Below are 55739 nucleotides of genomic sequence, written 5' to 3'. Positions count from 1 at the left end.
GGGTTTCATCGCCATGCGCAACAGCGGCAGCCCCGAGAGCCCCTCGCTGATCTTCACCCCCGCCGAGTGGGGCGCCTTCGTGTCGGGGGCCCGGGAGGGCGAGTTCGACCTGACCTGAACCGCCCCGCGCACCGCGTCGGTGGGTGGCCGGGGCCGCCCACCGACGGCGGGGTCAGCGCAGGGTCACCTCGCGCGGGCCGTTGTACGGCGCCAGCGACAGGACGGTCCGCGGTGTCCGCAGCCCCTCGCGATCCGCGAACAGCGCGCGCGCCGCGGCGAAGAGCACCTCGTCGCCCGCCACCGGGGCGACCTCGTCGTACAGTTCGCGGACCGGGTCCGTGAGTTCCCGGCCGGCCTCCGTCTCGGTGCCCCAGATGTCCCACAGCAGCGTCTCGACCTTGTTCAGCGCCGCGAGATCGAGCCGGACGTTCCCGGCCACGAACCACTCCCCGTTGAGCGGCCCCTCCTCCGGCGGGTGCAGGCCGAACGTCCGGGAGTCCGCCTCGCCGGCCCGGATCGCCCGCCACGCCTTGCCCGCGACCAGGAAACGGTCGCGCGGTACGTCCATCGGGTCGAAGCCGATCCTCTGCTCGTCGGCGACCAACGGCTCGGTCAGCTGGGCGTCGGCGAACAGCCAGCCCCGCGCCGGGTCCCAGTACTCGGTGACCACGTGGTCACAGTGGAATCCGTTCTCGCCGAAATACGTGGCGAAGCCCGATCGCAGCCGGGCCGGCACACCGATGTGCCGCAGGAGCGAGCAGTGCAGCAGCGAGAAGTCGCGGCACACACCGACGAACCGGTCCCCGGGCTCACGGCGCTGCGACAGGGGCGCGTCGTTCCGCTCGACCACGAGCCGCAGGATGTCGTCGAGGTAGCGCGTCTCGGCGTCGTCGTGCAACCGCTCCTGCGCCACGGTGTGGCCGAAGGTCCCGCCCTCGCCCCGATGGATCATCAGATCCCGTGCCACCCGGGCGAGTCGGGCCGGATCGCGCGGGAGGTCGGCGTAGAGCGGTGCGAGGTCGCCCGGGTCGGTGAACGCGCTCTGCGCGGTGTAGAAGGCGGCGACATCCGGTGCGAGGTGTACGGGTGGCATGAGCGAACCCCCAGAAGGAATCGGCCGCGTGTTCGAATTACGGGCCGCTTCGCCTCACCGTGCCAAAATTCACCCGCAATTGTCCACAATTCGCTTTGGGGTGCGGATATCTGGAATTCCCGGTTCTCATGGCACCGACGCGAATTAATGGATGGCGGCTCCCCTATCATTAGCCGCATGGAGTACTCGATCAGCGGGGACGCACGGCTCGTCCTGGACCTTGCGCTGACCGTCCGCCACGACGGCAGCGGCGGTGTCACCGACGACCTGGCCGATGTCATGGGGCTCGCCACCTGGGTGAAGGCCCACGCGGACGACGTGCCGACCACCGTCGGCCCGGCCGTCGACGAGGCCGCGCTCGCCTCCGTACGCGACCTCCGCGCCGCCGTCCGCGCCCTCCTCGCCCGCGCTGTCGGCCCCGGCGAGCCCAGCCCCGCCGACGCCGCTCGGTTGCTGCCCGTCCCCGAGGCCCTGGCCCGTCTCAACGACGCCGCCGCCCTCGCCCCCACCGTCCCCGTCCTCACCTGGGGCCCCGGTGCCGACCCCGTCGTGCACCACCGGCCCGCCACCGGAGAGGACCCGCTCACCGCCGCCCTCGCCCGCGCCGCGCTCGCCTTCCTCGCGGGCCCCGAGCGACAGCGGCTGCGCGCCTGCCACGCACCACGCTGCGTGCGCTACTTCCTCAAGGAGCACCCCCGCCAGGAGTGGTGCAAACCCTCCTGCGGCAACCGCGCCCGCGTGGCCCGCCACCACGACCGCCACCGGAAGGCCTCGGCCTGACCGCCGGGACGGCCGACCCCGACGCTCCCTCGGCCCCACCGTCGCACGGCACGCCGTACCATTGCGGCATGTCCTTCCTCCGCCGCCGCAGCGCCACGCCCGCCGGGCCCGACTTCGACGTACTGGCCATGGACCCGGGCGACTGGCCGGGCAATCTCGGTGCCGGTCTGCTGCCCGCCCCCGACGGCAGCTGCCAGGGCGTCTTCCTGCGCTACGACCTCTACGGCGGCCGCGGCCCCGCGATGATCATCGGCAACCTCCCCGAGGGCTCCCCGGCGCGCGAGGTCGCCGACGGCGAGATCCCCTTCGAGGTGGCCCAGCTGCTGATCGCGCTGGAGAACGAGGAGGAGATCACCGTCGTCGGCTCCGAGGACCTCCCCGTGATGCAGGGTGACAACCTGCTGATCGTCCGCCGCCTCAAGCTCTCCGAGTCCCGGATCTCCTGCGTCCAGTTCGACCGCAGCGACAACGTCCTGGTGACCATCGCCGCCTGGGACCGCCCCATCACCGACGACCTCTACGCGCTGCTCAAGCCGCTCCCGGCGGAACTGTTCCAGCAGGCCTGAGACACGACGAGGACGAACACGGAGAAGGGCCGGGTGTACGTACACCCGGCCCTTCCCCGTGCCCTGCCGCTCACCCGGCCGGCAGCACCCGCACATCCGCCGCCCGCACGAACGCCACCCGGTGGCCGAACTGGATCTCGTAGTAGAGCTCCTTGCCCACCACGAACCGGTGCCCGCTCGTGTCGAAGGAGACGGCGTAGTAGTACTCGCCGGGCACCAGGCCCCCGGTGACGTACTTCTGCCCCGCGAGAAGCTTGTACGGCCACGGGGACACCGCCTGCGCGGGCACACCCGCCGGGTACGCCGCCGCCTCCGGATAGGCGCGGCCGTACACCGGGATGTCCGCCAGGCCGTCCCGGGGCGTCACGACCAGACCGGCCGCGCCGACCGCCGTCGGCTTGCTCTTCGGGTTCTGGAACCAGGCCTTCTGCCCCAGGTACCAGATCGCCGTCCAGTCGCCCTGCCGCTCCGCGACCGCGTACTGCTGCCCGGTGGAGACCCGCGAACCGAGGTCGTTCACATTGGTCGTCGAGACGCTGCCGTCCGGCCGCAGCCCGATGTCCTTGATCAGGGGCGAGGACGTGTCGGGCCGGCTGTAGAGGCGTACCGCGCTGGAGCCGTGCACCGCGCAGGTCGCGCCGCCGGACCCGCAGCCGGTGAACACGGGCCGGTTGTCGGCGTAGTCCGGCAGGACGGTGACCATGGTGCTGTCGCTGCCGGACGTCGCACCGAGCGGCTTGCCCAGCAGCTCGAAGTAGTGACGCCAGTCCCAGTACGGCCCCGGGTCGGTGTGCATCCCCGGGATCGTCGCCGTCGTCGGACCGGGCACCGTGTCATGGCCCAGGATGTGCTGCCGGTCCAGCGGCACGTCGTACTTGTCGGCCAGGTACCTCACCAGCCGCGCCGACGCCCGGTACATCGCCTCCGTGTACCAGGCGTCCGGCGAGGCGAGGAACCCCTCGTGCTCCAGGCCGATCGAACCCGCGTTGACGTACCAGTTCCCGGCGTGCCAGGCCACGTCCTTGTGCTTGATGTGCTGCGCGATGTGCCCGTCCGTGGAGCGCAGCGAATACTGCCACGACACATACGTCGGGTCCTGGACCAGTTCCAGGGTGGTGTCCCAGTAGCCCTCGGTGTCATGGACCACGATGTACCGGATGGGCTGCGAGGTCGGCCGGTCGGCCAGGTCGTGGTTGCCGTAGTCGTTGTCGCCGAACTCCTGGTACGGCGCCGGGATCCACTCGCAGGACACGGTGGTCGGGCACTGGGCACCGGTGGCGGCCTTGCGCAGTCCGGCCCGGGACAGCTGACCGGTGTCGGGGGCGAGGCCGGGGTCGGCGGCCAGGGTCACCCGCTGGCCGGCGTCCGTGACCCGCTCGGCACCGGCGCGGATGACCGCGAACACCTCGTTCGCGTAGGCCGCTGCCGTGCCTCGGTCGTCGGCCCCCGAGAAGCGCGCCACCGCCCCGTACCAGTCCGCCGGATCGGCGCTCGGTTCCGCGCCGAGCTGCCGCTGTGCGGCCGCGAGCAGCGCCGCGCCGCCCGCCACGTTCGCCGCGGCGTCGGTGCGCAGCGTCCGCGCGGACAGACCGGTCAGCTCGGCCGCCATCGTCAACGTCCGCAGCCGGGCCGGGAGTTCGGACGGCTCCGGCAGCTTCGCCTCGGGCGCCGGGAGGGGCCGGGACTCGTCGCCGCGCGCGTCCTCCGCGCCCTCGCTGTGGTGCGGGGCCTCGGCCAGGGCGGTGCGCGCATCGGTCAGATGCATGGGCCCGTAGCCGCCGGTCACACTGGGCGCGCCGCCGTGCGCGTCCCAACGGGACTGGAGGTAGGAGACGCCGAGCAGGACACTGCGCGGTACGCCGTACCTCTCGGATGCGGCGGTGAACGCGCCCTGCAGTCCGGCGGAGGCCGCAGAGCGGCTCTCCGGCGGGGCCGCCCCCAACAGGGGCAGCAGCAGAACGGCGGGAGCCACGGCGAGCGCGGCTCTGCGGACAGGTCTGTGACGCGGGGTGGGCCTGCGATCGGTGGGGGATCCTCGCAAGGCGGCCTCCTCTGACGGTGGGGCGTGGACGGGGCGGCGGACCATGCTCCTCCCGCGTGCGCAGCCGAGCGTGGGGGAGTGCGTCAGTGCTATCGGTCGGCCGACGATCCGTCAATCATGCCCCCAGGACGCTGCTTCCCCGGTGATTGCCGGGCGCATGGCCGGCCCCGGTCATGACGAAGGCCCGCGGTGCGCCCTTGCGCAGGCACACCGCGGACCTTCGTATCCCCTCAGCGAGTGCCGACCGCCGCCCGTACGGCCTTGCGGGCCAGCTGGCAGTCGTCGTGCAGCCGCCTGAGCAGCAGCCGCTGTTCCTCGCCGGACGGCGCAGCAGCCGGATGGGCCTGACCCGGTGCCGCCGGGGTCGCGTCGTGCATCGAACGCTGCACGGCCGTCTCGTAGGTACGGATCTCGCGGGTCAGCACGAGCATCAGGTTCACCAGGAACGCGTCCCGGGAGGCCGGGCCCGCCGACTGCGCCAGCTGACTGATCTGCCGCCGCGCCACCGGGGCGTCCCCGAGCACCGCCCACAGCGTCGCCAGGTCGTACCCCGGCAGATACCAGCCCGCGTGCTCCCAGTCCACCAGCACTGGACCGGCCGGTGAGAGCAGGATGTTCGACAGGAGGGCGTCGCCGTGACAGAACTGGCCCATGCCCTGACGGCCCGACGCGTGCGCGATGCCGTGCAGCAGCTTCTGCAGATCGCCCATGTCCCGGTCGGTGAGCAGACCCAGCTCATGGAAGCGGGAGATCCGCTCCGCGTAGTCCAGCGGGGCGTCGAACGTCCCCGTCGGCGGCCGCCACGCGTTCAGCCGGCAGATCGCGCCGAGCGCCGCCCGGATGTCGGCGCGCGGCGGCGCCTCCACCGGATGCCGCTGCAGGGCGGCCACCCGGCCCGGCATCCGCTCGATGACCAGGGTGCAGTTGTCCGGGTCCGCCGCGATCAGCCTCGGCGCCCGCACGGGTGGGCGGTGCCGGACGAACGAGCGGTATGCGGCTATTTCGTGCCGGGACCGCTCCTCCCAGATGGGCGAATGATCCAGTAAACACTTCGCGACGGCCGTGCTGCGCCCTGTCGTACCGACGAGCAGCACCGAGCGGCCGCTGCGGCGCAGCACCTGGACCGGCGCGAACTCCGGACAGATGCGGTGCACCGAGGCGATCGCCGTGCGCAGCTGCGCGCCCTGGGGGCCGGACAAGTCGAGTCTCCCGCTGAGCGGTTGGGTGCCGAGCCCCGGCACGCGCCGCGTCCGGCCGCCGCCGAGCATCGGGGCCGCCGTACGCGTGGGGTCGAGGTAGGGGCCGCCGCCGCCCGGCTGGCGGGGGTGCAGCGACCGGGGAGGAGCGGACACGGAGGACGATGCTGCGTACATGGGGGAAGACAGATCCCTTCGTGTGCCGGCGAGGTCACGCGCCACCCGCCCCGGCCGTACCGGGGACACCCTGGGGAGTGCCTGTCGGGGCGACCGGGTCGGGGTGGCGCTTTCCTACCTGACACCGGATGGGCCCTGGCACACCATCTAGCGCACCCTGGCGAAGCCTGGCGAATAGTCCCCGAGCAACTGACAGCGGGCTACATTCAACTCAGCCGAGAACCTGGGGGCTTGACGTGAGCGGACAACCCAATACCCGACTCGCAGACCTGTTCGGCCTGGCCGGCTGGTCCAAGGGAGAGCTCGCGAGGCTGGTCAACCGGCAGGCGGCGGCCATGGGCCACCCCCAGCTGGCGACCGACACCTCACGGGTACGGCGGTGGATCGACATGGGAGAGATCCCGCGCGATCCCGTGCCACGGGTGCTGGCGGCGCTGTTCACCGAGCGTCTCGGCCGTGTCGTGACCATCGAGGACCTCGGTCTGGTCCGGCACGGGCGTACGGGGAAACGGCAGGGCGGCGGGAGTGTGGAACATCCCGACGGTGTGCCGTGGGCGCCCGAACGGACTGCCGCGGTCCTCACCGAATTCACGGGAATGGACCTCATGCTCAACCGACGCGGCTTGGTGGGTGCGGGCGTCGCGCTCACCGCGGGATCCGCACTCAGCAGCGCCATGCACGACTGGCTGCACACCGACCCGGCCCTCGCGGCCGACGCCCCCGACCTCGACGACCCCCTGCACGCCGACCCCGCCGGGTTCGACCGTTACGAGGCCGCCCCCATCGGGTCGCAGGAGATCGAGGAACTGGAGCGCTCGGTCGAGGTGTTCCGGGCCTGGGACGCGGCCCGCGGCGGCGGGCTGCAACGCAAGGCTGTCGTGGGACAGCTCAACGAGGTGGGAGGCATGCTCTCCTACCGTCACCCCGAACACCTCCAGCGGCGCCTGTGGGGCGTCGCCGCCAACCTCGCCGTCCTCGCCGGTTGGATGTCGCACGACATCGGCCTCGAACCCACCGCCCAGAAGTACTTCATCATCGCCGCCCACGCCGCCAGGGAGGGCGGTGACCGGCCCCGCGCCGGCGAGGCCCTGTCCCGGGCGGCCCGACAACTGGTGCACCTCGGCAAGCCCGACGAGGCGCTCGACCTGATGAAGCTCGCCCAGTCCGGCTCCGGCGACCAGGTCCTGCCGCGCACCAAGGCCATGCTCCACACCGTCGAGGCCTGGGCGCAGGCATCCCTGGGCAAGGGCCAGGCCATGCGCCGCACCCTGGGCCAGGCCGAGGACCTGTTCGTCTCCGACCGTGGGGACGTGCCGCCGCCGAGCTGGATGCAGATGTTCAACGAGGCGGATCTGTACGGCATGCAGGCCCTGGCCTACCGCACCCTCGCGGAGCACGAACCGGCCGCGGCCCAGCACGCCCGGCACTACGCGGAGAAGGCGCTGGACCTCAGGACGAACGCGCAGGGGAGGTCGCAGATCTTCGACTACCTGTCGATGGCCTCGGCCTGCTTCATCGGCGACGACCCGGAACAGGCGAGCGGGTACGCCCGGCTGGCGCTGGCGTCGATGGGTTCCAACTCCTCCCACCGCACCTGGGACCGGCTGCGCGAGATGTACCGGCTCACCGGTCAGTACTCCAGCTATCCGAAGATCCAGGACCTGCGGGAGGAGATCAAGCTCTCCCTGCCCAGGCCCCAGTCGAAGGCCCCGCTGTCGAAGAACAGGGGCGACATCGCCCCGGCGTGAGCGTGCGGGGCCCGCTCCTCAGGAGCTGCCCCGCCTCAGGAGCTGACCCGGGCGACGAGCACACACGCGTCGTCCGTACGCTCCCTCTCGCCGAACTCCTCCACCACTGTCCGCACACATTCCTGGGCCGTACGTGCCTCGCCGAAGCGTGGGGCAAGGTCCAACAGCCGCTGGACGGCTGCCTCTCCGCCCCGCCGGGGCACCAGCCCGTCGGTGTGCAGGAGCAGCAGATCGCCCTGTTCGAGGGTCACTTCGGCCTGCCCGTAGACGGCACCCGAGGTCGCTCCGAGCAGGACGCCGTCCGGCGGGGGCAGCACACGCCCCGTCCCGTCGCGGAACAGCAGCGGGGCGGGGTGCCCGGCCTGCGCCCAGACGAGGGTGCGGGTGTCCGGCCGGTAGCGGCAGCAGACGGCGCTGCCGAGCGCCGGCTGCACGGTGGCGTCCAGTAACTGGTTGAGGCAGGCCATCAGCCGGCCAGGATCGGTGCCCGACATCGCCATGCCGCGCAGCGCGCCGATCAGCATCGCCATGCCCGAGGTCACGGTGACACCGTGACCGGTGAGGTCACCGACGCTCAACAGGCTTTCGCCGCCCGGTAGTTCGAGGGCGTCGTACCAGTCGCCGCCGATCAGCGCGCTGGTCGAGCAGGGCAGGTAGTGGGCGGCCAGGTCCAGGCTGGCGGGGCCCTGTTGCGGGAGCCGCAGGGGGCCGCGCCACGGTGGCAGCACGGCCTCCTGCAGCTCGACCGCGAGCCGGTGCTCGGTCTGCGCGATGTGCCGCTGACGGTGGAGCGAGTCACGGGTCTCGCTCACCGCCCGCTGGCTGCGCCGCAGTTCGCTGACGTCCCGCAGCACGGCCCACATGGAGGCCGTACCGCCGTCGTCGTCGAGCACGGGCTCGCCCATCATGTGCACGGTGCGCACCCCGCCGTCGGGGAGCACGATCCGGAACTCCCCGTCGATGCGTTGCGCGTCGACGAGGCAGTCCGTGACCATCGCCGTCAGGTGCGGACGGTCCTCGTCGAGGACCAGCGACGGCAGTTCGTCCAGGGTGAGCGGCGGGGCGGCGGGGTCGCGGCCGAGGATCTGGAACAGCTCGCCGGACCAACTCGCCTCGTCCGTCAGGAGGTTCCACTCGGCGCTGCCGACGCGGCTGAGCAGCGACTCGCGCCGGGGGGCCGGGGGCGGCGCGACCGGAAGGCCGGCCGTGGGCCCGGGGGCGGGCGGCGGGGCCGGCCCGTCCCGCAGCTGCGCCAAGTGGCCGTCCAGGTCGCGCAGTTGATGCAGGGCCAGGTCGTAGAGCGCCCGTTGCCAGCGGATCTCGGGATCGGCCTCGTCGGCGGGCGCGTCGCGTCGTACGGCGTCCATGTCGCCCCGTAGCCGTCGCGTCTGCGAGATGAGCGCGTCGACCGTGCCGCGTCGGGGCGGCTGGGCGGCGGGACGATCCGCAGAGAGAGGGGACGGCATCACGTACTCCGATGGGGGACGGTACGACCAACGCTGACGTAAGGGCCGATTACGACTGTTGCACAGCCCCCGACGCGCTGTAAGGGATTTGGCAAGACACGATAAGGCGGTGCTTCTGGCATATGCCACCGTCCTCGCCGACGGGGTCCACCGCCGCGGGTCGATGTGCGTCCTGAAGGTCCAAGTCGTAGGAATCGTACGCGACTTGACGGATCGTCGGCCGCGCCCACCTCTCTTTCATTCCCCTGTTCGAGGGGCGTATGTGCGAGTGCTTCCTCAAGTCGCTGAGTGACATGGGTCACAGCGATGAATCCAGGAGACCGCCTGCTGCGAAACCCCTCGGCAGGAAGAGCTTCATCCGAAACGGAGACCGTTCATGACCGTCACGCTGGAACAGCCCGCCCGCGCACTCCTCGTCACCGACGAGGACGGGGAGGTCCCGGTGCCCGCGAGCCTGCGCTATTCCTCCGACGATCCGCTGGCTGTGCACCTCGACTTCCCGGCCGACATCTCCCTGAACGGTTCCATGGTGACCTGGACGTTCTCCCGTGGACTGCTGGAGGAGGGCGTACGGATCCCCGCGGGCGCCGGCGACGTCCACATCCGGCCCAGCGGCCGCTTCCGCACGGTGGTGGAGCTGCACTCCCCGTACGGCATGGCCCTGCTCCGGTTCGAGAAGGCGGCACTCCAGCGCTTCCTGCTGCGCAGCTATGCCGTCGTCGCCGCCGGGAGCGAGGAGGTGGGCCCCGCGCTCGACCGGGGCCTGACGTCCCTGCTGCGGGGTGTCTGACCTCGCTCCCGGCGACGCGGGACGTGAGGTCGGGGCACGGCTCAGTAGCGCAGGACGCCCGCGATGCCCCGTGCGTCGCCGAGCATGCCGTCGGGGACGAAGCGGACCTCGGCGCCGGTGTCCAGGCATCGCTCGACGATCTCGTCCACGATGTCCTCGCGGACGTCGAGGTCCCCGCTCTCGGCCGGCACGAGATGGGCGCCGTCGCTGCCGCCGTCCGCGCGGACGGCCGTCCGGAAGTTCTCCTCGACGGCAAGGAGCTGGATCCGGCCCTGCTGGGCGTTCTGCCGGACCTCGTCGACCCCCGCGGCGAACGTCTTGTGACCGCGCGCCGCTTCGAGCCGTCGCGCCACCGTGTCGGCGTTCCTGCGGTCCTCGGCGGCGACCACCGGCCCGACCGCCTGCCAGACGGCCTCCGGGGTGCCGTGCGCGAGACCGCCGTGCGGGATGTGGGTGGCGTCCCTGGTGACCGTGCCGATCTCGTCGAGCAGGGACAGCGCGGCCGTCTCGCCGGTGACGTACAGGGGCCGCCGCCGGGTGCGCAGCAGCCGGGCCAGCGCGGTGTCGGCGTCGCGCAGGAAGTGCCGGGTGTCCTCGTCGCGGAAGGTGGACGGCAGATCGCCGATCCGTTCCAGTCGCTCGGCGTCGAAGTTGTCGCGGTCCCTGGTCATCGGGAACCCGCCGACGTGCGCCTCGGTGACACGGTCGCCGCCGCCGTTCCACAGGGTGACCCGGTCGGGGGAGACCGCGAGCACCCAGAACCGCCGCTCGGCGGCGTGCGCGGCCACCAGGTTGCGGGTGAGGAAGGTGTCCGAGAGCACCACGCGCTCCGGTACCGGACGGGTCAGCGACCAGACCTGGTGCTCACCGGGTGCGGCGAAGATGGCCAGTCCGTCCTCGGCGTGCGTGAGATCGACCTCGGCCAGCGCCCGGTCCAACTGCTCCGCGACGTCGTTGCGCCGCTCCCGGGTGACGGCGGGATCGTGCTCCAGCCGTTTCTTCGCCTCGGCCACGACATTGCGCAGCCGGACCGGGTCCTGGGTGTTCTCGGGCTCCCGGCGGTGCGTCGGCGTCAGGACCGAGACCGCGGGGTAGGGCCGTGGACGGCGCAGTTCGATGAGGGTCGCGGGAGAGAGGGCTTGCTCCATCTCTTCACGATAGGACTGATTCACGTATCGGGCATTTGGGGTAACCAGGTCACCCGCGAGGACCTCCCGGGAGGGCTGTCGGGTACGACGAACGAGCCCGCCGGCGCGCACCGCACCGGTGCGCGCCGACGGGCTCGCCGGTGCGGCGGCTGCCGTGGGGGTCAGCCGACTTCCTTCTTCAGCGCCTTGTCGGCGGCGGCCTTCGACGGCTTCCACCAGGTCGTCACCGGCTCCCAGACCTTGACCTTCTGGGTGGCGCCCAGCTGCTTCAGGGTGAATGTGCGGCCGTAGAGGTTGGGGTTGGCCGACACCGTGACCGTGCCGACACGACGCGCCTCGGGGTCCTTGAGGTCGGCGATCGTGCGGACCGCGGCGTACACCGTCTTCCCCGCGCCGACCTTGTACGGGCCGCTCTCGCCCGACGGCACGGGCTGGGCCGCCCCGTCGAGGTCGCCGAAGGTGACGACGGGGAGGCGGTCGATCGTGCAGGTGCGGGTACCGGTGTTCTTGACGCTGATGTGCACGATCCGCTTGTCCTTCGCCTGCTTGGCCCCCAGCTTCAGGACCTTCGACTTGCAGACCGGGGTCTTCGCCGCGGGCTGGGCGGCGAGCCCCTGGGGAGCGGAGGTGAGCAGGAGGGCGGCGCCTGCGGTGGCCACGGTGGAGACGGTGAGCCAGGAACGGATACGCATCGGTGGAATCCCCCAGTTTCAGTCACATACGGGTACGGCACGCGCAAACGTGACGTCTGCCCAGTGTGACGAGCGAGATGCGTCCGGGGTTGTACCGGATGCGCCCGTGTTGCACGCCCGATGCTCAATCGTCGACTCCGCAGGAACTTCCGTCGTCCGGCAGCGTCCCGAACAGCAGGAAGTCGTCGACCTTCTCGTGCACGCACTTCGACGACCCGTACCCGGTGTGCCCCTTGCCCTTGTTGTCGAGGACGACCGCCGAGGAGCCGAGCCGCTTCGCCGTCTCCACGGTCCAGCGGTACGGGGTGGCCGGGTCGCCCCGGGTGCCCACGAGCAGCATCTTCGGGGTGTCGACGTCCCGCACCTCCTCGCGGATGAAATCGGTGCCCGCGGGGCGGCCGTAGCACATCAGGACCTGGGTGAGCCGGTACCGGCCGAACACGGGGGAGGCGTCCTCGTAGGCGGCGCGCAGGTTCCCCAGATTGTCGGTGATCTCCCTGGCGGTGGGCCGGTCGGGGTCGTCGGCGCAGTTGATCGACATCAGTGCGGCGGGGAGGTTGTCCAGCGGGATCTCCTCGATGTCGACCAGGCCCTCGTGCGGGGTCGGGCTGCCGGAGGGGGTGGGATCGGGAGGGTCGTGCGGTCGGGCCGGTGACGAGGCGCGGTACGGGGCGGTCGGCGCCGATGTGCGGTACGGGGTGGCGGGCGGGGCGAAGCCGCCGCCGGTGAGGGCCATGACGCCCCGGGTGTCCCCGTCGTGGACGAGCATGTTGAGCGCCTGGGTGAGCATGGGCCACAACTGTTCGCTGTAGAGGGCGTGGCCGATGGCGCCCACCAGGTCCTGGCCCGTGAAGTCCGGCCCGAAGTCCGAGGGCAGGGGGTACTCGTCCAGTGAGTCGACCAGCGCCACGACCTGCTCACGGGCCGAGCGGGAGTCCTGCCCGAACGGACACGTCAGCTCCTCGGTGCAGGCGTCGAGGTAGTCCTCCAACGCGGTCTGCTGGCCCTGTGCGGCCACCAGATTCTGTTCGGTCAGCGGCTCGCTCAGGGTGTCGACCCCGTCGAGGGCCATCCGGCCCACCTTCTCGGGGAACTCCGCGGCGTACACCGCGCCCAGCCGGGTGCCGTAGGAGAAGCCGAGGTAGTTGAGCTTCTTGTCGCCGAGGGCGGCGCGCATCACGTCGAGGTCGCGGGCGGCGTCGCGGGTGCCTATGTGCCGCAGCACCGGGCCGGAGTTCTCCCGGCACTCGGCGGCCGCCCGCCGCAGCCGTTCGAGCGCGAGCTTCGGGGCGTCGGAGTCCTCGCCGCCGTCGGTCGCCTCCAGGGCCTCGTCGGTGCCGTCGCCGCAGCTGACCGGGGAGGAGCGGCCCACACCGCGCGGGTCGAAGGAGACGACGTCGTAGCCCTTGGTCAGGTCCATGAAGTCCTTGCCGCCGTAGGCGAGTTCGGGCACTCCCGGGCCGCCGGGGCCGCCGAAGTTCAGCAGCAGCGAGCCGCGTGAGTCGCCGGTGGCCCGGTAGCGGGCCACCGCCAGGTCGAGGGTGCCGAGCTGGGGCCGGGCGTAGTCGAGAGGCACGGTGACCTTGCCGCAGCGCAGATCCCGGGGCATCTCCATGCCCTCGCACTTCGACCACTTGATCTTCTGGTCGTAGAAGCGGCTCAGGTCGGGCCGGCCGTCGTCCTTGTCGTCGTCGGCGCCCGCCGTCAGGGCGGGCAGCCCGGCCCCCAGCAGGGCGAGCACCGTGACCGCGGCTCCGGTGAGAGGGCGCCGTCTGTGCGTGGACCACATGCGTGCCTCCAGGGAAGCCCGGCCAGGGCGGCCGGGGACGACCCCCGGATCACCATAGGCGGCCCCTCGAGGCCACGCCTCCCGGCGGGCGGGCCACCCGGAGGTGCCGTACTCTGCGCCGCCCGGGACCCGCACCGGCGGCGCGGGCGATCGCCGAGGCCACGGTCGGCGCGTAGCCCGTACGCGTGAACCGGGACGTGGGAGCGGCCCGTCGCGCCGCGAGGTCGGCCGTTTCCGGCGTCGCGGGCGTGATCGGGCTTCGGCGAGGATGCTGAGGGGCCCGGCCGACCACCGTGCCCGCGGTCGCACGGCGGCCGCGCACTCGCGACCTCAGCGAAGGAGCGCAGAGATGACCTCTCCGGGCCATCAGGACCTCGTCGTCACCCGGGCCACGCTCGACGACTGGGCGGTGGTCGCCCGGTGGGCGGGGGACGAGGGCTGGAACCCGGGCCTCTCGGACCCGGCGTGCTTCTTCGCACAGGACCCCGAGGGCTTCTTCATCGGCAGGCTCGACGGGGAGCCGGTCTCCTCCGTCTCCGTCGTCACCTACGGCGACGACTACGCCTTCCTCGGCTTCTACCTGGTCCGCCCTGACCTGCGCGGCCAGGGCCACGGCCTCGCCACCTGGAAGACCGCGCTCGCCCACGCGGGCGAGCGCACCGTGGGCCTCGACGGAGTGGTGGCGCAGCAGGACAACTACCGCCAGTCCGGCTTCGAGCCCGCCCACCGCACCTTCCGGTACTCCGGCGTGGTGCCGGAGACCGCCGTACCCGCCGACGTCCGGTCCGTCGACGACGCCGGGCTCCTCGCGGCGTACGACAGGGCCTGCCACCCGGCCGACCGACCCCGCTTCCTGGAGCACTGGCTGACCGCCGAGGGACACCGGGCCCTCGCGCGGATCGTCGACGGGCGGCTCACCGGCTACGGCGTCATCCGGCCCGGCAGGGACGCCCTGCGCATCGGTCCCCTGTTCGCCGACACCGCCGCCGACGCCCGCGCGCTGTTCGCGGGCCTGGCAGCCGAGGCCGCGGGCCGTGAGCTGGCCGTCGACGTGCCGGAGCCGAACACGGACGCCGTGGCGCTGGTCGAGGAGTACGGGCTGACGCCGTCCTTCGAGACGGCCCGCATGTACACCGGCCCGATCCGGCCGTACGCGGCCGAGCGCGTCTTCGGGGTCACGACTCTGGAGCTCGGCTAGGGGAGGGAGCTCGGTCAGGGGCTGGGGCTCGGTCAGCGTCTGGGGCTCGCTCGGGGGCCTTTCGGAAGGCCCACTCCATGCGGGGCTCGACGACACAGCGGAGCGCGGTCCGTACGGGGGAGGTGCACAGCAGGGTGATGCCGCCGATCGCCACGGCGGTGACCGCGAGTTCCCCGAGCGGGGTGTGCAGCCACTCGACGGCGTACCAGTCCCGGAAACGCGCCCACTTGATCACGAAGCCGTGCAGCAGATAGCCGTACATCGTGCCCGCGCCCAGCGCCGTGAACCACAGCTGCCGGCGCGGCACCCAGGCCAGGAAGCAGGCCGTCAGCAGCACCGCCAGACAGAACAGGGCGGGCGTGGTCAGCAACCCGGCCCAGCGGGTCACGCCCTGGCCGGTGACGCTGCCCCGGTGGTAGAACCAGCCCGCGTCGAACCAGGGGGCGACCCAGTAGCCCACCACGAACGCCCCGAGACCGACCGGGAGCAGCCACAGCCGTACCCGGCGGGTGCGCAGCCGTTCGAAGTGCTCGGCGCGCAGGGTCAGTCCCAGCACGAAGAACGGCAGGAAGCCCAGCACCCGCTGGATGGAGACGTCGCCGCCGAGGTCCGGTGAGACCGCCGCCAGCATGGCCAGGCCCAGTGCGACCGGCAGCGGGTGACGCAGCATCAGCCACAGGGGTGTGGTCAGCCGCCAGATGAAGAGCGCGACCAGGAACCACATCACGTACCAGGGGTCCAGCAGGCTCAGCGGATAGCCCCAGTCGTCCTCGGCCCACCGGTAGAAGAACGTGTACGCCGTCTCGAACACGACGTACGGCAGGGCCACGCCCGTCAGCAGCCGCTTCAGCCGGCCGGGCGCCATGTCGAAGCTCCGCGAGAAGTACCCGGAGATCAGGGCGAAGGCCGGCATGTGGAACGCGTAGACGGTCAGGTACGCCGCCGTCACGGTCCGACTGCCGTACGTCAGCGGCTCCCACGCGTGCCCGCACGCCACCAGGACGATGGTGAGGTACTTCGCGTTGTCGAAGTACGGGTCCCGCGAGGTCCGCCTCGCGCGGGGCCGCTCCCCGTCGGGCGGCGCGGCGGGGGCGGGGCGGCTGTGCTGCACCACGTCTTCGGGCATCGGTGAGAGGTCTCCGGACGACGACGACTGAACCCGGACCGCCTGCCCCGCCACGCCGGTCTCAGTCGCCCTCGACGGCATCATCGACACATTTGGCGTGGAACCGTCGGCTCGGCTCCCGCACCCGCCGGCTCGGCTCCGGCACCCGCCCCTCGTCGGCGCCCGCACCCCGAGCGGTGGGAAATCGGTTGAATTCCGTTGCCAGGGTGAACGACTGATGATGGAGTGAGCACCATGGATCACGCTGCTGTGCTGGCACTGTTCGACCGGGACATGCGAGAGGGGGCCCGCCCCGACGGGCCCGGAGCCCGGATCGAGCGGGTGGGCGGGGTGGTGCGCCAAGTCGGTTCCGAGCAGGGCTGGAGCGGTGTCGTCTGGTCCGATCTGGACGAGGCGGGCGCCGACGCGGCGATCACCGAGCAGATCCGGTACTTCTCCGGTCTCGGACGCGACTTCGAATGGAAGCTGTACGGCCACGATCTCCCCGTCGACCTGGGGCACCGACTGCGCGCGGCCGGTTTCACGCCCGCTCCGGAGGAGACGCTGATGGTCGCCGAGGTCGCCGACCTCACCCTCGACGTCGAGCCGCCCGAGGGCGTACGGATCGTGCCGGTCACCGACCGCGCGGGTGTGGACCTGGTGGCCGACGTCCATGCGAAGGCCTTCGGCACCGACAGCTCCCGGCTGCGCCACCAGCTCCTGGCCCAGCTCACCGGCGACACCGAGACGGTCGTGGCCGTCGTGGCGTTCGCCGGGGACGTACCGGTGAGCGCCGCCCGGATGGAGCTGCTGCCCGGCACCCGCTTCGCCGGACTGTGGGGCGGCGGCACCGTCGAGGGCTGGCGCGGCCGGGGCGTCTACCGGGCCCTGGTCGCCCACCGCGCCCGTGTCGCGGCCGACCGCGGCTATCGCTACGTCCAGGTCGACGCGCTGGCCCGCAGCCGTCCGATCCTGGCCCGCCTCGGTTTCGAGCCGCTCACGACGACCACGCCGTACGAGTACGCGGTGGGGAGCACGGCGGCGGCCTGACCGCCGGTCACAGGTCGAGCTGGTACTCGATCGCCGTGTGCGTGGGCCGGTAGCCCAGCATGTCGTTGACCCGGCGCATGGGGAGGTTGCGCATAAGGCCGCTTCAACTCGATCGTGTGATGGTCGGCTTCCTGGCTTGCGGCGCACTGGGCCGTCGGGGTCAACGTGTTCGCGCGATCGGGACGCCGGATATGGCGCCAGCGTGCGGGGCCCCCGCGCCACCGGAGAGATGGTTCGGGGCCTCTCCGTTGCCACTGGCCGTATCCACTTGGCCAGGTAACACGGGGCGGCAACGGGGCTCCGGAAGGGTCGACGGGCGAACGGCGGCGCCCGGCGACGCTAGCCGCCGGGCGCGATCACCCGCAACGCGTTTCCGGACGCGCGTGGGCGCCCGCCGTTGCTCCCGGGCCGCTCAGCGGCGGGCCCGCGTACGGTCCAGTGCCACGATGCCCAGGGCCGCCAGGGCGATCTGGATGAGCCACTCGATCCAGTCGACCCCGCCGGTGTCGGCCACGCCGATCCCCGCGGCGAGCGCGCTGCCGATCAGCGCGGCGACGATGCCCACGAGGATCGTCAGCAGGATGCCGATGCGCTGCCGGCCCGGTACGACGAGCCGGCCGAGCACGCCTATGACAATGCCGATGACGATGGCACTGATGATGCCGTCGATCTCCATCTGAACTCCGCCCCTTGTCGTCGGGATATCCGCAACCGTGCGAGTGCCCTTCGAACGCGAGTGCAGTCCGTTTCCGTTTCACCTTCTTCACGGGCCCGCCACCCGTCCGGTGCCCGCGACCCGTCCGGTGCCCGCCACCGGTCAGGCGTCCGGTACCCAGCCCGTGACGGCGAGCACCTCCGCGGCGATGTCCATGACGGTGCGCCCGTCGGTCGCGACGCGGACGGTGTCCGCCGGCGCTTGTTCGTCCAGCAGCCGTGCCTTGCGCGCACTGCCGGTCAGCTCCCGCTCCAGCTCGGAACCGATCTCCCGGCCCCGCAGCCGCCGCTCGGCAGTCTCGTCGGAGGCGGTCAGGAGCACCCGTACGATCCGGACATCGGCGCCCATGGCCCGCCGGAAGGTGCCCTCGATCTCGGCGAGCACGCTCAGGGTGTTGGTGTAGACGAGCCGCCGGTACCCGAGGGCCGCGTAATTGCCCCACACGGCGGTGAGATTGCGCTCACCGATCGCCACACGGTGCGGATCGCCCGCGGGCGCCGGGTGCACCTGCCCCATGAAGTCGCCCTCGATGACGGCGTGCGCGACCTCGGCGGCCCGCAGCCGGTCGGAGATCTCCCAGCCCACCGTCGACTTGCCGACCCCGGCCCGGCCTCCGATGAGCAGTACCTCGGCGCGGTCCATCAGCCCGCCACCTCCGAGGAGCCGAGGCTCGAGTGGGTCTCGCAGTGCAGGGCCCTGCGGATCACCGCCGCCGGGTCGCCCTCGTGGTACGGCCGTTCCGAGGGCTCGATGCCGTCGAGGAACTCCTGGTAGCGCACGGCGTACGCGAGGTGCGCCAGCGGCTCGGCCAGGGTGAGCGCTCGGGCGGGGTCGCTCTGCGGGACGTGGGCCCTCCAGGCGTCGACCCAGACCCGGACGGCCGTGGGGCGTACCGACTCGGGGAGGAAGTCGTACAGACGCAGACAGTCGAGCACCGGGTTGCCCCAGTGGGCGTCGGCGAAGTCCACGACGACCGGTGGCCCGCCGTCGCTGCGCCAGTTGCCCGGATGGAAGTCGGCGTGCACCAGCGTGTCGGGGAGGCCGCACCGCGCGAGTTCGTCCCAGCGGCCCGTCAACTCCCTTGCCCTGTCCCGCTCGTGTGCGGTGATGTCCAGGTCGGCCCGGCCGTCGAGCAGGTCACGCGCCAGCCCGGCCAAAACCGGAGCCCGCCGGTCCCGTGGTCCGGGTGGCCGCCGGCGGGCGAGGACCGCCTGCGCGGCGACCAGGCGGCGTACCGCCGACTCGACCGTCGCGCCGTCGGCCGCCCAGCAGTCCTCGCCGGGGATGTGCTCCAGCAGCATCCGCCGCTCGTCGGCGGCGAGCACCGTCGGGACGAGTCCGGCGTCCACCTGGGTGAAGGCGGCGATGACGGCGGCCTCGTCGGAGGCGAAGCCCGGGGTCGCCTTGAGCCAGACCGGTCCTCGCGCGGTGGGCAGCCTGAAGAGGCCCGCCAGGTTCCAGGTCCGCCGCTGCTCGACCGGTCCCGTCACGGGCCGCCCCAGCGCGGCCAGGGTCCGCGAGGCCCAGCCGAGCAGTTCCCGCAGCCCGTCGGCGCGTGCCCACGGGGAGCGGAGGGCGTCGTCCGTGTCCCACCGGGTGTGATCGACGGAGCGTCGCTCCAGCCTTCCGGGCGCGGGAGGTTCCGACGCCTCCACGTGGTACGTCACATGGCCGTCGCGCCCGCCCTCACCGCCGTCGACGTCCAGCAGCCGCAGCACGAACACGCTCACCCCGATTGCGCGCTCCAGTCGCTCCACGACGGGCCCGGCCTCGGCCCACCACGGAACGTCGACGGGGAACGGGCCGGTGACGCCGAGGAAGTCCGCACCCGAGGTCACCCATGCGCTGAAAGTCCGACTCACGGCGACAGTGTGGGGCCCGCCTCCGACGATTGACATGCAGGTAATTACCTGCATAACGTGGAGTGTGCGATCGGGGAGTGATCCGGAGATGGACAAGGTCTTCAAGGCGCTGGCCGACGAGACCCGCAGAAGGCTGCTGGACCGGCTGCACGAGCACAACGGGCAGACGCTGGGCGAGCTGTGCGCGCGGATCGACATGGCGCGGCAGTCGGTGACCCAGCACCTGGCCGTCCTGGAGGCCGCCAACCTGGTCAGTACGGTGCGGCGGGGGCGGGAGAAGCTGCACTACCTCAATCCGGTCCCGCTCCACGAGATGCAGGAGCGGTGGATCGACAAGTTCGAGCGCCCCCGGCTGAGAGCGCTCGGTGCCGTGCGACGACGAGCCGAGGAAGCCATGACCGACAAGCCCACATTCGTGTACGTCACCTACATCGCGAGCACACCCGAGAAGGTCTGGGAGGCGTTGACCAGCGCCGACCTGACCGCCGACTACTGGGGACACCGCAACGAGTCGGACTGGCGGCAGGGTTCGCGCTGGGCCCATGTCCGCACCGACGGCTCCGGTGTCGAGGACGTCGTCGGCACGGTCGTGGTGAGCGAGCCCCCGACCCGGCTGGTCACCACCTGGGCCTCGCCGGAGAACGAGGGCAGGACGGAGACGTACTCGCGGGTCACCTTCCGCATCGAGCCGCACGCCGACATCGTGCGGCTCACCGTGACCCATGAGGACCTGGAGGATGAGGGGGCGCTCGCCGAGGTGTCCTTCGGCTGGCCCGCGGTGCTGTCCAACCTCAAGTCGCTGCTGGAGACCGGTCGTGTGCTGCCGCAGGAGCCGTGGGAGGTGCCGCGCGCGAACGGCGACGGCCGACCCGCCTGAGCGGATCGGCCGCCGTTACCCCTCGCGGGCGTTCCTGGTCACACCTACGGTGTGAGGCCCCCACGGGTGCCGCCCTTGGTCGCGGCGCCGGCGCACATCGCTCCCAGCAGCAGAGCCAGGCAGCCGATGATGATGTTGTTGACCACGACACCGGCGTCCGGGCTCTCGCCCACGATCCACGGCGCGATGATCATCCACGCGCCCAGTGCGCACATGGCCCAGCTCAGGCCGTACATCCTCTCCGGTGCGGCGGTGAAGCCGAGGGCCAGCAGGCCGATCGCGATGCCCACGATGAGGTTGTGGGTCACCAGTGCGGGCTGGCTCGTCGTGTAGTGGAGTATCCACGGGGACACGGCGCAGTACAGACCGAGCAGGAACACCGGTCCGTCCACGAGCGCCACGTCGCGACCACCGAGCATGCGGGCGTACCGCGCCTGCATTTCGGGTGCGTCGGGGTGACTGGAGATGTCACTCCTGTGTGAGACGTTGGCCATGAGTCGACTCCTTTGAACTCCGCAGGCCTGACCGCGTCTGGTGGGGTATGCGGTAAGCGCCGCGTACGTTCATTCTGCGCTTATTTTGCCTTTATGTGTAGTGGTCGGCGAGGAGTGGAAGCACGCCTGGCTTCGGCTCGCACCGCTTCTACGCCGTATAGTCACCCGCATGGGTGCATACGGGGAGGAAAACGCCGCCGATCCCGGGCTCACCAGCGGTGCCCTTGCCCGCAGGCTGGGCGTGTCGCCGACCACCCTGCGTTCCTGGGACCGCCGCTACGGCATCGGGCCCGCCGTCCGCGCCGACGGCCGGCACCGGCGCTGGACCCCAGGGGACGTGACGGTGGTCGAGGCGATGTGCCGGCTCACCTCGGCGGGGGTGCCACCGGCGGAGGCGGCCCGCGCGGCGAAGGAAGGAGCCGGAGCCCGGCGCGCGGAGGAAGGCCCCGAAGGTTCCCGAACAGGGGACGGGGAACGGCCCCGGCCGCCGCGCGCCCCCGGCCCGCCCGCACCGGGGGACCTCCGCGGGGAGTGCCGGGGCCTCGCCCGCGCCGCCGTACGCCTCGACGCCCCGGCGGTGGAGGACCGGTTGGCCGGAGCCGTCGAGCGATACGGACTCACGGTCGCCTGGCAGGAGGTGATGGTGCCGACCCTGCACGCGGTGGGCCGCAAGTGGGCCTCCTCGGGGGACCGCTACGTCGAGGTCGAGCATCTGCTGTCCTGGCACGTCTCCACCACCCTCCGCCGCGGCACCCGGCCGCCCGCGTCCCGCCACGACAGCACCGCGCCCGGACCGGTCGTGCTCGCCTGTGTGCCCGGCGAGCAGCACACCCTTCCGCTGGAGGCCCTCAATGCGGCCCTCGGCGAACTCGGCCTGCCCACCAGGATGTTCGGCGCGGCGGTCCCCGCCGAGGCGCTCAGCGCGGCGGTCGACCGGCTCGGCCCGGCGGCGGTCGTCCTGTGGGCGCAGGACCGCTCCACGGCGAGCCTGCCCCTCGCCCGCCACCTCGCCGCCGTCAGCTGGGGCGTGAAGGGCGCCCGCCGGCAGCCGCTCGTGGTGCTCGGCGGCCCCGGCTGGCTCGGGCATACCGTGCCCGGGACCGCCCGGCCGTCCTCGCTGGGCGACGCGGTGGAGATGCTCTCGGGACCGCACGGACGCGCGGAACGGTCGGACCCGCAGTCCTCGGACACCGGCCGGGCCGATGCGGAACCTCAGGACGCGCGCCCCCGCAGGAACCGCTCCCGGCCCTCCGCCAGCTCCACGATCGGCTCCGGATAGTCCAGCGCGGCACGGTCCAGCCCGGACAGCTTCCACGGCTCGTGCACCGCCGGCCCCGCGACGTCCGCCAACTCCGGCACCCAGCGCCGTACGTACTCACCCTCCGGGTCGTACCGCTTCGCCTGGGTGACCGGGTTGAGCACCCGGTTGGGGCGGGTGTCGGTGCCGGTCCCCGCCACCCACTGCCAGTTGAGCTGGTTGTTGGCCACGTCGCCGTCGACGAGGAGATCCAGGAAGTGCCGGGCGCCCACGCGCCAGTCGACGTACAGCGTCTTGGTCAGGAAGCTCGCCGTCAGCAGACGGCCGCGGTTGTGCATCCAGCCCTCGTGGCGCAGCTGGCGCATCGCCGCGTCGACCACCGGATAGCCGGTGCGGCCCTCCCGCCACGCCTCGACCTCGTCCGGGGCGGAGCGCCAACGGTCGTGCCTGGCCCGGTAGTCCACGGACGCGGCCGCCGGCCGCACCGCCAGCAGCTGCCGGTTGAAGTCCCGCCACGCGAGCTGCCGCACGAACGCCTCGGCGCCCGGGCCGCCCGCGCGGCGCGCCAGGTGGACCAGCTCGACGGGGGAGAGGGTGCCGAAGTGTAGATGCGGCGAGAGCCGGGAGGTCGCGTCGCCCGCCAGATCGTCGTGCCGGTCCTCGTACTCCTCGATGCCGGACCGCAGCCAGGCGGTGAGCCGTGCGCGGCCCTCCGTCTCGCCGCCGGCCGCCAACTCCGGGGAGAGGCCGGACAGCTCCGCCCGAGAGGGCGGCTCCTCCGAACCGATCCCGTCCGGCACCCGTACCGCCCGCGGCGCGGCCAGCGCGTTCCGCAGCCGCTGCCGGGACCAGTGGCCGAAGTACGGCGTGAACACCGAGAAGTGGTCCGACGAGGCCGGTGTCACCGCGCCGGGATCCACGGCGGTCGTCACCGTCTCGTGCACGTGCAGCCGTACGCCCTCGGCCTCCAGGGCGCGCCGCAGCCGCGCCTCGCGCCGCTGGGCGTACGCGCCGGCGTCGGCCGCCAGATGCACCTCGTCGGCGTCGGCCTCGGCGGCCACCTTGCACACCTCCTCCACGACGTCGCCGGAACGCACCACCAGTCGGCCGCCCCGCTCACGCAGCCCCGCGTCGAGGTCGCGCAGGCAGTCGGCGAGGAACGCGAGCCGGTTGGGCACCGCGAACCCGGCCGCGGCCACGGCCCGGTCGCGCACGAACAGCGGGACCACCTGCCGTGATCCGTCGAGCGCCGCGCGTAGCGGTGGATGGTCGTGCAGCCGTAGATCGGAGGTGAACAGGACGACCGAGACGTTCATGGACGGACTCCGGGGAAGGGGAGACGGATCAGGTGCTCATGCACATCACTTCCTCCGGCGGGGCGCTCCCGGATGCGCCCGGGGAACATCGCCGCGCGTTCGGGTGATCGGTACGGCGACTACGCTGACCGCCTGGCCACAGTGAACGGTCCCGCTCGGCAGTCGGGGGCGACGGGGGCGGCGCCTTCGGGGCGCCGGAGAGATCAACCGGATGGTGCACGCCTTTGCGGGCGACCACCGGCTGCACGCGACGGGGCGTTCCACCGAGGTCGTCACCGCGCAGCGGGCACCCCCCGCCCTCACAGGACAGGTCCCGCGGGGCCCGCCGCGAGCCAGGCGGACCTGGCTGGCGCCTTCGCCGGCATCGACGGCCCGCTCCTCACCGTGGCGCTCCTCACCGTGCTGGTGATCCTGCTGCGCCCAGCGCCCTCGCCCGCCGGACGAACGCCTCGTGCAGATCCCGGGCCGCCCGCGGTACGGAGTCCGCCCTGCGGCGCTGGAGCATCAGCAGGACCCGTGTGGTGTCGTCGGCGATCGGCCGGTGGACGAGAGCTCCGCGCCGCTCCAGGGGGTCACCGACGACGCTGAAGTCCGGGAGGACCGTCGCGCCCAGCCCCTCCGCGACCATCAGCTTGCCCATCTCGGCGCCGTCGGTGGAGTACGCGAAGGCGGGGGCGCGGCCGTCGAGGAGCCGGTGGACGTAGCGGTGCATGACATAACCGGAGCGCATACCGATCAGCGGCACGGCGAGCAGGTCGTCCACCGACACCGCGTCCCGGGCCGCCAGCGGGCTGTCCGGGCGGACGACCACCACCGGCCGGCCCCGCAGCAGCTCGGTGGCCTCGAACGCGGCCGGTACGTCGTCACCGTCGAGGTGATTGACGAGCCCGAGGTCGAACGAACCCTCCAGCAGCGCCCGTTGGATGTCGGTCTGCTGGGCGCCGACCACCTCGACCTGGGTGAGCGGGTGGTCGGCACGGAAGTCACGGATCACCGGGATCAGCAGCGGCACGGTCGCCGCGTTGACCGTGCCCAGGCGGACCATCCGGCTGATGCGGTGCTGCTCACCCGCCGCGGCCCGCAGCCGGTCCACCGCGTCCAGCACCCCGATGATGTGCGGCAGCAGCTCCCGTCCCGAGGCGCTCATCGTCGCGCCGGACCGCTTGCGCTCCAGCAGATCGACGCCCAGCTCGCGTTCGAGATTCCGTACGGTCTCGCTCAACGCGGGCTGGGAGAGCCGTAGTTCGTCGGCGGCCCGGCGCAGCGAACCGAGCCTGGTCACCGCCGTGATGTATTCCAGCTGTTCCGTTCGCACGGCAGCAGAATGCGTGCCGATTTCCGGCCCGTTCAAGGGTTTCCCTGTCACACCTTCGTGAAATTCAATGGTCCGGGATACGAGACCGGTCGGGTTCTCCTTGACGGCCGTCGACGGCGGCTGCCACGATCGACGGCATGAAGAAGCGACTGGACCTCACGCGGCGACGCCATGTCGACCTCGCACGCGTCTCCAGCGCCTCCTGTCGCGCCGCGGCCTGATCCCCCTCCGTGATCCGCCGCGCTTTTCTGCTTTCCCGGCCTTCCGCCTGAATTCACCGTGCCCGCGTCCGGCGTGCGCCTGCTGAATTCGGCATGCCCGAAAACATTCCGCAACAGGAGTTCCGCATGTCTGCCGCGCCCCTGAAATTCGCCTATTGGGTCCCCAACGTCAGCGGGGGACTCGTCACCAGCACGATCGAACAACGCACCGACTGGGGGTATGAGTACAACCGCGAACTCGCCGTCCTCGCCGAGAACAACGGCTTCGAGTACGCCCTCAGCCAGGTCCGGTACATGGCCAGCTACGGCGCCGAGTACCAGCACGAATCCACCTCCTTCAGCCTCGCCCTGCTGCTCGCCACCGAGCGGCTGAAGGTCATCGCCGCCGTCCACCCCGGACTGTGGCACCCCGGCGTCCTCGCCAAGTTCGGCGCCACCGCCGACCACCTGTCGAACGGCCGTTTCGCCGTCAACGTCGTATCCGGCTGGTTCAAGGGCGAGTTCACCGCCCTCGGCGAGCCCTGGCTGGAGCACGACGAACGGTACCGCCGCTCCGAGGAATTCATCCGCGCCCTGCGGCAGATCTGGACCGAGGACCACACCGAACTCGCCGGTGACTTCTACCGGTTGCGCGACTTCACCCTCAAGCCCAAGCCCCTCAACACCGCCGAACGCCCCCACCCGGAGATCTTCCAGGGCGGCAACTCCACCGCCGCCCGCGCCATGGCCGGCCGGGTCTCCGACTGGTATTTCTCCAACGGCAAGGACTTCGACGGAGTCACCGAACAGCTCACCGACGTCCGCAAGGCCGCCGCCGAAGTGGGCCGCGCCGCACCGAGGTTCGGCCTCAACGCCTTCCTCATCGCCCGCGACACCGAGGCCGAGGCCCGCGACACCCTGCGGGAGATCGTCGCGCACGCGGACCGGGAGGCCGTCGAGGGTTTCGGCGCCGCCGTCAAACAGGCCGGGCAGTCGGCCGCAGACGGCAAGGGCATGTGGCAGGACTCCTCGTTCGAGGACCTCGTCCAGTACAACGACGGCTTCCGTACGGGGTTGATCGGCACCCCCGAGCAGATCGCCGAGCGGATCGTCGCCTACAAGCGGCTCGGCGTCGACCTCTTCCTCCTCGGCTTCCTGCACTACCACGAGGAGGTCGAGTACTTCGGCCGGCGGGTGCTGCCGCTGGTGCGTGAACGGGAGGCCCAGCTCCCCGAGTCCGTCCCCGCCCAGGTCTGAGGAGGCCATCGAGATGAGCACCGCCACCCCCACCGACTGGAAGACCGGACCCGCCCCGAAGACCGCACGGGAGTGGATCACCCGCGCCGGGGAGGTCGCCGCCGTCCTCGCCACCGACGCCGCCGAGCGAGAGCGCGCCGGGGCCACCCCGTACGACGAGGTCCGCCTCCTCAAGGACTCCGGCCTCGTCACCCTGCTCGGCCCCACCGAGCACGGCGGCGGAGGCCAGGACTGGCCCACCGCCTACCGTGTCGTCCGCGAGGTCGCCAAGGCCGACGGCTCCATCGGCCAGCTCCTCGGCTACCACTACCTCTGGAACTGGGCCGCCCGGCTGGTCGGCACCCGCGAACAGTGGGAGCACGTCGAGGCCGAGGCCGCCCGGAACCGCTGGTTCTTCGGCGGCGCCGTCAACCCGCGCGACAAGGACGTGGTGGTCACCGAGGACGGCGACGACCTGGTCTTCACCGGCCGCAAGTCCTTCTCCACCGGCAGCAAGGTCTCCGACGTCACCGTCCTCGAAGGCGTCCTGGAGGGCACCGACGACCACGTCTTCGCGATCGTCCCCTCCGACAGCGAGGGACTGACCTTCCACGACGACTGGGACAACATCGGCCAGCGGCTCACCGAGAGCGGCGGTGTCACCCTCGACGGGGTCCGCACCCCGTGGTCCTCCGCCGCCGGCTATGTCGACAAGGAGTTCCGGCCCCGCACGTACAACACCCTCAACGTGCCCACCATCCAGCTCGTCTTCGTCAACTTCTACCTCGGCATCGCCGCCGGTGCGCTGGAGACGGCGGCGACGTACACCCGTACCAAGTCCCGGGCCTGGCTGCACGGCGGGCACGAGCGTGCGGTCGACGAGCCCTACGTCATCGACGTCTACGGCGATCTGACCGCCAAGCTGTGGGCGGTCGAGGCCCTCGCCGACACCGTCGCCGCCGAGGGGCAGCGGCTGCACGACGACCCCGACGCCGTCACCGAGCGGACCCGCGGCGACTTCGAGGTCAGGGTGGCCGCCGTCAAGGCCCGCGCCACCGATGTGGCCCTGGAGGTCGCGACGCGTGTCTTCGAGGTGACCGGCGCCCGCTCTACCGCCACCTCCGAAGGCCTCGACCGTTTCTGGCGCGACATCCGCACCCACACCCTGCACGACCCCGTCGCCTACAAGCGCCGCGAGGTCGGCCGCTGGGTCCTCGAAGGCGAACTGCCCGAACCCACCTGGTACTCCTGACCACTCCCTTCCGGGGTGCCCGTCCGCACGGGCACCCCGCGTTCCCCGAAAGAGGACCCATGGCCACCGTTCTGTCCGTCTCCGGCAGCCCTTCCGTCTCCTCCCGCACCGCGAAGCTCGTACGCCACCTCGACGCCCGGCTGATCGCCCAGGGCCACGAGGTCGTGCCCCTCGACATCCGCACCATCCCCGCCGAGGCCCTCCTCGGCGCGGACTTCAAGCACCCGGCCATCGTCGAGGCCACCGAACTCTTCGCACGGGCCGACGGCGTCGTGATCGGCACCCCCGTCTACAAGGCCGCGTACTCCGGGGTCCTCAAAGCCCTGCTCGACCTGCTCCCGCAGTACGCCCTCACCGACAAGACGGTGCTGCCGCTGGCCACCGGCGGCACCACCGCCCATGTCCTCGCCCTCGACTACGCCCTGCGGCCGGTCCTCAGCTCCATGGGCGCCCGGCACATCGTCCCCGGCTGGTTCACCCTCGACAAGGACATCACCGTGGGGGAGGACGGCAAGGTCACCATCGCCCCGGCCACCGCCGAGGCCCTCGGCCAGGTCGTCGACCAGTTCCTGACCGCGCTCGGCCCGGCCCCGGTCCTGGCCGCCGCGAGCTGACCCATGACCGACACCGCCGCCGCCCCCACCGACGCCCCGACCGGCCCTCCGGCCGCGAAGGTCATCGCCGACGCCACCGAGGCCCTGGCCGTCGCGGCCGCGCTCGCCGAGGAGTTCCGGGCCGGGGCCTCGGAGCGGGACGCCGAACGGCGCCTGCCGCGCGCCGAGTTGGACCGGCTCTCCGCCTCCGGGCTGCTGGCCGTCACCGTGCCCGCCGCGTACGGGGGAGCGGACGTGAGCCAGGAGACCCTGGCGGAGATCTTCCGGCTGCTCGCCTCAGCGGACGCGAGCCTCGCCCAGATCCCGCAGAGCCACTTCGCCTACGTCAATGTGCTGCGCCGTCAGGGGACCGCGCGACAGCGCGAGTTCTTCTTCGGCGAGCTCCTCGCCGGGCGCCGCTTCGGCAACGCCCAGTCCGAGGCGGGCACCCGGCACGTCCAGGACATCCGCACCCGGCTGGTACCCCGGCCGGACGGCTCCTATCTCCTCGACGGGGTCAAGCACTACGCGACGGGCGCCCTGTTCGCCGACTGGATCCCGGTCCTGGCCCGCGCCGAGGGGGACGCGTTGCACGTCGCCTACGTGCCCCGGGACGCCCCGGGTGTCACGGTGATCGACGACTGGGACGGCCTCGGCCAGCGTACGACCGCCAGCGGCACCGTCCGCCTGGAGCGCGTCCAGGTGCCGGGCGACCGGGTGCTGCCGCACCACCTCACCTTCGAAGGGCCCCAACTGCACGGCGCCGCCGCCCAGTTGCTGCACGCCGCCATCGACGTCGGCATCGCCGGGGGAGCCCTCGTCGAGGCGGCCGAGTTCGTGCGCACGAAGAGCAGGCCGTGGTTCGAGAGCGGCGTGGAGACCGCGGCCGAGGATCCGCTGCTCATCCAGCGGTTCGGTGAACTCGCCCTCCAGGTACGGGCGTCGGAGGCGCTGGTGCGGGAGGCCGCGCGGGCCGTGGACTCCGCGCACGGCGCCCTGACGGACGACTCGGCGGCCGAGGCGTCCATCGCGGTGGCCGCCGCCAAGGTGCAGGCGGCCCAGGCCGCCCTGGAGGTGGCGAGCGCCCTGTTCGAGGTGTCCGGCACCCGGGCGGCACTCAACTCACTGAATCTGCACCGGCATTGGCGGGACGCCCGCACCCACACCCTGCACGATCCGACCCGCTGGAAGCTGCAGCACATCGGCCGGTACACGCTGAACGGCACCCGGCCGCCCCGCCATGGCCTCCTCTAGCGCCGCGCCTGCCGCGGTACTGGCACCCCCTCAGACAGGAGACCCCGTGTCCCTCACCTTCCACTGGTTCCTGCCCACCAACGGCGACAGCCGGCATGTCGTCGGCGGCGGTCACGGCACCCCCGCCACCGAGTCGGGGCGCGACCGGCCGCCGACGGTCGCCTATCTGAGCCAGATCGCCCGCGCCGCCGAGGACCTCGGCTTCGTCGGCGCGCTGACCCCCACCGGTGCCTGGTGCGAGGACGCCTGGCTCACCACCGCGATGGTGAGCCAGAACACCGAACGCCTGAAGTTCCTGGTCGCGTTCCGCCCCGGCTTCGTCTCGCCCACGCTCGCCGCGCAGATGGCCTCCACCTTCCAGCGGCAGACCGGCGGACGGCTCCTCCTCAACGTCGTCACCGGCGGCGAGAGCCACGAACAGCGGGCCTACGGCGACTTCCTCGACAAGGACGACCGGTATCGCCGTACCGGTGAGTTCCTGGAGGTCGTACGCGGGCTGTGGGAGGGCAAGACCGTCGACCTGAGCGGTGAGCACCTCCGGGTCGAGGACGCGCGGCTGGCCCGGCTGCCGGACCCGGTGCCCGAGGTGTACTTCGGCGGCTCCTCCCCGATCGCTGGAGAGATCGCCGCCCGGCATGTCGACGTCTACCTCACCTGGGGCGAGCCGCCGGCCGTGGTCGCCGAGAAGATCGCCTGGATCAGGGGGCTGGCGGCGAAGGAGGGCCGCACCCTCCGCTTCGGCATCCGACTGCACGTCATCACCCGCGACACCGCCGAGCAGGCGTGGGCGGAGGCGAACCGGCTGCTCGACGGCTTCGATCCGGAGACCGTGCGGTCCGTGCAGGCCGGACTCGCCCGCAGTGAGTCCGAGGGCCAGCGACGCATGCTCGCCCTGCACGGCGGCAGCCGCGACGGCCTGGAGATCCACCCCAACCTCTGGGCCGGCATCGGCCTGGTGCGCGGCGGGGCGGGCACCGCCCTGGTCGGCAGTCACGACGAGGTCGCCGAGCTGATCAAGGAGTACCACGCCCTCGGCATCGACGAGTTCGTCCTCTCCGGCTACCCCCACCTGGAGGAGGCGTACTGGTTCGGCGAGGGCGTCCTGCCCCGGCTCGCCGCCCAGGGCCTGTGGCGTCACCCCTTCGCCGCGCCGGCCGCGCCCACGGCACTGGTGCCGTTCGCGAGCTGACGCGGCGCCGGCCGCGCCGGTTCAGTACGCGGCCGACAGTGCGGCGAGGTGGGCGCGGCGGACCTCGGGGGTCTGGCCCTGTACCAGGAGGAACATCGCCTCACGGGCCAGGCGTTGGGCGCGGTTGTCCAGATCGATGGCGCGTCCGCCGCCGGCGACGACCGCGGCGGTCGTCGCCGTGCGCATCAGATCGAACGCCTTCGTCTTGAGGGCCAGCCGCTCCTCCATGTGCTCGTGCGGCGCCGGATGGTCGGCGAGGGCGTATGCCTGCCGCCGCACCTTGTCGAGGCGCAGCCGGAGCGCCTTGGTCGTGGGGTCGTCCTGGTCCAGCAGACCGAGGGCCGACTCGGCGACCCCGAACACCGCCGGCGAGGCGTTCGTGGGCTTGGGGCGGTCGCTCGCGGCCCACGACTCGTACGGCGCGTGCAGGGCCACGGCGTCGTCGGGGACCCACAGCCCGTCGAGCTGGAGCGAGACCGTACGGGCGGCCGTGAGCGCCGCGAGCCGCATGGGCGCCGAAGCCCGCAGCCCGGACTGCTGACGGGCCTCGGTGAACGCGAACACGACCTCGTCCGCGTCCGTGACCCCGGCCAGCAGCATCACATCGTTGAGCCCCCACCCGGTGTACCAGGGGACCGTGCCGTGGAACCGCCAGCCGCCCCGCCGGGGCACGGCCCGGACCGGGACCCGCGGGTACCGCCGCAGATGCGCGTACGCCACGCCGGACAGCAGCTCGCCGGTGGCCAGCTTCCCCAACAGGCGCTCCCGGGCCGGGAGTTCGCTCTTCGCCAGGGTCAGGACGGGGGTGTGGTGCTGGGTCTGCACGAACCAGGTGGAGCAGCACGCCCCCGCCAGGATCTCGGCGATCTCCCGCGCCACCGAGTTGGGCGCCCCCGCACCGCCGTACGCCACCGGCGCGCTCACCCCGAGCAGCCCGGACCGTTTGATCGCCTGGATGCTGCTCGCGGGCACCCCCTCCTGGTCGACGCGCTCCGCCTGGGGCGTGAGGACCTCGGCGGCGAGTCCGCGCGCCTGGACGACGAGAGGGTGCGGTGACGTGGTCATGGGGTGATTCTCCCCCGGCCCGGGTCCCAAAGATCACATCTTCGGGACCGGAAGATCACATGCTCGTCGACCGCCTCGCACGGCGTGTGACCTGCGCCACGTCGGCCCGTTGTCAGGTTGCCGGTCGCCACCGGTCAGGCCGCTGCGCTTGCATGTGATCGTCGGGGCCGCGCCCCGGCGGGCTCCATGAGCGACGGTTCGCTCCACCCCCCACCGGGCCGCTCGGCCCCGTAAGGAGAGAGACCATGAAAGACCGGGCCAAGGTCGAGGACCTCCTCGTCACGTCGGACCTCCAGGTGCAGACCTCGGCGGTCGCGTGGCGGCACGTCGAGGCCGAGTACGTCGACGTGGTCGAGGACATCCTGGCCACACTGGCGCCGAGCGGACCCTACGCGTACACGGTCGTCCCCACCCTCGAGGAGGGCAAGGAGATCCCGACGCAGCGGATCGTCGACACGTACGAGGCCATCGAGAGCAGCTATCGCAACATGCACCGGTTCGCCGCCGTCGTCGGCATCCGGCCCGTGGCCGAGATCAACGCCTCCTGGTACACCTTCGTCAGCGGCTCGGGTCGCGGACGGGACAAGAACACCGGTGCCGAGAGCGAGCGGCCCATCATCGTGCTGTTCCCGACGATGGGTTCCGAGGGCATCACCGGTGAGCTGTTCTGGGGCCGTACGCAGCGGGAGTCGCTGCCGGGTGACCCGGCCGACGGGGCACTGGCCGGCCGGTTCGCCGTGGCGCGGGTGCACGACGCACTCCTCGACGCCTACCGCAAGGGCGATGTGGACGCCATCGTGGAGCGGGCCCACCCCGAGGTCCAGACGGGCGTCCGGGACTACGCGGCGGGTGTCGGCACCCTGGTCGAACTGCACACCAAGGACGAACTGAGGTCCCACCTCCAGGAGTTCTACGCCCACTACGAGGTCCGGGACATCGAGGTCGTCCAGCAGCACTTCGACGACTGGTTCTTCTTCCACGAGCTGCGCTGGACGGTCGAGGCCCGCCGGGGGCCCGAGGCGGGCGCCGTCCTTCGTCACCACACCGCCGAGTACGCCGAGGTGTCCGGCACCGGGCTGATCGTGGCGCACATCGGCCACGGCACGGACCAGCTGAAGCTCGGCTGAGCCGGGGTGCGACCTCCGCAAAGTATTGCTTGACTTAGGCAAACATCTGCTACGGTGGTCGCATGTCCACACCACGCCCCGTCGAAGCGGCGTCCCTGGGGGATGTGACCGAGATCGAGCGGCTGCTCACCCGCGTCACGTATCTGGCCGGGCGGGCCCGCCGCCACGAACGTCTGATGTCCGACAGCGGAGTGTCGCTGGACCGCGCCTCCGTGTCGATCCTGCGGCACATCGCCGAGAGCGAGCCGCTGCGCCCGGGCGTGCTCGCCGTCCGGCTGTCCGTGGAGGCGTCCCATGTCACCCGGCAGCTACGGCAGTTGGAGAGCGACGGCTATGTGGTCCGGGTGCCCGACCCGGAGGACCGCCGGGCGCAGCGGGTCCAGATCACCGAGGCCGGGCTCGCGGCCTTCGGCCGCGTCAGGGAGGCCAGCCGCCGGGGCATCGGTGAGGTCCTCGGCGACTGGTCCGCCGAGGACCTCCGGCAACTCGCCGCGCTCTTCCACCGGTTGGCCGACGACTTCGTCGAGCACGCCGAGACGGTCGTCGAGCCACGGCCCGCCGGCTGACCGCGCACGACCCGAGCCACCACGCGAGCCCTCCTCGAACGGTCTGGTCATGCGCACACAACTCACCGGGAAAACGCTGCCGCGACGAGACGACGCACAGCATGTCCTGCTGGTCGCCGACGACCCCGGCGTCACCGAACTCCTCACCACGACCATGGAGTTGGCCGGATACCGCGTCGCCGCGGCGGGCACCGGCGCCGAAGGGACGACACGGATCGCCCAGGGCGGGTACGACCTCGTCGTCTGGGACGCCGCGCTGCCGGACCCGGAGCGCCACGGACGGGGTCGCCGCGGGACGCCGGCGGGCCGGCCCCCGCTGCTCTTCCTGGCCGCCTGCGACACCCTGCACGACCTGGTGCCCGGCCTGCGGCCCGGCGCCGAGGACTACGTCGTCAAGCCCGTCCGTGTCGCCGAAGTCCTGCACCGCGCACGGTCGTTGCTACGCGGGCGGGGTGGCCCGGGGTGGGCCGGGGGAGTGCCCTGCTACGGCGACCTGGTCCTGGACGACGCCGCGTGCGAGGCGTGGCGCGGATCCCGGCCGCTCGGCCTCACCCCCGCCGAGTACCGGCTGCTGTGCCATCTGCTGGCGAACGCGGAGCACGTGCTGTCCAAGGAGCAGATCGGTCGGCATGTCTGGGGCGAGTACCGCGCCCACGGCGCGATCGAGAAGCTTGTGGCAAGGCTCCGGCGGAAGATCGACCAGGAGAAGCCCGCGCTGATCCACACCCGGCGCGGCTTCGGATACTGGCTCGGCTGCCCCGACGGCAGCCGTCCGTGACCGGCCGGGCGAGTGCCGATGTCCGCCGTCGGTGAGGGCCAGAGATCGCTCGTGGGGCGACCACCGGAGGCCTGACCTGCCGTCATGGGAGTTGACTGGTCTACACCCTTGACTGGTACAGACCAACGCGGTTGAGTGTGCCCCACACCCCCCACCACGGCCGCCCCCACGCCGTGGCCGGCCCCGCCGGCACGTGCGCGCGAGGTACCTCCCCGTCATGCCCTCGGGCCCCGCCCGGGTGCGGCCGTGCTCCACGAAGGAGTTGGTCACGTGTCGAGGCGTCGCATATCCGCCCTGCTGACCGCGCTGGTCATCGGCGGTTCCACCCCCCTGCTGCTGCCCGCCCAGAGCGCGTCCGCCGCCCCTTGTTCGAGCTACCCGAGCTGGGTGGCCGGCCGGTCCTACGCCGCCGGCGACATCGTGCGCTACACCGACGGCAGGGCGTACATCGCCGAGCACGCCAACCCGGGGTACGACCCGACCATCAGCACCTGGTACTGGGAGCCGTACGCCTGCGAGAACGGTCCCACCAACCCCTCCGGGTTCGTGGTGAGCGAGGCGCAGTTCAACCAGATGTTCCCGAACCGGAACTCGTTCTACACGTACAGCGGACTGCGGGCGGCGATGAGCGCCTTCCCGGCCTTCGCCACCACCGGCAGCGACACCGTCAAGAAGCAGGAGGCGGCGGCGTTCCTCGCCAACGTCAATCACGAGACCGGCGGTCTCGTCCACATCGTCGAGCAGAACACCGCCAACTACCCCACCTACTGCGACTGGGGGCGGCCCTACGGCTGCCCGGCCGGACAGGCGGCCTACTACGGGCGCGGCCCCATCCAGCTCAGCTGGAACTTCAACTACAAGGCGGCGGGTGACGCACTCGGCCTGAACCTCCTGGGCAACCCCTGGCTCGTCCAGAACGACGCGGCCGTCGCCTGGAAGACCGCCCTGTGGTACTGGAACACCCAGACCGGCCCCGGCACCATGACCGGCCACAACGCCATGGTGAACGGCGCCGGCTTCGGGCACACCATCCGCAGCATCAACGGCTCGCTGGAGTGCGACGGCAAGAACCCCGCGCAGGTGCAGAGCCGGGTCAGCGCGTACCAGCGGTTCGTCCAGATCCTCGGCACGTCCGCGGGCGGCAACCTGTACTGCTGACGACGCCGCGGCGGGGCGGTGCCACTCTGCGAACGCCTCCACCAGGCGGGGCGTCCCGCGAACGCTCCACCAAGGCGGGGCGTCCCGGCAAAGGGGCACCAACGGGTTCATATAGGCTGCCGGTTCTGTCCCTGCCGTTCGTCACCACCCGGGAGAGTCACCCGTGAGCGTACCCACCGCCCACTCCGCACCGGCCGTACCGCCCGCCGACGAGGCGCCCGCGACCGGAGGAGCGCCGACGCGGGACGAGGGTTTCTGGGTCGAGCCGGGAGCGGCCGAGGCGCAGCCCTCCGCCGCCCCGCCCGCGGCCGAGGTACCGGCACAGCCTCAGCCCTCCGGCGAGACGGCCCCCACGCGGCCGACGGCCGACGAGGTCCCCGCACCGTCGTCCGGCGGCGAGATCCCCGCGCAGGCGGACGGCGACGACGTCCCGGTCGGCGTCGTGGACGAGCAAGTCGCGCGGGACGCACGCGAGTTCGGGGTGTACGCGCGCACCGGCGGCTGGGCCTTCGCGCTGAAGGTGGCGCGCAGTGTGCGTCCCGGCGGGGAACTGCCCGGCGAGACGGTGAAGGTGTCGGCGAAGCACTTCGCCGAGCTGGCCGGATGCTCGCCGGAGCGGGTCATGCGCTACTACAAGGCATGGGACAGGGCGGCCGACGACGGCATGGTCCCGCACTTCGAGGCACTGACCCCTGGCGCGGAGATCGACCTGCCGGACTCGGACGTGTGGCTGTCCTACTACAGCTCCCGCTCCAGCGCGACCTCCGACCGGGGCACCGCGATCACGGCGGCGGCCGAGGCCGAGGGCATCCGCCCGACCAAGGCGCTGGAGGTCGCCGAGAACCCCACCGCGCTGCGCGCCGCGATCCTCGCCGACCCCTCCACCGCGCAGGCGGCCCGCGCCGCGCTGCTGGACCGCCTCAAGGAGGACCCCTCCCTCCAGACCGAGCTGGCCCGCGACATCGCCCGCACCGACGAGCTGAAGAAGGCCGTCGCCAGCGAGACCCAGGCGGCCAGCCGCATCGGCTACGTGCGGCAGATCGTCGAGAACGGGCAGGTCAAAACCCCGGCCGGCCAGGTGATCGACGCCACCGCCGAGCTGCGCGCCGAGGCGGAACGGCACCTGTCCCTCATCGACGAGCTCGACGACGACGAGGACACCGGCGAGTGGGCGACGGAGGCCTACGACACCGTCAAGGAACTCGTCGTCCAGACCGTCGAGTCCGACCCCGAACTACGGGTCCAGGAGCGGCGGACCAAGTTCTACAGCAGCCTCCAGAAGGCGACCAAGGTCTTCGAGGAGCTGACCCTCGACGACGCCGTCGATCTCGACGCCATCTACGAGGACGACATGCTGCAGCGCCTGGAGGAGCTCCAGCAGGCGCTGAGCACCTGCATCGCCGCCCTGCGCAAGGCGTCACCGGGCGAATGACCGTCGGCTGACACCCTCCCGAGTCCCTGGTTCTCAGTCCCGAGGCCCCCTGCCGAGCAGGGGGCCTCGGCCGTGCTCCGGGGCCTCCCGGGCGTACGGGGAGAATGCCATTTGCCTCCGGCGCGTGTTACGTATAACCTCCCGGGAACCCCGAGCGACCCGAGAGGCCCCGATGAGACGCATTGCCCTGGTCACCCTCGTGGTCGACGACTACGACGAGGCGATCCGCTTCTACACCGAGGCGCTCGGCTTCACGCTCGTCGAGGACGAACCGAGGCCCGACGGCGGCCGCTGGGTCGTCGTCGAGCCCGGGAGCGAGGGGCAGGGCGGCGGACTGCTGCTGGCGCGGGCCAAGGGCGAGGCCCAGCGCGCCCGGATCGGCGACCAGACCGGCGGACGGGTGGGGTTCTTCCTGCACACCGACGACTTCGCCCGCGACCACGCCCGGATGCGGGCCGCGGGCGTCAGGTTCCTGGAGGAGCCGCGCCACGAGCCGTACGGCTCGGTCGCCGTCTTCGAGGACCTGTACGGCAACCGCTGGGACCTCCTCCAGCCCGCCACCGGCTGAACCGCCCCCCTCTCGACCCACCCCACCGCACCACCTGCCGAGGAACGAACGCCATGAGTGCTACGCGCATAGATGCCGATGTGATCCGCCGCCTGCCCAAGGCCGTCCTGCACGACCACCTCGACGGCGGTCTGCGCCCCGCCACGCTCGTGGAGCTCGCGGCGGAGGTCGGCCACACCCTCCCGGAGACCGACCCGGAGGGCCTCGCCGCCTGGTTCTACGAGGCGGCCAACTCCGGTGACCTGGTGCGGTACATAGCCACGTTCGAGCACACCCTCGCGGTGTTGCAGACCCGCGAGGGCCTGCTGCGCGCGGCCGAGGAGTACGTACTCGACCTGGCCGCGGACGGTGTCGTCTACGGCGAGGTCCGCTACGCCCCCGAGCTGAACGTCAACGGCGGGCTGACGATGGCGGAGGTCGTCGAGACCGTCCAGGAGGGCCTGGCCGCCGGCATGGCCAAGGCGGCGGCCCAGGGCACCCCGGTCCGTGTCGGCACGCTGCTGTGCGGGATGCGGATGTTCGACCGCGTCCGCGAGGCCGCCGACCTGGCCGTGGCCTTCCGGGACGCCGGCGTCGTCGGCTTCGACATCGCGGGCGCCGAGGACGGCTTCCCGCCCGCCGACCACCTGGCCGCCTTCGAGCACCTGCGCCGGGAGAGCGTCCCCTTCACCATCCACGCCGGCGAGGCCCACGGACTGCCCAGCATCCACCAGGCCCTCCAGGTCTGCGGCGCCCAGCGCATCGGGCACGGCGTGCGCATCACCGAGGACATCGTGGACGGCAAGCTGGGCCGGCTCGCGGGCTGGGTCCGCGATCGCCGTATCGCCCTGGAGATGTGCCCCACGTCCAACCTCCAGACCGGCGCGGCCACCTCCATCGCCGACCACCCGATCACGGCCCTGCGGGACCTCGGCTTCCGCGTCACCCTCAACACCGACAACCGGCTGGTGTCGGGGACGACGATGACCCGGGAGATGTCCCTGCTGGTCGAGGAGGCGGGCTGGAGCCTCGAGGACCTGCGCGCGGTCACGGTGAACGCGGTGAAGAGCGCCTTCATCCCGTTCGACGAGCGCAACGCCCTCATCGAGAACGTGGTACTCCCGGGCTACGCGGCGGCGTCCGACCGCTGAGCCGCCCTGACGGACCTTGTGGGTGGGGAAGGGAAGGGACAGGGGAACGGAGGGCCGGCCGGAGCGAGGCGACGCTCCGGCCGGCCGCGGTCGGCGATTCGCCTCTGCCGGGTGAGCTCTGCACGCCTGCTACGAACGGCTGGGCTTCAGGCACGTCCGCACTGAGGCACCCTCACATAGCGTACGGACCGGTCGCCGATGTCGGAAAGCCTCAATCTCCCGCGGGGGCGGCCCTCTCCAGAGCACGCTACGGCTTTCGTCGTCCATGTCGGAGCCGCCTGTGCGCTGCCAGTCCCCGTCCCTCGAAGTCGGGACGATCGCCGAACTCTATTCGCAACTCTCCGGAGTGCTGGCCGGGTTCGCGCTGGCGGCCGTGTTCATCGTCATCTCCCACTTTCTAGGCGAGGCCGCGCCGACCGGCCGCCGAGAACAAGCACTCGGCCAAGCGCTTCCCGCCCTCCTCGCCGCCCTGCTCGGGCTGGTCTTCAGCTCCCTGACCTACTGCGTCGTCGCGGCCGACGGACGCAACCCCGGCCGGGCGCTGTTCGAGCACGTCGTGGCCGGCGTCGGCTTCTCGGTCGCCGGAGCGCTGCTCATCCTCGCCGCCGTCCTGCTGATCGAGGGCGTGCTGCCGTACGACCCTGTCCACTATGCCCGGCGCCTGCTCGGGCAGTGTGCGCCCTTGCCGATCTTCGCGCTCCTGTGCGACGGGGCGTACGCCTACGGCAAGGCGTACTACGGAGGACGGCCCCCCGGCTGGCTGGGCGTGATGATCCTGGTGTTGCTGTCGTTGCTGCTCGTCGTTTCCGTCCTCGGGTCCGCCGCCTACGGCCGTCCGGGTTTGGACGGGATACGGGTGGCCGGCGGCGGGGCGGTTCGGGTGACGGCGGTGAGCGGGCTCTTGGCCGTGATCATCTGCCTGCTGAGCGTGGTGACGACGATGGGGGTTGCCGGGGAAGGCTGTTCGGTGCCCATCGGCGTCGTGGTCGCCGTGCTGCTCGGCGGATTCCTCACGGCTGTCGGGCTCTGCGTGTGGCTCTTCGTCACCCGCCCTGCCCGGCCCGTCGTCCCGGCCCCGGCCCCCAGGGCAGCGCCCGCCGGCCATGTCTGACCTGGAGCCGCAGACGCCGGCTTGGCAAGGGCTGCTGACGGCAGGTGCGCGCCAACGGCTCACTGGCAGACTGCGGGCCATGAAGCAGCCTGCCCATCTGCCTTTGACTCCGCGACCCGTGCCACCGCTCCGCGGTGACGAGTCAGTCATCGGCGTTCCGGACGTAACGGTGGTCGACTTCTGGCGGTTCGCCATGCCTGACCTTCGTATGAACAACACCCGCGGTCTGTTCGCCGAATTCCTGGTCCATCAGGCAGTCGGCTCCCATGAGCCCCGTGTGGAATGGGCCAGCCACGACGTCGAAACCGACGACGGACTGCGCATCGAAGTCAAGGCCGGCGCCTACCTGCAGGCCTGGGAGCAGCGCACGCCGTCTCCCATCCGCTTCAGTGGGCTCCGCGCTCGCACGTGGTCACCCGATCGCGGCTACTCGGAGGAGAAGTCGTACAACGCCGACGTCTACGTTTTCGCCGTTCAGGTCGCCCGTGAACACGCGGTCTACGAACCACTCGACACCGCTCAGTGGGAGTTCTATGTACTCTCCCGTCCAGTAGTAGCCACCCTGGACTCGGACAGCGTCAGTCTGAGCGCGGTTCGCGCGGCGGCTGGTCTGCCGGTGTCCTTTGCCGCCCTCAACGACCGCATCCGATCGACCGACCCTCGCCCCGGCATGGCTGGCGGCTGACGAGCGCCCGCCGACCGCGGCGGCCGTGCGGTGTCGGGGGCCCGGTCGGCGCGGAGGGCGTGAGTGAGGGTGAGGGGCGGGGCGAGGTCAGGGGCGGGCGAGCCAGGCTTCGACCTTCTCGGGGTTCGCGTCGATCCATTTTTCCACCGCGGCCTCGGGGGCATCTTGTCGAGGTCGAACACCGAAGAGTCGCAGGCCACCTTCGCCCGGTCCGCGTCGCAGCCCGGCGTGTGCTGGGGCAGTTCGATGTGGACCAGCGGTACCAGCGCGGCGTCCTGAGCCATGGCGGTGGGGAGCAGGGCCGCGCCCACGCCGGACAGGACCAGTGGCACGATCATCGCCCGGTGCGCGGTCTCCACCACGATTCGCGGTGCGACGCCCAGCGCGACGCACAAGTCGTCCACGGCCGCCCGGGTCTCGGTGCCCGGCGGTGTCACGATGAGATCCAGTGCGGCGAGCTCACGCGAGGTGATGGTGTCGCCGGCCGGATGCGGGTGGGCGGGCAGCACGATGTGCGTCTCAGTGTCTCCCGGTCCGCCGGGCGGGCGCCGCGTCGGCACCCGGGGCCGACGGGCGGAGCGCCTCGACGTCCTACGGTCCGAGCAGCCCCCGGACGTACGCCGCCTGGCCGGCGTGTTGGAGGTCGTCGGCCAGGACGCTGACCAGGCGTACGCCGAGGGTGACGGCCGGGGTCCATCGCTCGTCCACGACGCGGTCGAGGTCGTCGGGGGCGAGGCCCCGCACGTACTCCAGGGTCTGGGCGTGCACGGCGTCGAAGTAACCGGTCAGCAGGTCGACCGAGTCGACCCGTACCGCGGCGACCTGCGCCGGGCCGTGCCCGTAGCCCGTGTCCCGGGACGGCAGCGCGAGTCCGAAGCGTTTCTCCCAGCCCTGGGACAGCCAGACCTGGTCGAGCCCGGCGGCGTCGGCCACATGGTCGTCCTGGATCCGGGTGAGATGCCAGACCAGCCAGGCGACGGAGTTGGCCTCGGGTGCGGGGCGGTTGTGCAGTTGCGCCGGGGACAGGCCGTCCACGGCGGCGTGGACCTCCTGCTTGATCCGGGCGAACGCGTCGATGAGAACGTCCTTCACATCCATACGTCCACCATCGAGCATCGGGGCCGCGCCCGCACCGTCCCCGCCCCGCAGCGCCGGGCCCCGCAGCGCTGTTCCTGGTCAGTGGAGCTTGTTGACGGCGGTGGTCGTCGTCTTCTTGAAGGCCTTGACCGGTGCGTCCTTGAAGCCGCCCATCTGCCCCCAGTCCACGACCGTGACGGTCCTGCCGTCCCGGCCCACCGACAGGAGCCGGATGTCCATGGCACCCCAGGAGGTGACCGTGGCCACGCCGTGGACGTGGGCGCCCTCCTCGACGGGCAGCGACCCGAGGTCCCGGTACTCGGCCTCGACGTCCGGGTCGGAGGAGTCGCTCACACAGTCGCGGAAGTCCTTGTTCAGCCGCTTGGCGAGCGCCTTGGCCTTGCTGTCGCTGCCGGTGACGACGACCGTCTGCCTGGCACTGGTCTCCAGGTCCGTCCGGAAGGAGCGGTGGTTGACGTCGTACGCCAGGAACGCGTCTCCCAGGCAGTACTGGAGCTCCTCGGGGACGCCGTCCTCGATCCCGCCCGCCGTCCAGGAGGACGAGGGGTGCGGCGGCAGCTCGGACGCCGACAGGTACTTCGGTGCGCCGCCCGCCTTCGCGGCGGCGGCCGGAACGGCGCCGACGGCGAGTGCGGCGCCTGCGGTGAGGCCCGCCACGACGAGTGCGGTGAGCGTGCGGGCTCGGGTGTGCCTGGGCATGGGTGTCCCCCGTGAACGAGTACGTGAGATGCGTACGTGGATGAGTGAGTGGTGCCGCTTCGCCGCCGACGCCGGATGGTCCGTCCGGCCCTGGTCGGGGCGACACCAAGAGCATCGGCCGGCACCGGGAGTGAGCGCAACGGCGGACGGCGGATCCGCGGCCATGGAACCATCCCAGCCCTGCTGACGTGCATGCACGGGGAGTGCCTGGGATGCCGTCCCGGGACGGGGAGGACGTGGAGAACAGTGTCGGCAGTACCGGACGACGTGCGGGAGTTCGCGGCGGCGCTCACGCGTCTCAAGGAACGCACGGACCGCAGCTACGGGCAGTTGGCCCGCCGCCTCAACATGAACACCTCGACGCTGCACCGCTACTGCGCGGGCGACACCGTCCCGCTCGACTTCGCGCCCGTCGAACGCTTCGCCGCGCTCTGCGGAGCGACGGCGGAGGAACGGCTCGAACTGCACCGCCTGTGGCTACCGGCGGTGGCGGCACGGCAGCGGACGCGTACGGGTGGGGGAGGGGCCGGTACGCCAACGGCAGGGGCTGTTGGGCCTGTTGGGACTGTTGGTCCCGCCGAGCAGGCCGAGCCCGCCGAGTCGAGCGAATCCGCCGAGTCGGCCGAGCCCGCTGCCCCGGCCAAGTCCACGGACCCTGACCCCACCAAGTCCACTGCCCGGGTCGACCCCGTCGCGGCCGATGAGTCCGGCGGCACGCGCGCGTCGGCGCCCCCAGCCCGTCGCCCCTGGCACCGTCGTCGGCGCACCCTGGTCAGCGCGGCCGTCGTCGCGGTGCTCGTCGCGACCCTGGGCAGTCTCGCCGCGTTGCCGTCCGGCAGGCCCCCGGCCGACGCCGGCGCACAGGGGGGCGAACCGACGCCGTCCCGTACGACATCGGCGGCGCAGCGGCCGTCGACCGCTCCCACGAGCCCGAGCCCCACACCGGGCACCGGCGGCTCGAAGAGCCCTTCGGGCACACCCTCGCCCTCGCCCACCGAACCCGGGAGCGGTCCCTCGACGAAGGACGACGACACCGCCGAGCGGAAGCCCGCCGCCACCGGCGTGCCCCTCACCTGGACGGTGAACTCCCAGCTCTGGGCCCTCGGTTGCGGTCATGACTACGTTGTCGCCAAACCGCCCGAGGAGGTGCCCCCGCCACCGGCGCCGCAGGACGCGGAGGTCTGGGCCGCGACGCAGCGGGGGGTGCACGGCCGGAACACGATCGTGGAGATCACGGTCCAGGGGCGGAAGTCCACGGCCGTCGTCCTGAACGCGCTGCGGGTCCGCGTCGTCGGGCGCACGACTCCCGTCGAGGGCAACTCCTACGTGATGGGCGGGGGCTGCGGCGGACGGGTCACGCCCCGGTACTTCGACGTGGACCTGGACAAGGACCGGCCGATCGCCCGCTCGGTGGACGGCGCCGACCTGGACGTACGGATCCCCGCCGTGCGCTTTCCGTACAGTGTGTCGGCCACGGACCCGGAGGTGCTGAAGGTCTCCGCCGAGACCGCGACCTGTGACTGCAGCTGGTATCTGGAGCTGGACTGGTCCTCCGAGGGCCGTACCGGCACGGTCCGGATCGACGACGGCGGCAGCCCGTTCCGCACGACCGCGGTCAAGGGACTGCCGCGCTACGAGTACGACACCGAGAACCGCCGGTGGACGCCCGTCACGGGCTGACCTCGGGACACCCCGGCGGCGGGTCGAGAAGCCCCATCAGGGCGCGCGCCGCCGGGCTCATGGCCTGCGGGGGCGGCAGCAGGGCGACCGTCTCGTACACGGTCCCGCCGGCGCCCTCGACGTCGAGCGCGACGAGCGAGTCGCGCTTGTGCCGGAAGTGGCGCGGGACGACGGCGACGCAGAGGTTCTCCTCGACGAGTTCCAGCAGGCTGTGCACGTCGTTGACCTCCAGGGCGACCGTCCGGCGGACCCCGGCGGCGGCGAACACCGCGTCGGTGGTCCGGCGCGGGCCCCAGTCCGGGTGGAAGTCGACGAAGACCTCGCCGCCCAGCTCCTCCGGGGTCACCGCGGAGCCCGCGGCGGCGAGGTGATGGCTGGGATGGCACAGGACCGTCATCGGCTCTCCGGACAGCGGGACGACCCGCAGCTGGTCGGTGTCCTTCTGCGCGGCGCGCACGGCGAACGCCAGGTCGAGGCGGCCGCTTGCGACCTCCTCGGCCAGCGCGCCCGAGCCCGCCTGCCGCAGACAGATCTCCACATCCGGGTGGCGGCGGCGGAACGAGGCCAGCAGCCCCGCGACGTTCAGTCCGGCCACACACTGCTCGAACCCCACTGCCAGCATGCCCCGCAGCACGCCCTGCACGGCGGCCACCGCCTCCCGCGCCGACCGCACCTGCGCGAGGATCCGCTCCGCCTCGCTCAGCAGTGCCCGCCCGGCGGGGGTGAGCGTCACCCGGCGGGTCGTCCGCACGAACAGCGGTGTCTGCAGCTCGCGCTCCAGGGCCCGTACGGAGGCGGACAGGCCCGACTGGGAGACCAGCAGCCGTTCGGCGGCCCGGGTGAAGTGCTCCTCCTCGGCGACCGCGACGAAGTGCTGGAGATGACGGAGTTCCATGACTGAGAAGCGTAGGCGCTGAATCTGATCGGATTCTTCTGTTGGACCAATGCCCCCAGGTCGCGAAAGAGTGGACACCGGTTCTCAGGGACCCTGGTCCCCCCGTGCCAACCCCTCAGGAGTCGCGTTGTACACCGCACACCCCGACCGCTACGCGGACATGCCCTACCGGCGCACCGGACGCAGCGGCCTCAAGCTTCCCGCGCTCTCGCTCGGCCTGTGGCACAACTTCGGCCCCGACCGTTCCGTCGAGACGCAGCGCGGGATCCTGCGCCGCGCCTTCGACCTGGGTGTCACCCACTTCGACCTCGCCAACAACTACGGCCCGCCGCCCGGCTCCGCCGAATCCGCCCTCGGCGAGGCCCTCAAGGCCGACTTCGCCCCGTACCGCGACGAGCTGGTCATCTCCACCAAGGCCGGCTATCTGATGTGGCCCGGCCCGTACGGCGAGTGGGGTTCCCGCAAGTACGTGCTCTCCTCGCTCGACCAGAGCCTGAAGCGCATGGGCCTCGACTACGTCGACATCTTCTACTCGCACCGCCCCGACCCTCAGACTCCGCTGGAGGAGACGATGGGCGCGCTGCACACCGCGGTCCAGCAGGGCAAGGCGCTGTACGTCGGCGTCTCCAACTACTCCGCCGAGCAGACCCGCGAGGCCGCCCGCATCCTCGGCGAGCTGGGCACCCCGCTCCTGATCCACCAGCCGCGCTACTCGATGCTCGACCGGCGCCCCGAGAGCGAGGGCCTGCTCGACGTCCTCGACGAACTGCAGGTCGGCTCCATCGTCTTCTCCCCGCTGGAGCAGGGCCTGCTGACCTCCCGCTACCTCGACGGCATCCCGGAGGGTTCCCGCGCGGCGAGCGACAGCCCCTTCCTCAACTCCGACTCCGTGACCGAGGACCTGGTGGGCAGGCTGCGCGCGCTGGACGAGGTCGCCAAGTCGCGTGGCCAGACCCTGGCCCAGCTCGCGCTGGCCTGGACGCTGCGCGGCGGCCGGGTCACCTCCGCCCTCGTCGGCGCGAGCAGCGCCCGCCAGATCGAGGACAGCGTCGGCGCCATCGCCCGCCTCGACTTCGAGGCGGACGAGCTGGCACGCATCGACGCCATCATCGAGGGCAAGGGCTAGCCCCCTCGTCCGCCTCGGTCATCTGCGGGCGCGTGGGGGCTGGTCGCGCAGTTCCCCGCGCCCCTGAAAAGCAGGGGCTGCGCCCCGTGCTTTTCGGCCCGAAGGGCCGTAGGCCCGCACCCCGCCCCCCGAAGCTCTCCCTCGCTCCCCTTCTCGCACTCCTGTCCGTTGAACACTCCGCCGAGGCCATGCGTAGGGGACGGAGGCGATCGGGTCCGGAGCTGCCCTCCGCTCCCCATGCCCCCAGAACCCCCGCTCAGCGGGCCCTTCGCAGTGTTTCGGCCAACCGCGCCCTCGCATATGCCAGGAGACTGGCCGAATTGGCATGGTGACAGAGGGTCAGGAGTGGCGATACTCGACTGACAGGGCGATTGAGTCATGAACGAACGCGCACCCATGCGCGCTCTTCACGTCACTGTGCGTGACGTTCTCGTCGCCGGAGGTGCACGACCAGCAAGTCTGCGAGGCGAGAGCAAGTCCGCGCGGCGTGTCGGGCCGCGCGGGGTCGGCGGTGCGATCGGGGGAGCGAAGCGTGCACGACGAATTCCTGTGCCATGTCACCGCGTACGGCTGGTGCGGCGGTCAGCGCGTCGGCGTGCCCCTCGGTACCTATCGCGCCCCCACCCTGGCGCTGGCGCTGTGGTGGATGCGCGACCGTGCGTTATGGATCGCCGAACGCCTCGATCCGCGACCCGAGAACCCGAACTTCCCCCCGAACGCGGTCGTCCCGGTCGCCGACACCGTACCCGACGTACCGAGCCAGCTGCGCGCCTGGTCCGCCGACGACGCTCAACAGGGCTTGGTCGCCGAGGAGTTGGCCGCCGGAAATCTGGTGCGGATCGCCACCAACGACGACACCACGGAGTACGAACTGCTCGCGGAGTCCGTCGACGCCGTCCGCATGCAGCGCATCGCCCAGAGAATCGCCGCCCCCGCCGCCTGAGCGGGAGGGCCCGCCCGCCGGGCCTCGCTGAAGCGGCCGGGCGCGCATATCGGGACGCATCGGTAGAATTTTCGGCATGGCAGAGCGGTCGATTGCGTCGACTGCGCCCGCACTCGTGCTGGAGACCGAGTCGGGCTCCACCGTGCTGGCCCCGTCCCACGCCTACCACGTGGGCCGCGACCCGCTCAGCGACGTCGTTCTCGACGACGACCGGGTCTCGTGGCACCACGCGGTGCTCCGCGCCGAGGCCGGCCACTGGACCATCGAGGACGAGAACAGCACCAACGGCACGTACGCCGACGGCCACCGCGTCCACGAGTGGGACGTCGGCCCCGGCACGGTCATCCACTTCGGGAGCCTCCCCGACGGCCCCCGCGCGGTGGTCACCGGCCTCGCCCCCGAAGGGCCCTCCGGCATCCACCGCCCCGCCTCCACCGGCACCTTCCGACAGCCCACCAGCGTCCACCCGCTGCCCGAGCGGACCGTCCACATCGGCCGCGCCGCCGACAACGACCTGGTCATCGACGACCTCGTCGTCTCCCGCCGGCACGCCGAGCTACGGGCGCGGCCGGAGGGCACGTACGAGATCGTCGACCTCGGCAGCCACAACGGCACCTACCTCAACGGCACCCCCGTCGACCGGGCCCCGGTCACTCCCGGTGACATCGTCGGCATCGGTCACTCCGCGTTCTGCCTGGTCGGCGACGAACTCCAGGAGTACGTCGACACCGGGGAGGTCTCCCTCGACGTCCAGGAACTCACCGTCGCCGTCGACCGCGGCCGGAAGACGCTGCTCGACGGGGTGTCGTTTCCGGTCGGCGAGAAATGCCTCCTCGCCGTCGTCGGCCCGAGCGGTGCCGGCAAGTCCACCCTCCTGAACGCCCTCACCGGCCAGCGCCCCGCCGACAGCGGCAGCGTCCTCTACGACGGCCGCGACCTCTACCGCGACTACGCCGAACTGCGCCAGCGCATCGGCCTGGTCCCGCAGGACGACATCCTGCACGCCCAGCTGACCGTGCGCAGAGCCCTGTCCTACGCCGCCGAACTCCGCTTCCCCCAGGACACGGCCAAGGCCGAACGGCAGGCCCGCGTCGACGAGGTGATCCGCGAACTGGGACTGGAACAGCGGGCGGGCCAGCCCATCCACAGCCTCTCCGGCGGCCAGCGCAAGCGCGTCAGCGTCGCCCTGGAACTCCTGACGAAACCCTCCCTGCTCTTCCTGGACGAACCGACCTCCGGGCTCGACCCCGGCATGGACCGCTCCGTGATGCACATGCTGCGCGGCCTCGCCGACGACGGACGCACCGTCATCGTCGTCACCCACAGTGTCCTGAGCCTCGACGTCTGCGACCGCCTCCTCGTCCTCGCGCCCGGCGGCCGGGTCGCCTACTACGGCCCCCCGGAGGATGCCCTCGCCTTCTTCGGCTTCGAGCAGTGGCCGGAGGCGTTCGAGGCCTTCGAACGGGATCAGGAGCGGGACTGGGCGGGGGAGTACCGCGACTCGCCCTTCCAGCGGCAGTACGTCACCGCCGCGATGGGGCAGCCGTACCAGCCCGACGCGGAGCCGGTCGACGTGGCGCCGCCGCCCAAGCCGCAGAGCTGGGGCGCCCAACTGGGCACCCTGGTCCGCCGGTACGCGGCCGCGCTCGGCGCCGACCGCACCTTCCTCGCCATCATGATCGCGCTGCCGTTCGTGATGGGCGCGATGGCCAGGGCCCTCGCGGGCGGCACCCTGGACCGGGAGACGGCCATGAACGCGCTGCTCATCCTGTGTGTGGGCGGGGTGCTGACGGGGGCCGCGAACGCCGTGCGCGAACTCGTCAAGGAACGGGTGATCTACCAGCGCGAACGGGCGGTGGGCCTGTCCAGATCGGCGTACCTGATGTCCAAGGTCGTCGTCCTCGGCACGGTCACCGTCCTCCAGGCGATCGTCCTCACCCTGGTCGCGCTGCTGGGCGTCGACCTCAGCGCCCCCGGCGGCGAAGGGGTGTTGCTGCCGCCGCTGGTCGAGATCACGATCGCCGTGGCGCTGCTCGCCTTCACCGCGATGATGCTGGGCCTGGTCGTCTCCGCGCTGGTCCGCAAGGAGGAGGTCACCATGCCGCTGCTGGTGCTCCTCGCGATCGTGCAGGTCGTGTTCTGCGGCGCCCTGCTGGACGTGCGCGGCACCATCGTCCTCGAACAGCTGGCGTGGCTGGTGCCGTCGCGGTGGGCGTTCGCCGCGATGGCCGGCACGATCGACCTGGAACGGATCGTCCCCGACACCTCGGACCCGCTGTTCGCGCACTCGGCGGGCGTATGGCTGCTCGACCTGGGGATGCTCGTCGTCCTGTCGCTGCTCTGCGGCTGGGCCGTCGCCCGGTTGCTGCGCCGCCGTGAGCCCGCGGTGATGCGGAAGTGACGGCATGACGACCACCGGCTTCCTGCCCACCCATGTCGTCCCGCCGGGCGGCCTGTCCGCCTGGGAGAGCCCCGACCCGGCCCACCCGACCGTGGCCCTCGACGCGCTGCTGCCGGTCCAGCTGCTGGAGCGGCGCGGCGACTGGGCCCATGTCCTGTGCGCCAACGGCTGGTCCGCCTGGGTCGACGGCCGGCTCCTCGTCGCCGTACCGCAGGACCCGCCCGCCGCCGGAGCCGTACCCGCCCGGACGGCCGACCCGCGTCCGCTGCTCGCCCGGGCCGAGGAGGCACTGACGCGCTACCGCACCGAGGCGGAGGCCCTGGCCGCCGGACACCGCGACGGGGAGTCGTTCCGCGAACGTACGAAGGGGCTGCGGATCGGGGTCGTCGTCGACGGCGAGTCGCTGTGGCTGTTCGACGCGGCGCACGAGCGGTGGGTGTACTGCGACGGGACGCGGCTGAGCACGTTCGCCGCGGTGGAGGAACCACGCGAGACCCCGGCCGCCCCCCGCTTCGCACCGGCCGCCGCCCCCGCCCCGACACCGGAACCGACGAGGATCGTGGGGGAGCCGGCACGCGAACCGGAGGACCGGCGACCGACCGACTCCGGGCCAGGCGGCACCACCAGGCCGACCGATCGGGAGCCGGCGGATCGCGGGGCGGGCGAGGACGAACCCACGCGGGTGGTCCCGCCGGTGAGCCGTGATGAGTGAGGGACAGCCGTACGCGGGGCGCCCCTCCGAGCTGATCGGGCGGCGGATCGCCGGCTACCGGGTCGAGCGTGAGATCGGGCGGGGCGGTATGGCCGTCGTCTACCAGGCGAGGGACCTGCGACTGGAGCGGACGGTCGCGCTGAAGCTGCTCGCCCCGGAATTGGCCCGCAACGACACCTTCCGGCGCCGTTTCACCCACGAGTCACGGGTCGCTGCCGCGATCGACCACCCCCACATCGTGCCGGTCTTCGAGGCGGGCGAGACCGACGGCGTCCTCTACATCGCCATGCGGTACGTCGCCGGCAGCGATCTGCGGCACCTCCTGGACCGGGAGGGCCCGCTGCCCGTCCAGACCGCGACCCGGATCGCCGCCCAGGTCGCCTCCGCGCTCGACGCGGCGCACGACCACGGCCTGGTGCACCGGGATGTGAAGCCCGGCAACATCCTGGTCGCGCGGGGCACGGACAGCGACCACCCCGAGCACGTCTATCTCACCGACTTCGGCCTGACGAAGAAGTCGCTGTCCCTGACCGGCTTCACCACCGTCGGCCAGTTCGTCGGAACGCTCGACTACGTGGCCCCGGAGCAGATCTCGGGCAAACCGGTCGACGGCCGCTGCGACGTCTACAGCCTCGCCTGCGTCGTCCACGAGACACTCGCCGGGCGGCCGCCGTTCCAACGGGACGACGACATGGCCCTGCTGTGGGCCCACCAGTACGACCAGCCGCCCCCGCTGACCGGGACGCGCCCCGATCTGCCACCCGCGGTGGATGACGTGATGGCGACGGCGCTGGCCAAGTCCCCGGACGACCGGTACGACTCCTGCCTCTCCTTCGTGGCCGCGCTCCGCGCGGCCGACACGGCACGGGGCTTCCCGCCGGGGCACGCGCCGACCCGGGCGGTCCCGCCGACCGCCTCCGGACCGCCCGACGCCCCGCCCGAACCACCCCGGTGGGCCGCGCCGGTGTTCATCCGGTCCGGCCGTCACCCCGGCTGACGTCGAGCCGCTCGACGTGGGCCACGTTCTCCCGGTCGTCGGCGTCCGAGCCGGCCTCGGCGGCGAACCAGGCGTCCAGGATCTCCTTGAGCAGCGGCTCGGAGGTCAGCCGCAGCCCGATCGCCAGCACATTGGCGTCGTTCCACCGCCGGGCGCCGTCGGCCGTGTAGGCGTCCGTGCACAGCGCCGCCCGTACGCCCGGCACCTTGTTCGCGGCGATCGACGCGCCCGTGCCGGTCCAGCAGCACACGACGGCCTGGTCGGACGCGCCGGAGGCGACCTCGCGCGCCGCCGCCTCCGAGCAGACGGCCCACCGGGCGTCGTCCCCTTCGCGCAGCGCGCCGTGCGGCACGACGTCGTGGCCCCGGGCGCGCAACTCCGCGAGGAGGAGACGCGCGACGGGCTCGTCCATGTCCGAGGAGACGGAGATCCGCATGCCCCCGAGGCTACCCGGGCGCGCGGACCCGGCTACGGGCGCGGCCACGGCTTTCCGGCCAACCGCTCGATGCTCGTGTTGAACCGCTTCAGATAGTCGGCGAACCCGGCGATGTCCTCGTCGGACCAGCCCTCCAGGACCAGGGCGAGCGTACGGACGTTGCCCTCCCGCTCCTCGTCGAGCCGGCGTTCGCCCTCCTCGGTGATGCGGAACTTCCGTGCCACCCCGCCCTCGGGGTCGAGCGTGTGCTCGACCAGTCCGGCCCGCAACGCGGCGGCGGTCTGCCGGCGCAGGGTGGAGGCGTCCAGGCCGAAGGCGTCGCTCAGCTCGCTGATCGACATCGGCCCCTCGATCCGGATACGGCTGAGGAGGATGTAGGCGCTGCGCTCCAGCGTGGAGTCCTTGCGGCGCCCCTTGCTCTTGCTCAGGTGCTGGTAGCGCCCGAGCAGCATGTTCTCGTACTCGACCCGGCGCGTCGGCTCTTCCACGGTCGCCTACCTCCTCGTTGCGGACTCCGCCAGGGCCGATCTTTCCATCCCGTCGGGCCCGCACCGTCCGGGCCGGACGGCCACCCACGTGCATCATGCATGGTGCGTGTCTCATGCACATCACGTGTGCCGTGCATGGTGCAGGTATGCTGCACGCCAGGTGCATGACCTATGCCCGGTCACCGGTTCATCGCACGGAGGAATCCCTTGACGGCCAACCCCCCGACCGCCGCCCGCCCGGGTGGTGTCATCGCGACGCTGGCACTCGCCGGAATCGTCGCCGCGATCATGCAGACACTGGTGACACCGCTGCTCACCGAGCTGCCCACGATCCTCGACACCAGCGCCGCCAACGCCTCCTGGGTGATCACCGCGACGCTGCTGACGGGAGCGGTCTTCGGCCCGATCGGCGGGCGCCTCGGCGATCTGTACGGCAAGCGCCGCATGCTCCTGGTGTGCTGCGCCCCGCTGATCATCGGCTCGGTGGTCTGCGCGCTGTCCTCGTCCGTCGTGCCGATGATCGTGGGCCGCGGGCTGCAGGGCATCGGCATGGGGGTGGTGCCGCTCGGCATCAGCCTGCTGCGTGACGTCATCGCGCGGGAGAGGCTCAGCGGCTCCATCGCCCTGGTCAGCGCCTCCCTCGGGATCGGCGCCGGTCTGGGCCTGCCGATCGCCGCCGCGGTCGCCCAGTACGCCAGCTGGCGTGTGCTGTTCTGGGGCGCCGCCGGTCTGGCCGTCGCGGTCACCGCCATGGTCTGGTTCCTCGTCCCCGAGACCCCGGCGGGAGCCAAGGGGCAGCGCTTCGACTTCGTCGGCGCCCTCGGTCTCGGCGGCGGTGTGGTGTGCCTGCTGCTCGCCGTGTCCAAGGGCGCGGACTGGGGCTGGGGTTCGGCGACCACGCTGAGCCTGTTCGTCGGCGCCGCCGTGCTGCTGCTGTCCTGGGGCCTGTGGGAACTGCGCACCCGCGAGCCGCTGGTGGACCTGCGCACCACCGCGCACCCGCGCGTGCTGCTCACCAACGTCGCCTCGGTCCTCGTCGGCTTCGGCATGTACGCCCAGTCGCTGATCACTCCGCAGCTGCTGAGGTTGCCTGAAGCCACCGGCTACGGGCTGGGCCAGTCGATGCTGGCGATGGCGCTGTGGATGGCTCCGGCCGGGCTGATGATGATGGCGCTCTCCCCGCTGGGCGGAAAGCTCACCAACGCCCGTGGCCCCAAGTTCACCCTGGTCACCGGCTCGCTGGTGATCTCCGCCGGCTACGGCCTCGCGCTGGTGCTGATGGGCTCCACCTGGGGTCTGCTGGTCGTCTCCCTCGTCGTCAGCTCCGGCGTCGGCCTCGCCTACGGGGCCATGCCCGCGCTGATCATGAGCACGGTGCCGCTGTCCGAGACCGCCTCCGCCAACAGCTTCAACACGCTGATGCGGGCCCTCGGCACCTCCACCGCGGCGGCCGTGGTCGGTGTGGTGCTCGCCCAGATGACCACCACGCTCGGCGGCTTCAGTCTTCCCTCGGAGGCCGGCTTCCGGACCGGTCTGATGATCGGCTGCGGTGCCGCTCTGGTCGCCGCGGCGGTCGCCGTGTTCATCCCCGGGGCACGGGCAGCCACCGACTCCGGCCCGGAGCCGGACGAGCGGGAGGCGAGCACGGCGGAGGCGTCGACCTCTGCCCCCTGACGGGACGAGGGCGGCTGGAGGGACGGCTCGGGCGGTCGCGGCGCGGCTCTCCTCGGCGTGGATCTCCGCGCGGTCGCCCGCCGCCCGCGTGATCCCCGCGCGGTCGGCCGCCGCGCGCCTGTCCGGTGCGGTCAGCCGGTCCGGCGCAGCAGGGTGGACAGGGCGAGGCGGGACGAGACGCCGAGTTTGCGGTAGACGCGGAACAGGTGGGTCTCCACCGTTCGCGGGCTGAGGAAGAGCCGCTCGGCGATGTCGCGGGTGCGCAGCCCCTCCGCCGCGAGTTCGGCGATCTCGCGTTCGCGGCCGCTGAGCAGTCCCAGCGCGTGGGCCGCCGGGTCGCTGCCGGACAGTGCGGCGCGCAGCTCCTCCACCCGCTCCCGTACGAGCGAAGCCCCGTAGGAACGGGCGACCGTCTCGGCGACGTCCAACTGCCGCAGGGCCTCGGTCAGGCCCTCGGCCTCGGCGCACGACGGGGCGCCGACCGCCAGCGTCCACGCGTACTGCACCGGCATGTCGGCGGCCCGGAACGCCCGCGCGGCCAGAGTGAAGAGTTTGGCCGCCGCGTCGTGTTCGCCGTCGGCGGCGTGGAGCCGGGCGCGGGCCTCGTGCACATACGCCTCCTGCACCGGCAGTCCGAGCCGGCCGACCTCCACCTCGGCGGCCTGCACCAGATGGTGGGCCTTGTCGCGGTCCCCGCACTCCAGCGCGGCCGTGGCCGACAGGGCGAGGAGGAACGGGCGGGAGAACGGGCGCACCAGGGGCAGCCGCTCGTCGCCCACGCCCTCCAGCAGGGTGCGCCGGCATCCGGCGGCGTCACCGGCGAGCAGCCGTGCCTGCGCGAGCAGCCCCGTCGCCGAGGTGGCCCACCAGCTCTGGCCGGGCGGGGTGACCGTGGTCGCGTCCTCGACCAGGGCCACGGCCTCGGCGGCGTGGCTCCGGCCACGGGACCAGACGAGCGCCGTCGCACGCATCGCCCGCGCCAGGGTGACCGCGCCCTCGGCGCCGATGGCGCGGGCCAGGCTCTCGACCTGTCGGGTCCGCCGCTCGGAGGCGTCCAGCCGGCCGGTCCACTGCTCGACCATGGCGAGGGCCAGCAGCCGGTGCATCAGGATGGGCCGCCCCGCGTCCGAGTCCGCCGTCTCCAGCCCCCGGCCCAGATGCCGTGCCGCGTCCGCGAACCGTTCCAGGTAGAGCTCGGCGCATCCCAGCAGGGCGAGCGTCTCCGGTGTACGTCCGGCGAGCGGGTCGGGCAGGGCGTCCAGCAGCCGGGCGCAGTCGGTGACCTCGGGGCCCGCCTCGTCGATGTCCCCGGCGTGGGTGGCGCACAGGGCGGACAGGACGCGGAGCACGGTGCGGTCCGCGCGGTCCGCTCCGCCGGCCGCCCGCGCGGCCTCCCGGAGCAAGGTCCGTGCCTGCTCGTGGGTGCCGCGGACGACATGGATCAGGCCGTACTCGATGGCGAGGCGGACCGCCTCGGCCGGCAGTGGGTCGGGCAGCGGCCGGGGCAGCAGGCCGAGCGCGGCCCCCACGACGGCCGTCGCCTCCTTGTACCGGCCGAGCTGCCGCTCGGCGTCGGCCCAGACGGTGTGGGCCTGGAGCGTCTGGCTGTCGGTGAGCTCCGCCCGGGGGTCGCCCAGCAGTTCATGGGCGCGGGCACGTGCCTCCTCCGGCTGCCCGGAGGCGATCAGGGCGCGGCAGCAGGCGAGTTCGAGGGCGGTCCGGGCGTCGCGGTCACCTTCGCGGTCGGGGATGGTCTCCAGGGCCAGGCGGAACCAGCGGGCCGCGGTCGCCGGTGTGCGTGCGGCGATCTCGGCGGCTCCCTCGGCCAGCGTGCGGGCGGCGTCGACGCCCTCGGTGCCCAGGAGGTGTTCGGCGTGGCGGGCCCGTTCGGCGGCCCGGCCGCCGCGGGCGGTGACCAGGTCCAGGGCGCGGTGGTGGGCGCGCAGCCGGACCGACGACCCGGCCCGCTCGTACGCGACGTGGCCGACGACGGGGTGACGGAACCGCAGGCCCCCGCTCCAGTCGGCCGGTCGGACCAGGTCCGCGCGCTCCAGCTCGGCGAGCACGTCCAGGGTGGGGTCCAGGCCCAGCCCGGAGACCTGGGCCACGTCCTGCGGGCGGAACGGTGAGCCGAGCACGGCAGCCGCCGCCATCGCCGTCGCGGCCGGGGGTGTCAGCGCGTCGAGTTCGGCGATCAGCGGCTTCGCCTCGCGGAGCAGCCCGTCCATGTCGGTCCCCGGCCGGTCGGGCCAGCGGCCGGGGCGCCAGCCCGCCGCGACGAGCAGGCGCAGATGGCGCGGGTTCCCCTCCGCGGCGGCGCACACCTGACCCGCGAACTCCCGCAGCGCGGCGGGTTCGTGCGTGTGCGGCGCGGTACTCGCGGACGCGTGCGGGCCGGTGAGCAGGGCGGCAGCCGCCTCCGCGTCGAGCGGGCCCGGTTCGATCCGCGTCACGGTGCCGGCCCGGACCCCGTCCTCCAGCGCCTCCCGCAGCTCGGGCGGGGTCTGCCGGGGCCGGTGGGCGAGCGCGAGCACGAACGGTCCGGACACCACGGAGCGGACCAGCCGGAC

At 72.2% G+C, this 55739-nt stretch carries 52 protein-coding genes and 1 pseudogene (2 of these 53 running past the window's edge); 31 read left to right on the top strand and 22 right to left on the bottom strand.

Annotation, left to right across the window (positions count from 1 at the left end):
• On the top strand, nt 1-118 hold the final stretch of the coding sequence (locus PUR53_RS14910; protein WP_329900964.1) for a DUF397 domain-containing protein. The gene continues 128 nt to the left of window position 1, outside the view; 118 of the gene's 246 nt are visible here — the last part of the coding sequence; the start codon falls outside the window, past its left edge; the stop codon is at nt 116-118.
• A 54-nt stretch (nt 119-172) separates the two neighbouring features.
• On the opposite strand, the gene PUR53_RS14905 is transcribed toward PUR53_RS14910, so the two are convergent.
• Nucleotides 173-1093, bottom strand: coding sequence for a transglutaminase-like domain-containing protein (locus PUR53_RS14905; protein WP_329900963.1), 921 nt, complete (start codon nt 1091-1093; stop codon nt 173-175).
• A 177-nt stretch (nt 1094-1270) separates the two neighbouring features.
• Between PUR53_RS14905 and PUR53_RS14900 the strand changes: the two genes are divergently transcribed.
• Together PUR53_RS14900 and PUR53_RS14895 are read left to right on the top strand one after the other, a co-directional pair.
• A complete protein-coding gene (locus tag PUR53_RS14900; RefSeq protein WP_329908537.1) occupies nt 1271-1873 on the top strand; it encodes a CGNR zinc finger domain-containing protein in 603 nt (200 codons plus the stop codon).
• Nucleotides 1874-1941: 68 nt separating this feature from the next.
• A complete protein-coding gene (locus tag PUR53_RS14895; RefSeq protein ID WP_239750386.1) occupies nt 1942-2439 on the top strand; it encodes a hypothetical protein in 498 nt (165 codons plus the stop codon).
• 70 nt (nt 2440-2509) lie between these two features.
• Here the strand turns inward: PUR53_RS14895 and PUR53_RS14890 are convergent, their stop codons facing one another.
• On the bottom strand, nt 2510-4480 hold the full coding sequence (locus PUR53_RS14890) for an N-acetylmuramoyl-L-alanine amidase (protein ID WP_329908536.1): 1971 nt from the start codon (nt 4478-4480) through the stop codon (nt 2510-2512).
• A 230-nt stretch (nt 4481-4710) separates the two neighbouring features.
• Complete coding sequence (locus PUR53_RS14885) at nt 4711-5853, bottom strand: aminoglycoside phosphotransferase family protein (RefSeq protein WP_329908535.1); 1143 nt, start codon at nt 5851-5853, stop codon at nt 4711-4713.
• A 236-nt stretch (nt 5854-6089) separates the two neighbouring features.
• Here PUR53_RS14885 and PUR53_RS14880 point away from each other — a divergent pair, with 236 nt between their 5' ends.
• On the top strand, nt 6090-7601 hold the full coding sequence (locus PUR53_RS14880; RefSeq protein ID WP_329908534.1) for a DNA-binding protein NsdB: 1512 nt from the start codon (nt 6090-6092) through the stop codon (nt 7599-7601).
• A 35-nt stretch (nt 7602-7636) separates the two neighbouring features.
• On the opposite strand, the gene PUR53_RS14875 is transcribed toward PUR53_RS14880, so the two are convergent.
• Complete coding sequence (locus tag PUR53_RS14875) at nt 7637-9067, bottom strand: PP2C family protein-serine/threonine phosphatase (protein ID WP_329900958.1); 1431 nt, start codon at nt 9065-9067, stop codon at nt 7637-7639.
• A gap of 376 nt (nt 9068-9443) precedes the next feature.
• Between PUR53_RS14875 and PUR53_RS14870 the strand changes: the two genes are divergently transcribed.
• A complete protein-coding gene (locus PUR53_RS14870; RefSeq protein WP_329900957.1) occupies nt 9444-9857 on the top strand; it encodes an SsgA family sporulation/cell division regulator in 414 nt (137 codons plus the stop codon).
• A 41-nt stretch (nt 9858-9898) separates the two neighbouring features.
• On the opposite strand, the gene PUR53_RS14865 is transcribed toward PUR53_RS14870, so the two are convergent.
• The 3 genes from PUR53_RS14865 to PUR53_RS14855 form a co-directional block, all read right to left on the bottom strand.
• Nucleotides 9899-11005: a baeRF3 domain-containing protein gene (locus PUR53_RS14865; protein ID WP_329900956.1), complete on the bottom strand. Its 1107-nt coding sequence runs from the start codon at nt 11003-11005 to the stop codon at nt 9899-9901.
• Between the two features lie 161 nt (nt 11006-11166).
• A complete protein-coding gene (locus PUR53_RS14860) occupies nt 11167-11697 on the bottom strand; it encodes a DUF4232 domain-containing protein (protein ID WP_329900955.1) in 531 nt (176 codons plus the stop codon).
• Nucleotides 11698-11821: 124 nt separating this feature from the next.
• Complete coding sequence (locus tag PUR53_RS14855; protein WP_329908533.1) at nt 11822-13486, bottom strand: alpha/beta hydrolase; 1665 nt, start codon at nt 13484-13486, stop codon at nt 11822-11824.
• A 349-nt stretch (nt 13487-13835) separates the two neighbouring features.
• Here PUR53_RS14855 and PUR53_RS14850 point away from each other — a divergent pair, with 349 nt between their 5' ends.
• Nucleotides 13836-14684 carry a GNAT family N-acetyltransferase gene (locus tag PUR53_RS14850; protein ID WP_329908532.1) on the top strand — a complete coding sequence of 283 codons (849 nt, stop codon included), beginning with the start codon at nt 13836-13838 and terminating at the stop codon, nt 14682-14684.
• Here PUR53_RS14850 and PUR53_RS14845 read toward each other — a convergent pair.
• Nucleotides 14662-15810 carry an acyltransferase family protein gene (locus PUR53_RS14845; RefSeq protein WP_329908531.1) on the bottom strand — a complete coding sequence of 383 codons (1149 nt, stop codon included), beginning with the start codon at nt 15808-15810 and terminating at the stop codon, nt 14662-14664. The genes PUR53_RS14850 and PUR53_RS14845 overlap by 23 nt on opposite strands.
• Nucleotides 15811-16044: 234 nt before the next feature.
• On the opposite strand from PUR53_RS14845, the gene PUR53_RS14840 reads away from it, so the two are divergent.
• On the top strand, nt 16045-16839 hold the full coding sequence (locus tag PUR53_RS14840) for a GNAT family N-acetyltransferase (protein ID WP_329900951.1): 795 nt from the start codon (nt 16045-16047) through the stop codon (nt 16837-16839).
• A 412-nt stretch (nt 16840-17251) separates the two neighbouring features.
• Here the strand turns inward: PUR53_RS14840 and PUR53_RS14830 are convergent, their stop codons facing one another.
• The 3 genes from PUR53_RS14830 to PUR53_RS14820 all read right to left on the bottom strand — a co-directional run bounded on the left by PUR53_RS14830 (nt 17252) and on the right by PUR53_RS14820 (nt 19416).
• A complete protein-coding gene (locus tag PUR53_RS14830; protein WP_239750367.1) occupies nt 17252-17515 on the bottom strand; it encodes a GlsB/YeaQ/YmgE family stress response membrane protein in 264 nt (87 codons plus the stop codon).
• A gap of 141 nt (nt 17516-17656) precedes the next feature.
• Complete coding sequence (locus tag PUR53_RS14825; protein WP_329900950.1) at nt 17657-18196, bottom strand: hypothetical protein; 540 nt, start codon at nt 18194-18196, stop codon at nt 17657-17659.
• Entirely contained in the window at nt 18196-19416 is a 1221-nt protein-coding gene (locus tag PUR53_RS14820) for an aminoglycoside phosphotransferase family protein (protein WP_329908530.1), read from the bottom strand. Before PUR53_RS14820 ends, PUR53_RS14825 begins: the two co-directional genes overlap by 1 nt.
• Nucleotides 19417-19504: 88 nt before the next feature.
• Between PUR53_RS14820 and PUR53_RS14815 the strand changes: the two genes are divergently transcribed.
• A complete protein-coding gene (locus PUR53_RS14815; RefSeq protein WP_329900948.1) occupies nt 19505-20293 on the top strand; it encodes an ArsR/SmtB family transcription factor in 789 nt (262 codons plus the stop codon).
• Between the two features lie 44 nt (nt 20294-20337).
• Here PUR53_RS14815 and PUR53_RS14810 read toward each other — a convergent pair whose 3' ends face one another.
• Entirely contained in the window at nt 20338-20787 is a 450-nt protein-coding gene (locus tag PUR53_RS14810; protein WP_329900947.1) for an SPW repeat protein, read from the bottom strand.
• A gap of 169 nt (nt 20788-20956) precedes the next feature.
• Between PUR53_RS14810 and PUR53_RS14805 the strand changes: the two genes are divergently transcribed.
• A complete protein-coding gene (locus tag PUR53_RS14805; RefSeq protein ID WP_329900946.1) occupies nt 20957-22066 on the top strand; it encodes a MerR family transcriptional regulator in 1110 nt (369 codons plus the stop codon).
• Here PUR53_RS14805 and PUR53_RS14800 read toward each other — a convergent pair.
• Nucleotides 22000-23361, bottom strand: coding sequence for a cryptochrome/photolyase family protein (locus tag PUR53_RS14800; protein ID WP_329908529.1), 1362 nt, complete (start codon nt 23359-23361; stop codon nt 22000-22002). The two genes, PUR53_RS14805 and PUR53_RS14800, sit on opposite strands and share 67 nt — an antisense overlap.
• 394 nt (nt 23362-23755) lie before the next feature.
• Nucleotides 23756-24676 carry a LysR family transcriptional regulator gene (locus PUR53_RS14795; protein ID WP_329900944.1) on the bottom strand — a complete coding sequence of 307 codons (921 nt, stop codon included), beginning with the start codon at nt 24674-24676 and terminating at the stop codon, nt 23756-23758.
• Between the two features lie 137 nt (nt 24677-24813).
• Between PUR53_RS14795 and PUR53_RS48165 the strand changes: the two genes are divergently transcribed.
• From PUR53_RS48165 to PUR53_RS14770, 6 genes are all read left to right on the top strand, one after another.
• Nucleotides 24814-24897, top strand: a complete 84-nt coding sequence (locus tag PUR53_RS48165; protein ID WP_385168806.1) for a putative leader peptide — start codon at nt 24814-24816, stop codon at nt 24895-24897.
• A 126-nt stretch (nt 24898-25023) separates the two neighbouring features.
• A complete protein-coding gene (gene sfnG / locus PUR53_RS14790; RefSeq protein WP_329908528.1) occupies nt 25024-26133 on the top strand; it encodes a dimethylsulfone monooxygenase SfnG in 1110 nt (369 codons plus the stop codon).
• A 13-nt stretch (nt 26134-26146) separates the two neighbouring features.
• Nucleotides 26147-27364: an acyl-CoA dehydrogenase family protein gene (locus PUR53_RS14785; RefSeq protein ID WP_329908527.1), complete on the top strand. Its 1218-nt coding sequence runs from the start codon at nt 26147-26149 to the stop codon at nt 27362-27364.
• A gap of 59 nt (nt 27365-27423) precedes the next feature.
• Nucleotides 27424-27978, top strand: coding sequence for an NADPH-dependent FMN reductase (gene ssuE / locus PUR53_RS14780; protein ID WP_329900941.1), 555 nt, complete (start codon nt 27424-27426; stop codon nt 27976-27978).
• Nucleotides 27979-27981: 3 nt separating this feature from the next.
• Complete coding sequence (locus PUR53_RS14775) at nt 27982-29211, top strand: SfnB family sulfur acquisition oxidoreductase (RefSeq protein WP_329908526.1); 1230 nt, start codon at nt 27982-27984, stop codon at nt 29209-29211.
• Nucleotides 29212-29257: 46 nt separating this feature from the next.
• A complete protein-coding gene (locus tag PUR53_RS14770; RefSeq protein WP_329908525.1) occupies nt 29258-30400 on the top strand; it encodes an LLM class flavin-dependent oxidoreductase in 1143 nt (380 codons plus the stop codon).
• A 21-nt stretch (nt 30401-30421) separates the two neighbouring features.
• Here the strand turns inward: PUR53_RS14770 and PUR53_RS14765 are convergent, their stop codons facing one another.
• The gene (locus tag PUR53_RS14765) at nt 30422-31465 is read right to left on the bottom strand and encodes an acyl-CoA dehydrogenase family protein (RefSeq protein ID WP_329900938.1); all 1044 of its coding nucleotides are present in this window, start codon (nt 31463-31465) and stop codon (nt 30422-30424) included.
• Nucleotides 31466-31710: 245 nt separating this feature from the next.
• On the opposite strand from PUR53_RS14765, the gene PUR53_RS14760 reads away from it, so the two are divergent.
• The 9 genes from PUR53_RS14760 (at nt 31711) to PUR53_RS14720 (ending at nt 40020) form a co-directional block, all read left to right on the top strand.
• A complete protein-coding gene (locus PUR53_RS14760) occupies nt 31711-32592 on the top strand; it encodes a hypothetical protein (RefSeq protein WP_329908524.1) in 882 nt (293 codons plus the stop codon).
• 62 nt (nt 32593-32654) lie between these two features.
• Nucleotides 32655-33158 carry a MarR family winged helix-turn-helix transcriptional regulator gene (locus tag PUR53_RS14755; protein ID WP_329900936.1) on the top strand — a complete coding sequence of 168 codons (504 nt, stop codon included), beginning with the start codon at nt 32655-32657 and terminating at the stop codon, nt 33156-33158.
• A 49-nt stretch (nt 33159-33207) separates the two neighbouring features.
• Entirely contained in the window at nt 33208-33936 is a 729-nt protein-coding gene (locus tag PUR53_RS14750) for a response regulator transcription factor (protein ID WP_329908523.1), read from the top strand.
• Between the two features lie 270 nt (nt 33937-34206).
• Nucleotides 34207-35094, top strand: a complete 888-nt coding sequence (locus tag PUR53_RS14745; RefSeq protein ID WP_329900934.1) for a glycoside hydrolase family 19 protein — start codon at nt 34207-34209, stop codon at nt 35092-35094.
• Between the two features lie 163 nt (nt 35095-35257).
• Nucleotides 35258-36526 carry a hypothetical protein gene (locus tag PUR53_RS14740; RefSeq protein WP_329908522.1) on the top strand — a complete coding sequence of 423 codons (1269 nt, stop codon included), beginning with the start codon at nt 35258-35260 and terminating at the stop codon, nt 36524-36526.
• A gap of 172 nt (nt 36527-36698) precedes the next feature.
• Entirely contained in the window at nt 36699-37094 is a 396-nt protein-coding gene (locus PUR53_RS14735) for a VOC family protein (protein ID WP_329908521.1), read from the top strand.
• A 53-nt stretch (nt 37095-37147) separates the two neighbouring features.
• Nucleotides 37148-38224 (top strand): adenosine deaminase, encoded by a 1077-nt coding sequence (locus tag PUR53_RS14730; RefSeq protein WP_329908520.1) that lies wholly within the window; start codon nt 37148-37150, stop codon nt 38222-38224.
• Nucleotides 38225-38489: 265 nt separating this feature from the next.
• Entirely contained in the window at nt 38490-39335 is an 846-nt protein-coding gene (locus tag PUR53_RS14725) for a hypothetical protein (RefSeq protein ID WP_329900930.1), read from the top strand.
• Between the two features lie 79 nt (nt 39336-39414).
• Nucleotides 39415-40020 (top strand): hypothetical protein, encoded by a 606-nt coding sequence (locus tag PUR53_RS14720; RefSeq protein WP_329901078.1) that lies wholly within the window; start codon nt 39415-39417, stop codon nt 40018-40020.
• Nucleotides 40021-40304: 284 nt separating this feature from the next.
• On the opposite strand, the pseudogene PUR53_RS14715 reads toward PUR53_RS14720, so the two are convergent.
• From PUR53_RS14715 to PUR53_RS14705, 3 genes and pseudogenes are all read right to left on the bottom strand, one after another.
• Nucleotides 40305-40529: pseudogene (locus tag PUR53_RS14715) on the bottom strand (LysR family transcriptional regulator substrate-binding protein); the annotation flags it as partial.
• An 82-nt stretch (nt 40530-40611) separates the two neighbouring features.
• On the bottom strand, nt 40612-41118 hold the full coding sequence (locus tag PUR53_RS14710) for a mycothiol transferase (RefSeq protein WP_329900929.1): 507 nt from the start codon (nt 41116-41118) through the stop codon (nt 40612-40614).
• A 78-nt stretch (nt 41119-41196) separates the two neighbouring features.
• Nucleotides 41197-41817 carry a hypothetical protein gene (locus PUR53_RS14705; protein ID WP_329908519.1) on the bottom strand — a complete coding sequence of 207 codons (621 nt, stop codon included), beginning with the start codon at nt 41815-41817 and terminating at the stop codon, nt 41197-41199.
• 246 nt (nt 41818-42063) lie between these two features.
• Between PUR53_RS14705 and PUR53_RS14700 the strand changes: the two genes are divergently transcribed.
• Entirely contained in the window at nt 42064-43497 is a 1434-nt protein-coding gene (locus PUR53_RS14700) for a helix-turn-helix domain-containing protein (RefSeq protein ID WP_329908518.1), read from the top strand.
• Here the strand turns inward: PUR53_RS14700 and PUR53_RS14695 are convergent.
• Complete coding sequence (locus PUR53_RS14695; RefSeq protein WP_329900926.1) at nt 43487-44392, bottom strand: LysR family transcriptional regulator; 906 nt, start codon at nt 44390-44392, stop codon at nt 43487-43489. The genes PUR53_RS14700 and PUR53_RS14695 overlap by 11 nt on opposite strands.
• 127 nt (nt 44393-44519) lie before the next feature.
• On the opposite strand from PUR53_RS14695, the gene mgrA reads away from it, so the two are divergent.
• The 5 genes from mgrA (at nt 44520) to PUR53_RS14670 (ending at nt 50571) form a co-directional block, all read left to right on the top strand.
• A complete protein-coding gene (mgrA, locus tag PUR53_RS14690) occupies nt 44520-45518 on the top strand; it encodes an L-glyceraldehyde 3-phosphate reductase (protein WP_329908517.1) in 999 nt (332 codons plus the stop codon).
• Nucleotides 45519-46050: 532 nt separating this feature from the next.
• On the top strand, nt 46051-46461 hold the full coding sequence (locus PUR53_RS14685) for a hypothetical protein (protein WP_329908516.1): 411 nt from the start codon (nt 46051-46053) through the stop codon (nt 46459-46461).
• Nucleotides 46462-46537: 76 nt separating this feature from the next.
• Nucleotides 46538-48862, top strand: a complete 2325-nt coding sequence (locus PUR53_RS14680) for an FHA domain-containing protein (RefSeq protein ID WP_329900923.1) — start codon at nt 46538-46540, stop codon at nt 48860-48862.
• A gap of 4 nt (nt 48863-48866) precedes the next feature.
• The gene (locus PUR53_RS14675; protein ID WP_329900922.1) at nt 48867-49574 is read left to right on the top strand and encodes a hypothetical protein; all 708 of its coding nucleotides are present in this window, start codon (nt 48867-48869) and stop codon (nt 49572-49574) included.
• Nucleotides 49567-50571: a serine/threonine-protein kinase gene (locus PUR53_RS14670; RefSeq protein WP_329908515.1), complete on the top strand. Its 1005-nt coding sequence runs from the start codon at nt 49567-49569 to the stop codon at nt 50569-50571. Before PUR53_RS14675 ends, PUR53_RS14670 begins: the two co-directional genes overlap by 8 nt.
• Here PUR53_RS14670 and PUR53_RS14665 read toward each other — a convergent pair.
• Together PUR53_RS14665 and PUR53_RS14660 are read right to left on the bottom strand one after the other, a co-directional pair.
• The gene (locus PUR53_RS14665; RefSeq protein WP_329900920.1) at nt 50543-51007 is read right to left on the bottom strand and encodes an RpiB/LacA/LacB family sugar-phosphate isomerase; all 465 of its coding nucleotides are present in this window, start codon (nt 51005-51007) and stop codon (nt 50543-50545) included. The two genes, PUR53_RS14670 and PUR53_RS14665, sit on opposite strands and share 29 nt — an antisense overlap.
• A 32-nt stretch (nt 51008-51039) precedes the next feature.
• Nucleotides 51040-51495, bottom strand: coding sequence for a MarR family winged helix-turn-helix transcriptional regulator (locus PUR53_RS14660; RefSeq protein WP_329900919.1), 456 nt, complete (start codon nt 51493-51495; stop codon nt 51040-51042).
• Between the two features lie 207 nt (nt 51496-51702).
• Between PUR53_RS14660 and PUR53_RS14655 the strand changes: the two genes are divergently transcribed.
• Entirely contained in the window at nt 51703-53169 is a 1467-nt protein-coding gene (locus PUR53_RS14655; RefSeq protein WP_329908514.1) for an MFS transporter, read from the top strand.
• A 131-nt stretch (nt 53170-53300) separates the two neighbouring features.
• Here the strand turns inward: PUR53_RS14655 and PUR53_RS14650 are convergent, their stop codons facing one another.
• Nucleotides 53301-55739, bottom strand: partial view of a helix-turn-helix transcriptional regulator gene (locus PUR53_RS14650; RefSeq protein WP_329908513.1) — the 3' portion only. The gene runs 405 nt beyond the window's last position; only the last 2439 of its 2844 coding nucleotides appear in the window; the start codon falls outside the window, past its right edge; its stop codon occupies nt 53301-53303.

The sequence above is a fragment of the Streptomyces sp. SP18BB07 genome (assembly GCF_036322545.1).
GTDB classification, from domain to species: Bacteria; Actinomycetota; Actinomycetes; order Streptomycetales; family Streptomycetaceae; genus Streptomyces; species Streptomyces deccanensis.
The sequence above is the reverse complement of the archived record's forward strand: the minus strand, read 5'-3'. Positions and strand labels throughout refer to the sequence as shown.

Excerpts from the sequence above, each read along its gene's own strand:
- PUR53_RS14720 (WP_329901078.1), top strand. The coding sequence starts at position 39,415 with ATGAAGCAGCCTGCCCATCTGCCTTTGACTCCGCGACCCGTGCCACCG.
- PUR53_RS14750 (WP_329908523.1), top strand. The coding sequence starts at position 33,208 with ATGCGCACACAACTCACCGGGAAAACGCTGCCGCGACGAGACGACGCA.
- PUR53_RS14830 (WP_239750367.1), bottom strand. The coding sequence starts at position 17,515 with ATGGAGATCGACGGCATCATCAGTGCCATCGTCATCGGCATTGTCATA.
- PUR53_RS14705 (WP_329908519.1), bottom strand. The coding sequence starts at position 41,817 with ATGCCCAGGCACACCCGAGCCCGCACGCTCACCGCACTCGTCGTGGCG.
- PUR53_RS14855 (WP_329908533.1), bottom strand. The coding sequence starts at position 13,486 with ATGTGGTCCACGCACAGACGGCGCCCTCTCACCGGAGCCGCGGTCACG.
- PUR53_RS14905 (WP_329900963.1), bottom strand. The coding sequence starts at position 1,093 with ATGCCACCCGTACACCTCGCACCGGATGTCGCCGCCTTCTACACCGCG.
- PUR53_RS14815 (WP_329900948.1), top strand. The coding sequence starts at position 19,505 with ATGGACAAGGTCTTCAAGGCGCTGGCCGACGAGACCCGCAGAAGGCTG.
- PUR53_RS14895 (WP_239750386.1), top strand. The coding sequence starts at position 1,942 with ATGTCCTTCCTCCGCCGCCGCAGCGCCACGCCCGCCGGGCCCGACTTC.
- PUR53_RS48165 (WP_385168806.1), top strand. The coding sequence starts at position 24,814 with ATGAAGAAGCGACTGGACCTCACGCGGCGACGCCATGTCGACCTCGCA.
- PUR53_RS14870 (WP_329900957.1), top strand. The coding sequence starts at position 9,444 with ATGACCGTCACGCTGGAACAGCCCGCCCGCGCACTCCTCGTCACCGAC.
- PUR53_RS14665 (WP_329900920.1), bottom strand. The coding sequence starts at position 51,007 with ATGCGGATCTCCGTCTCCTCGGACATGGACGAGCCCGTCGCGCGTCTC.
- PUR53_RS14840 (WP_329900951.1), top strand. The coding sequence starts at position 16,045 with ATGGATCACGCTGCTGTGCTGGCACTGTTCGACCGGGACATGCGAGAG.
- PUR53_RS14730 (WP_329908520.1), top strand. The coding sequence starts at position 37,148 with ATGAGTGCTACGCGCATAGATGCCGATGTGATCCGCCGCCTGCCCAAG.
- PUR53_RS14885 (WP_329908535.1), bottom strand. The coding sequence starts at position 5,853 with ATGTACGCAGCATCGTCCTCCGTGTCCGCTCCTCCCCGGTCGCTGCAC.
- PUR53_RS14900 (WP_329908537.1), top strand. The coding sequence starts at position 1,271 with ATGGAGTACTCGATCAGCGGGGACGCACGGCTCGTCCTGGACCTTGCG.
- PUR53_RS14695 (WP_329900926.1), bottom strand. The coding sequence starts at position 44,392 with ATGGAACTCCGTCATCTCCAGCACTTCGTCGCGGTCGCCGAGGAGGAG.
- PUR53_RS14875 (WP_329900958.1), bottom strand. The coding sequence starts at position 9,067 with ATGCCGTCCCCTCTCTCTGCGGATCGTCCCGCCGCCCAGCCGCCCCGA.
- PUR53_RS14850 (WP_329908532.1), top strand. The coding sequence starts at position 13,836 with ATGACCTCTCCGGGCCATCAGGACCTCGTCGTCACCCGGGCCACGCTC.
- PUR53_RS14670 (WP_329908515.1), top strand. The coding sequence starts at position 49,567 with ATGAGTGAGGGACAGCCGTACGCGGGGCGCCCCTCCGAGCTGATCGGG.
- PUR53_RS14775 (WP_329908526.1), top strand. The coding sequence starts at position 27,982 with ATGACCGACACCGCCGCCGCCCCCACCGACGCCCCGACCGGCCCTCCG.
- PUR53_RS14680 (WP_329900923.1), top strand. The coding sequence starts at position 46,538 with ATGGCAGAGCGGTCGATTGCGTCGACTGCGCCCGCACTCGTGCTGGAG.
- PUR53_RS14865 (WP_329900956.1), bottom strand. The coding sequence starts at position 11,005 with ATGGAGCAAGCCCTCTCTCCCGCGACCCTCATCGAACTGCGCCGTCCA.
- PUR53_RS14735 (WP_329908521.1), top strand. The coding sequence starts at position 36,699 with ATGAGACGCATTGCCCTGGTCACCCTCGTGGTCGACGACTACGACGAG.
- PUR53_RS14825 (WP_329900950.1), bottom strand. The coding sequence starts at position 18,196 with ATGGACCGCGCCGAGGTACTGCTCATCGGAGGCCGGGCCGGGGTCGGC.
- PUR53_RS14785 (WP_329908527.1), top strand. The coding sequence starts at position 26,147 with ATGAGCACCGCCACCCCCACCGACTGGAAGACCGGACCCGCCCCGAAG.
- PUR53_RS14845 (WP_329908531.1), bottom strand. The coding sequence starts at position 15,810 with ATGCCCGAAGACGTGGTGCAGCACAGCCGCCCCGCCCCCGCCGCGCCG.
- PUR53_RS14710 (WP_329900929.1), bottom strand. The coding sequence starts at position 41,118 with ATGGATGTGAAGGACGTTCTCATCGACGCGTTCGCCCGGATCAAGCAG.
- PUR53_RS14760 (WP_329908524.1), top strand. The coding sequence starts at position 31,711 with ATGAAAGACCGGGCCAAGGTCGAGGACCTCCTCGTCACGTCGGACCTC.
- PUR53_RS14725 (WP_329900930.1), top strand. The coding sequence starts at position 38,490 with ATGTCGGAGCCGCCTGTGCGCTGCCAGTCCCCGTCCCTCGAAGTCGGG.
- PUR53_RS14860 (WP_329900955.1), bottom strand. The coding sequence starts at position 11,697 with ATGCGTATCCGTTCCTGGCTCACCGTCTCCACCGTGGCCACCGCAGGC.
- PUR53_RS14805 (WP_329900946.1), top strand. The coding sequence starts at position 20,957 with ATGGGTGCATACGGGGAGGAAAACGCCGCCGATCCCGGGCTCACCAGC.
- PUR53_RS14810 (WP_329900947.1), bottom strand. The coding sequence starts at position 20,787 with ATGGCCAACGTCTCACACAGGAGTGACATCTCCAGTCACCCCGACGCA.
- PUR53_RS14800 (WP_329908529.1), bottom strand. The coding sequence starts at position 23,361 with ATGAACGTCTCGGTCGTCCTGTTCACCTCCGATCTACGGCTGCACGAC.
- sfnG (WP_329908528.1), top strand. The coding sequence starts at position 25,024 with ATGTCTGCCGCGCCCCTGAAATTCGCCTATTGGGTCCCCAACGTCAGC.
- ssuE (WP_329900941.1), top strand. The coding sequence starts at position 27,424 with ATGGCCACCGTTCTGTCCGTCTCCGGCAGCCCTTCCGTCTCCTCCCGC.
- PUR53_RS14755 (WP_329900936.1), top strand. The coding sequence starts at position 32,655 with ATGTCCACACCACGCCCCGTCGAAGCGGCGTCCCTGGGGGATGTGACC.
- PUR53_RS14765 (WP_329900938.1), bottom strand. The coding sequence starts at position 31,465 with ATGACCACGTCACCGCACCCTCTCGTCGTCCAGGCGCGCGGACTCGCC.
- PUR53_RS14675 (WP_329900922.1), top strand. The coding sequence starts at position 48,867 with ATGACGACCACCGGCTTCCTGCCCACCCATGTCGTCCCGCCGGGCGGC.